This window comes from Catenulispora rubra (assembly GCF_015356825.1).
Classification (GTDB): domain Bacteria; phylum Actinomycetota; class Actinomycetes; order Streptomycetales; family Catenulisporaceae; genus Catenulispora; species Catenulispora rubra.
In genome coordinates this window covers 1-57,671 of the sequence record NZ_JAACYW010000030.1, presented here as the reverse complement: position 1 = coordinate 57,671, position 57,671 = coordinate 1, and the positions used below count along the sequence as shown (strand labels likewise).

Below are 57,671 nucleotides of genomic sequence, written 5' to 3'. Positions count from 1 at the left end.
GTGAACGACCACGGCGGCGCCATGCCGCTGGGCCTCATGGCCGTGTGCCGGCTGGGCCCGCCGTACGTCGACCACCGGCTCAGTCTGCTGGAGAGCATCCTCGAACACTACGGCCCGTCCGACCACGTCCCGCCGCTGTTCGCGGACGCGCGCCCGCTCGTCCGCAGCGGCGCCTACCTGTACGTGGAGATCTATTCGGACGGGCAGCTGGTGCCGGTGCGCCTGGACGGCACACCCGTCACCCCCTGACCGGGCCGAGGTGCCCGGCGCCGCCCCCAAGTCTGGACCGCCACCGGAACCAGGTTCCGGACGAGCAGAGCAGGATGACAGAGCATGGTGGATGTCGATCACGCGCTCCGGAGCTCGGTACGCGCGCTGCAAAGGGACGTCACCAACGTCCAGGAGATGACGTTCCGCGTCATCAACGACGTCGGCGTGGTCAACGGCCAGGTCGCCGCGGTGGGTGCGGCGCAGCAGCTGACCCGCGACGAGCTGGCCAACCTCACCAACGAGTTCACGACTTTCGTCCGGCGCGCGGAACGGACCGCGAACGTGCAGCGCGCCGAGACCCGGGTCGGCAATCTGGAGTCCCGGATCGAGTTCGACTTCGGCCGCTACGACAAGGTGCGGCGCACCGCGGCCGGACTCGTGCGGGCCTTCGACAGCGGCCTGGTCAAGCAGGAGAGCGTGGAGACCGCCACCGACCTGCTGATGATCGAGAACCCGAAGTACTGGCTGGCGCCCGCGGCGGTCAGCCTGGGTGCCTGGTCCGGCGGCGACAGCGTCCTGTGCGACCAGGCCATAGAGGCCGCCTACGGCCTGGCGCCCGCGCGTACCGCGCTGCTGTTCGCGCTGATCCTGCGGCGCCAGCGCCGGATGCCGTCCTCGGTGATCTGGCTGCGCCACTACCTGCGCAACCTGGATCCGATGGCGCTGTCCCGCGAGTTCGCGGTGGTGCTGGAGTCGGTGGCGCAGGGGGCCTTCGGGGCCGGCGGGCGCCAGCTCATCCACGAGAGCGTGAACGGGTGGCTGGCCAAGCTCGCCGACGACGAGGACGCGCACGCCGCGCAGGTCAAGCGCTGGCGGTTCGAGGTCGAGAGCTACCGGCCGGGCGGCGCGGCCGCCTCCTTCGAGCGGTTGAAGCAGCACAGCCCGCAGTGGCCGGAGCTGGAGGAGGTGCTGCGGGGCGCCGAGACGCACAAGCCCTTCCACGACCATTACAGCGCCCTGATCGCGGCGGAGTACCACGCCTCCGAGCGGATCGAGGACTCCGTCGACGACATCCTGGACATCTTGGTCGACGAGTTCGACACCGAGGAGCTGCCGCTGCGGCGCGAGCTGGCGTACGAGCGGGCGGTCATCGAGTTCGAGGGCGACCTCGACAGGGCGCGGGAGAAGGCCGACACGCACACCGCCGCGCTGGGGGACACCCTGGACTACCTGACCGTCCAGACCTCCGCGGCGCTGCATCCCGCCGACATCGGCGTGTCGCCCGCGACCCAGCAGGTGGCCCTGGCGTCCTGCGTGGAGTGGGTCGACCGCGCGCACTCCGGCTTCAGCATGGACTACCGGTCCAAGTACCCGGCCGAGGTGGAGGTCGAGTTCCAGGAGCAGCAGCCGATCGGGAGCTCGGTGTTCACGCTGCCACGCTGGAGCGGGAGCCTCACGAACACGCCGATGAACGAACTGGAGGGTTCGCTGGCCGCGCACTGGGACGCCGCGAGCGCCCCGCTGCTCGCCTCGCTGCGGTTCGACCTCGGCAAGGCTCTGATCAAGCCGGGCATCCTGGCCGCGATCGTCCTGGTCCTGGGTGTCGCGATCAACCCGGCGTTCGGGATCGTCGCCGCCGGGGCGCTGTTCGGGATCGCGTATCTGCGGGCCGCCGGCCGGCAGAAGGCCGCGGAGGCCCTGCGCGCCCAGGTCGAGACGACCATCAAGGGGATGAAGGCGAAGTCGCTGGAGGACCTGCGCGGCGCCGGCGCCGAGTACACCGACTACCAGACCCGCTACCGGGCGGCCGACGCCGAGGAGCCGCGAGTGCGGACCCTGATAGCGCAGTTCGCCGACCTGGGCCACGACAAGACCCCGCACGAGGGGCGCACCATGCGCGAGGAAGGGTTGAAGGCATGAGCCAGCCGATGCCGGAAGCGATGCCAGAACAGATGTCAGAACAGATGTCAGCACCCGTCGTTCCCGAGACTTCCCCGGCGCCGCCGATCGGCTGGGCGTCCGCCCCGATACCGGCTCAAGGACCGAGCACGCCGCCGGCCGAGGCTGCCGAAGCCGGCGCGGCCCAGCCCGCAGTGTCTCAGCCGCCGGTGTCCGAGCCCGCGATGTCCCAGCCCGCAGTGTCCCAGCCCATGGTGTCCGAGCCCGTCGCCGCCCCGGTGACAGGCGGCCCGAAGCACGCCGGCCCCAAAGCGCAGGACGGATCTCCCGCCGCGACGCCCTGGGGCAAGGCGGCGGGGGCGGCTGAGACGCCGTGGGCCAAGCGTCGCGGCCCGGTCAAGCCGCATGCCACGGCACGTCTGCGCAAGACCATCGAGGGCCTGCCGGACTGGGAGCCCCTGCCGCCCGGCGAGGTCTTCGTCCAGCGTGGCCGCGGGGACGGTTGACCGCCGTGCGACTGGGACGCAAGGAAGCCGAGCGCCGCGGCGGCTACACAGAGTGGGCGGAGTATCTGACCGCCTGGGGCGACGGCGGCGAGCCGGACGGGTCGGACGGGTCGGCTCTCGGGCCGCTGGACCCGAAGGACTTCGCCTCCGACACCTGGCGCCGGATCACCGACCGCTTCACCGACGCGCTGGCGCGACGTCTTGAAGGCTGGCACAAGGCGTTCGCCAAGGCCGCCGCGCACGCCGTCGGCGACGAGTTCGAGTACGGCCGCGCGCTCCAGCAGGGGCGCGACGGCCTGATCCCGGTCCTCGCGCTCGCCGGCGACCCCCGTCTGCCGGAGGAACTCCGCACCGGGCTGACCACCATGGTCGAGAGCAAGATCTCGGACATGCAGCGGCAGCTCGAACGCGACATCGAGCGCCAGCGCGACCGGGGCGACTCGGCCCGCATGGTCGAGACCCGGCTGCGCACGCTGCGCGAAAACCCGCTCACCGCCGTCGTCACCGGCGTCCGCGCGGGGGTCGTCGATCCCCGCGCCATTCCGGCCGCGGGGCTGCCGACCAAACGCGTCATCGGACGCTGACCCAAAGACATCGAGGAAGGCCATGCCCAGATACGTTGAGTGCGCCCGCGAGCTCGACAGCTACCTCTCGGCGCGCATCCCGGTCATCGCCCTGCGCAGCATCGAGCAAGCACGGGCCATCCGCCTGGTGCGCGAGCTGGCCGGCGATCCTCGGCGCGCCGCCATGCCGTTCTGGATCCACACCAGAGCGACCGGACTGCGCGACATGCGCACCCACGCCCCCGTCAACGACGACCGGTCGATCACCGGGGCGATGGACTACGCCACCACCCAGTTCACCAACCGCAGCCAGGCCAACTTCGTGTTCGTCGACCCGGACAACCTCAGCGAGGACACCCAGTTCACCCGGCACTTCGCCGAGTTGGGCCGGCTGGCCGACAGCACGGCCGGCTCCGTCATCCTCATCACCGACGGCCAGTTGTGGAGCGGCCTGCAGCGCCTGGGCATGTCCACCACGCTCGACCTGCCGGACGCCGACGAGATGTACGCGACCATCAGCGACTTCCTGACCGACAACGCCAGCACCGTCGACATCGGCTGGAGCGAGCAGGACGCGCAGCGCGCCGCGAACTTCCTGGTCGGCGCCACCAGCGCCGAGGGGGTCAACCTGATGGCGACGCTGGCCGCGGACGGCAAGCTGGAGCCTTCTGACGTGGTCCGGCTGGCCCAGCTCAAGGACCGGATCTTCAGCGATCTCGCCGGGCTGGAGCGCATCGAGCTGAAGGAGGCCGACTACTCGGTCGGCGGACTGCAGAACCTCCGGGCCTGGCTGGAGCGCAAGCGGCAGTGGATGTTCGCCGACGCCCGCAACAAGGCGCTGCGACCGCCGCGCGGTGTGCTGCTGGTCGGCGTCCCCGGCTGTGGCAAGTCGCTGTCCGCCAAGGCCATCGCCGCGCAGTGGGAGCTGCCGCTGTACCGGCTGGACCTGAGCAGCATCATGGGTCAGTACGTCGGCCAGTCCGAGGGCCGGCTCCGCGACGCGCTGGAGACCGCCGACCGGATCGCGCCGTGCGTGCTCTGGCTCGACGAGATCGAGAAAGGCCTGTCCGGCCAGAACGACAGCACCGGCGTGACCCGGCGGCTGATCGGGCAGTTCCTGTTCTGGCTCCAGGAGTCCAAGGCCCGGGTGTTCCTCGTGGCCACCTCCAACGACATCAGCAGCCTGCCGCCGGAGCTCCTGCGCAAGGGCCGCTTCGACGAGATCTTCTTCGTCGACCTGCCCGACGACGACGACCGCGCCGACATCATCCGGCTGTACCACCGGCGTCTGATCGGCGGCGAGCCCGACGAGCGGCTGGTCAAGGAGCTGGTGGTGCTGTCGGCCGGGTTCGCCGGCTCGGACATCGAGGCCGCGCTGCACGAGGTCGGCGTCGCGGTCGAGCTGCCGGACGGCGACGCCGTGGACGAGGACTTCATCAAGGCCAACTTCACCAACACGATGCCGCTGAGCCGCACCAACCCCGAGCAGATCGAGGACATCCGCACCTGGGGCCGGGAGCGTGCGGTCCCGGCCGGGAAGTCCAGTCCGCCGCTGCCCGCCGTCGTCGCCGGCGCCGGGCGCCGCGTCATCACGCTGGGCGGCTGACATGGCCGGTCCGCCTTGGGCGCAGCGCGGATCCCGGGGGAACCCCGGGTCCCAGCGAGTCGTCCGCCCGTCGAGCGGAGGTGCCGGTGCGCCTCCGTCTTCCGGCGGGGGTCCGGTGCGCCCGGTCGGCCCGGGTCCGTCGAGCCCGTCAAGCCCGTCAAGCCCTTCGAGCCCCTCGATTCCGTCAGGAGCGGCCCACGCGGGTGCGATCCGAAGGCCGGGCGGCGGCGCACCCTCGACCCGGGTCCCGCGCGGGGCGCTCGCCGGCACCGTCCGCGGCGCCGTCGTGGTGGAGATCGTGCGCCGCCGCTTCTCCGGACCACGGATCCTCGCTGTGGCCTGCCTGGCCGCGATCATCGGCGCCCCGGTGCTCGCGGCCCGGGGCCACGGCCCCGGGGTCCGGAACTGGCTTGTGGCCACCGAGGGCTACGCCGCGGTGCTCCTGGCGGGTCTGGGCGGCAGTGCGCGCCGCCGGGGTACCACCCTCGGCGACCTGGCGGACTCGGCGCTGGTCTTCCTGCCGCGGCGCCCGGGTGCTCCGCGCAGGCGGCGGCCCGAGTTCTCCACGGAGCTCCACCGCTTCCGGGTCGAGACGATCCTCGGCGCCACCCACGCTTGCACCCTGCTCGGCCGCCTGACCGGGGGACAGCTCAAGGACGGGGACTTCGTGCACGTCTTCGGGCGGCGATCCCGCTCCGGAGAACTGGCCATGAATCGGATCGAGGTGCTCAGTTCGGCGAACGGCATCCGGATGTCCGGTCTCACCGCGGAACGGCGCGGCGAATTCGCGTTGGCGCGCCGGGTGGACCGGTTGGCTGTGGGCGCGACGCTGGTCCTGGCCGCGGGCTTCGCCGTCGGCGCGGCCCTGGTGGCGGGGTGAGGGCCGATGAGCCGCACCTTGCCTGACCGCGGGCGCAGCCCGGCGGAGATAGACGCCGATGTCCAGCATCTTCAGGAGGGGATCCGCAGGGCCGCGACAGCGGTGGAGGCCGCGGACCCCGACGGGCCCGGCCCGAACCGCGAGGACTACCACGAGGCCGTGGCAGCGGTGACGCGGGCGACGCGGGACCTCGTCGACTACGAGGCCCACATCCCCGAGCTCGAGCGCCGCCACCGGATCCACCTCGCCGTCCGCACAGCGCGTCGGGCCTACGCCGGCGTCATCGCCGTCGGCGCCGGGTTGTGCGCCGTCGGGGCGGCCGGTGTGGTCACGCTGTGGTGGATCGCGCTGGCCGTGCCGCTGCTGTTCGGCGGCATCGCCGCGGTGCCCGGCACGGCGGCGCGCGCGGCCGGACCGGGCTTCCGTCCCCGGGTCGGCGCGGGGATGTTCGCGCTGGCCGCCGGCGTCGCCGTGCTGACCTGCGCGCACGTCCTGACCGGCTGGGCGTCTCCGGTGGCGCCGCTGGCCGTGGTCGTCGGCCTGTGGGCCTTCCGCGTGTTCGCCGGGCCGGCACCGGTCGCGACTGCATGATCCATGGGAGAGCACTGATGAACCGCTCGGAGTCCGAGCCTCCGGCATCGGCCGGGGCCGCCACGATCGGCGAGGGGAAGAACCCCGACAAAGCTCTGCGGCGGTTGGCCGCGCGCGTCGACTGGCTCGAAGAGCGGCTGCGCGCGTCGGGCGGTGTCCCGGTGGCCGACCTGGAACCCGCCGTCGAGCACTGGGAAGACCTGGCCGACGCCGTCCAGGCCGGCCGCGACGCCGAGGAGAGCCTGCTCGACGCGCGGGTGCGGGACCAGCTGACCGCCGACGTCGAGGAGTTCGCCGTGCTTGAGGCCGACCGCGACCGCGCGGCGCAGGCCGTGCTGTCGATCAGCACCGAGCTCCAGTCCTCCGGCCGCGGTGATCTTCGGCACCAGCACAACGCGCAGCTGTTCACCGCGGCAGAGCAACGCCTCGCCGAGGCGAGCGCCCTGGCCGCCGGTCGCGCGCGGGCGGCCCAGTCGGCGCGGGCCCGGCTGGCGGAGGACGCCGAGCGCGGTGCGAGTCAGGGCCCGGTGATCGACGCCGGACGCGAGGCGCTGCAGGAGCTGGACTCGCTGCTGCACGAGGTGCTTGAGGTCGAGGTCAAGCGCGGAGCGGTGATGCCCGCGTGGTTCTGCGCGGAGTTCGGGCACGCCCCGGGACGAGCGGATTCCGCGGAATGGCTGGACGCGGCGGTGGGTGTGCTGAGCTATCGGCTCGTGTACGAGGTCGATGATCAGCGGATCGCCTTGGGCGCGGAGCCGGCTGCGGGCCCTTTGCGGCATGCGTTTGACGAGTACTGGCGGTTGCGGTCGCTGGTGAACAGGCTCGACTGACCGCGCCGTTCCTACCCGTCGGGGCCGGCCACCTATCCGGCAAGAACCTATCCGGCAAGAGGACCGAAACGCTCAGCGAGCGTGCCGTCCGCTCCGGACGGCCGATGGGCCCGGTCGAGCAGCCGGCCGAATTCGGCCGTCGCGGCCGTCGCGGCCGGGTCGTCCCGCAGGGCTTCGGCATGACTGAGAACGTCGTGCATGAGCCCCACCACGGCGGCGTACGGCTCGGCATCACCTACGACGCTCATGAGGCGCCCGACCTTGACCAGCGCGTCGTGGCTGCTCGCCGGTCCGGCACCGGCCACCGCGACCATCGCGACCACCGTGTCCACCGCCTCGAACGCCGCCAAGACCTGCGGCCAGTCCGGGACCGGCACCGGATCGGAGCCCGCGGCCCGGAGCAGGTTCCTGAGCCGGGAACGCTGGCGCGGATCCAGCAGCGGCGGCTGCGCGCTCGTCGCCGAGGTCCGGACCGCAGCCCGCATCAGCACCGCCGCCAGGCGGGACAGGCCGGGCACGTCCCAAGGCAGCGACTCGAAGCCGGTGAGGGCCTGCTCCAGATCGCCCGGCGCGCCGCCGTGGTCCTCGTAGCGCACGACCGCCGTCCAGGTCCGGACGAATCGCCACAACCGCGTTTCGATCGGCCCGGCGAGGACGGGTCCCGCGCCGCCGTCGAGGATCGCGGAGATCGGGTCGTCCGGTGGCGTCGTCGTCATTGTGTGCTCCCGTCAGGATCCTGTCGTGCGGGCCGATCGGCGGTCACCGGCCGGAGTGGATGAAAGCGGCCCACGCCGCGACCGGCGGCTGCTGCGCCCGCAGGTTCTCGCGGAGCTGCTGGGGCATGGTGTCCGGCGGTGTGCGGTCGTGCAGCATCCAGAGTTGGGCCGCGCGCAGAGCATCAGCCGGCGGAAGGCCTTCGTGGCGCAGGTAGTGGTGGACCATGAACATCAGCACTGAGGTGTCGGCGTCGGGGACGGCCCATTGGCTGCTGACGACGGACCGGGCGCCGTGCGCCAGGAAGGCGGTGGCCAGGCTGAAGACCTCGTCGTAGCCACGCCCGGACTCCGCGCTGCCGCACGCCGCCAGCACGGCGAGTGCCAGGTCCCGGGGGCGTCCGTGCGACAGGGAGCCCACCAGCTCCTCGGCGGCGAGGCGTTCGCCGTCGGCGAGCAGGAAGTAGGAGCTGTCGCCGGACAGGGTGGCCGCCCGCACCACGCCGTGGCAGGCGAGGTGCACCACCGGCCCGCCGTCCGGGTCGGCGAGCCAGGCCAGGACGTCGGGCTTCCGCCCGGCACCCGCGGCCGCGGCTGTCCCGTCGGCTTCCCGGCCGACGTAGCGCGCTCGGGGATAGAAGACCTCTTTGACGGCGAGCGCTTCGGCGCGCGCCGCCGGCAGGTCCGAGGCCGCACCGCGGGTGTCGGGGTCACCGACGAACAGTCCGGAGTCGGTGAGCGGGACGGCGCCGCGCGCCGCGACGTCGCAGAGCAGCCGAGCCGAGGGCGCGTAGGAGATCACGGCTCGCTCGATGACATACGTCTCGCGGCCTCCGGTGCGATCGCGCGCGGCGTGCCAGGGGACCCGAGTGAGTTCTCGCATCGGCACGACGACCAGGCGGACCGGACGGTCGGCGGAGCGGTCCGGCCACAACGCCAGCAGCGGGCGCATGGCGGCGTTCCAAGCCCAGTCGCAGACGTCGTCGACGGCGGCGGCGCGCGCGGGCCGGGACTGGTCGCGGGTTCTCGGGCCTGCTCCTTCCGCGGCCTCAGCCGCGTCGCGCGACTCGTGGGCCGGGACCTGTACTCCCATCCCGTCGAAGGCGCTGGAGGCCACATAGTCGTCGAAATCGGCCAGTGCCTTCCAGTTCAGCCCCGGCAGGAACAGTTGGTCGGCGGGACCGTCCGCGGGCACGATGACGCAGGCTCCGGACTGCTCGTCTCCGGGCAAGAGGTAGACCAGCGCGTCGACGTCCAGCGTCCGGAGCGCGGCGCGGATCTCGTGGATGCTCGGCGGGTCCAACAGCCGGGTGGTGGCCGATCCCGGCGAGCCGATCGGGAAGCCGCGGTCGTCCAGGGCGATGCCGGCCAGGGCGCTGATCACCCGGCGGCGCAGACCACCGGAGATCAGCGCTTCGTCGGCGGTCAGGTGTGCGTGGTCCCATTCTGCGGCGAGCTCTTCATTGCCCTGAGCAAGCAGCCGATCCTTCAGCGTCCGGGTTTCCACGGACGCGAAGACCGCCTGGGTCCGTCCGGATTCCATCGCGTGTACCGCGGATTCCGTGTCGTGGTCGGCCAGACACCAGCGAGCCACATCGAGCGCGGTGTCGGCGGCGGACCGGGCTGCCGAGTGCATGGCCTCGACGTCGTGCTGCAGCAGCACGTCCCACAGCAGGCCGCGGAGCCCGTCGAGCGCGGTCGACCGACCGAGCGCCGTGCGACCGGCCAGGCGGTAGGCGAACGCGAGCGGCATCGCGGCATTCGTCCACAGGTATTGGCTCGTCGCACCGGCGCGTGCTTGGCAGTCTTCCAGCAGCCTGATGCCCTCGCGGAGGTCTTGAGGCTCGCGGCGCTGTTCGAAGCGCCTGATGGCCGCGCCGCCAGCGCCGAGCAGGTAGGCCGGGAGACGGCGGTCGTCGGGGGAGGCGTCGGCCAGGACCTGCCGCAGATTTGTCACCGCGTGGTCCACGGCTTCGGGGGTGTCCTGGCTGAGGAACGCTATGGCGAGGTTGAAGCGGTGCAGGACTCTTTCGGAGGGACCCAGTCCCGGGCGGTCCGCCGCGGCTTCCATGACCTTGAGCATGTCGTCGGGCAAGGGCTTCGCGAACCGGGCTGCGGGTTCCCAGGGTTTGGCCTGCGCGGCTTCGCCTTCGTTCAGCATCGAGGCGAACGGGCCGAGGGCCGCGATGCAGCGGTCGACCGACTGCCGGCTCGGGCTGTCGGCTGGCAGCTGTTCCGCAGCAGCCTCCAGCTTCTTGAGACCGGCCGCCATGGCACGGATGTCGCTGCGCAACATCGCCGACTGAAGTGTCTGGAGTATCCGGAAGACGGGGAGACTCGCGTCGATTCCCGCTTTCACGGCCGGGCCGGTTCCGTCCTGATCGGGAAGGCTGTCGGCGAACTCTGCGACCCGACGCGCGAAGTCCTCGGAACCCTCGGCGGCGGGCGCACTCGATCGATCCGATTCCTCAAGCCGCCGCTGCCAGTCCAGTCCTTGCCGCAGGGAGTCGATCATGGTGGCGTAAGGCTGCGCCGTGCCGACCACCTTCGCCAGCCGCTCGACTTCGGCCAGCGCCTCGCGCAGCTGGAATCCCGCCCGGCCGTGCATCGACGCGTCGATGACGTCCCGGACCCGGATGACCGCGGAGGCGTACGGCCAGTCGGGCAGCGGCGGAGGCGCCGCGTCCACGATGTCCGCGAGCGCCACCAACCGGGCGACGGTGTCCGTGGCGTCGTAAGGGATTCCGTGTCGCAGGGTACTGACGGCGATCATCGCCGCCAGCATGGGCCGCTCCGGCAGGCCTGAAGGCAGGGCGTCGAAGTCCGCGAGCGCCGCGCCCAGATCCTCGGAGGCATGAGTGTGAGCCTCGAACCTCGCCAGCGAAAGCCAAGCCTTGGCGAACCGCCAGGACACCGCGTCCCGCGCACCGAGCGTCTCCAGCTCGGCAGCCGTCCGCTCGATCATCGCCGTGAGCACTGCACGGGGATCCGCGGCAGTCATCGCCCCACCCCCTGTCTCCACCGTTCGGTCCTACCGATTAGGTCCCGGGACGTCGGTATGTCGGTACGGGAGGTACTGACGGACAAAGTCCGGTCCGTCAGTACGCAGCGAGGGGATTCGACGGACGAACGGGAGCACGTGATGACGAGCGGCGATCAGCACCCCGGGAGCGGCCGGCTCCGCGGCGCCGTCGTGGTGGCCAGGTGCCAACGGACGACGTCGGCGACGTTCGGCATCCGGCTCTACCACGACGGCAGCTCGACGTGGTCGGCCACCTGGGCCTTCGCGATCGACCCGGCGCGCGCGGACCGGGAGGGGTACACGAGCACGGCGTTGTCGGGGCGGTTCGCCGTGGACCCGGCCTATCCGGGTTGTCCCAGCTGCGGTGGCACTTCCTTCGTCCTGTGCAGCAGTTGCCGGCGGGTGGGCTGTTGGCCGGGCTCCGGCCACTGGACGTGCCCGTTCTGCGGCGTCGGCGGCATGCCCGCGGGCGCCATGACCTCGTTGACCGTGACGAACGACTGAGACCGACGTCGGTCGCGGATCCACGACACCTGTCCGTCAGGAACGCGGTGTGACAGCGCTGATGGACACCGACGCGGTCGCGCGGGAACTGCGCGACCTGAGCAGCAAGAGTCTGACCGCCGGTGCCGGCGCCGTCGTCTCGCTGCTCGCGGACGACTTGGAGCAGGACGGTGCGCGCCTCGAGCAGTGGACGGCCGTGGACCTGGTCGGAACGCTCGCGCGCGACGAGAACATCGACACCGGCAAGCTGGCGGCCGCAGCTGCGGCCCGGCCCGGCCGGCGGTCCCGATGGCACCGGTGGCACCGGATCTCCTCCCGGCTCCGGTTGCCGTGGCTGATCTCCAAGCCGCCGTTGAGGTGGGTCTTCCGCGGCGGCAACCGGGAACGGACCGTCGACGCGGTCCTCGGGGTCCTGGTCTTCGTCCCGTTGCTGGTGACCTGGTTCGGTCTGGCGCGGGCCTCGGCTGCCTACAGCCGCCTGGCGACCACGGAGCCCGACAAGGCGACCGAGCCCTTCCTGCAGCTGTGGGAGCGCGGGTTCGACGGGAACCTGAGCCCTTGGCTCCGCTTCGGGAACGTCGCCTCGACCGCGGTGTTGTTCATCGGCCTCCTGCTGGTGACGTCGGCATACCACGCGATGGCCCGGCACCGTTCCCAGACCGCGGCCGACCAGCAGCAGGCCGAGATCGCGGTGCGTACCGGCGAACTGGCGCTGGTCCTGGTAAGGGCGCAGGTTGTGGTGAACGCGCACCGGGCCGTCACGCCGGCCGACTTCACCGCCGCACTCGGCGACTCCGCGAAGCGGCTGCGCGGCATGTTGAAGAACGCGGCCGAGATCGAGGGCCGCGCGGTCGACGCCCTGGAGCGCACCGAGCACCTGACGGCGGGTCTCGACGAGGCGGCCACCCGGCTGACCACGGCCTCGGACCGGACGGCGGCGGCGTCGACCGCCGCCGAGCAGCGCGTGCTGCACGGCGTCGACCTGCTCCAGAAGGCTCAGGACCAGACCGGCACCATGGTCGGCGACATGGTCCGGATGAGCACCGAGGCGCTGCGGACGGCGCACGAGGAGGCCGAGACCGTGGTGCGGGACGTCGTCAGCCGGGGTACCGCCGCGGTCGGCGACCTGGTGCGGCAGGGCACGGAGGGCTTCACCGCCCTGCAGACCGCCGGACTGGCCGCCGTCGAGAGCAGTGTGAGTCAGAACCGTGAGGTGGTCCGCAGCGGCGTGTCCGATCTGCGCAAGAGCCAGGAGGCCGTGGTCGCCGCGGTCGAGACGACGCGCACGACCATGGCGGACGCCGCGGCCCGGAACACCGAGGCGGTCGGCGGCGTCGGCGACCGGGTCGAGGACGCCGGCGGCAAGGTCGCTCAGGCGCTTCAGCGGCTCGCGAAGATCCAGCAGGACGTGAACGACCGGACCGAGCTCGCCGTGGCCGCCGCCGACGAGGTGGTCAAGTCCCTGACGGCCGTGGTGGACGAGACCAGGATGTCGATCGTCCAGCTCGGGCGGGTCGTGGGCCACTGGGACGCCGCGGCCGCGCACTGGGAGAACGCGGCGGAGGCCGTCGAGGCCGGTACCCGCGCCGACTTCGGACGCCGCCGGCTCCCGGCGGTGCCGGAACAGTCCGCGAACAGGCCGGGCCAATGAAGCGGCTTCGGGCGGTCCCGCGCGAGCGCACCCTGGTCGCCCTGGTGGGCTGGCTCTTCGCGGACCTGATGCTGGTCATCATGATCGTCGCCCTGGGCAGCCAGAAGGATCCCGAACTGGCCGTCAAAGCCCAGCCGAAGCCGACAGCGACACCCACGCCGACGCACTCCACCCCCACGACCTCCACGCCTTCGTCGAAGCCGTCGCCGAGCCCGACCACGAGTACGGCGCGGGTCGGCCCCCAGTCGGTGGACAAGGCCCCGGTGCAGTTCACAGTTGACGATTCCGGCGGGACGCCCCAGCTGACCACCGAGTTGAAGAACCAGCTCAAGCCCTACCACGGGCGCCACGCAGGGTTCGTCCTGACCTTCGGCTGGGGACCCGACCCGCAGGCCGACACGGCCTACGCCACGAGCATCGACCACCTGCTGACGACGATCGATCCGGCCATGTTCCCGTCCGACACGGTGCTGCGTCCCTTTGTGGACCTGGACCACGCGAACACCGGGACCGCCGAGATCCAGATCTACTTCTACACGACGGCCGTCCAGTGACCTCCGACGCTGCCCGTTCCGCCCCCGATCCGCCGAGCCCGGGGGCGCCACGGTTCCCCGGAGTGCCCGGCTACCCCGCGCTCGCCGAGGGCTTGAAGGACCTCAAACTCCGCCACCTCGCCGATCTGCTCGCCTCGTCCGCACCGTTCCTGGCCGAGACGGACGGTACCGGCCGTCCCCGGTTCCGCCTGCTCGACGGTTTCTGGCTGGCCCGCAAGGGCGGCCGGTGGCAGCGGGTCGACGGCGAGGCCATCAGGGAACTGCGTCCCGCGGTCCTGAAGCGCTTCAAGAAGGACGAGGCCCGGGCCGACGCTCTGCTCGGCGTCCTGGAGGCGATCGCCGGCCGCGACGAGGGCCCCGCTTTGCTCCGGCATGCCCTGATCTACCAGGTCATCATGGCGGCGCACACCGCCGCCGGCGACCCCGCGGCGGTGACGGACCAGCACCTGAAGGTGCTCGGAGTGCACAGCGACGAGGCGGCCGCCGCGGCCCGACTCGCCCGGGCCGCGGTCCCCCTCGGGCAACTCGCCGCTGCGGCCGCCGAGGAACTGCTCGACGCGGTCGAAGCGCACCGGCTCGGCCGGGCCCGGGTCCTGGTCTCCCGGCTGCCGCCGGGGCACGGCGACTGGCGCCTCGCGGAACTCTGCGGTGCCGTTGAGCGCGACGCGGCCGGGGCGGACGGACTGTTCGCCGAGGCGGAGCGGCATGAGGACGCTGGCCGGCTCGCCGAGGCCATGGACTGCCTGGTGCGCGGCATCGCGCTGATGGCCGACGACCACCGGCGGGGCCGGGACGCTCTGGTGCGGGTGGCGGTCCGGCAGGCGGAACGGGCTCTGGCCGACGGGATGCGCACCGCGCTCCGGCTCGCACCCGTCGGCGACGGTGTCCGAATCCTGCGACCGCAAAGCGCGGCCGGCGGTCCCGGCGGCGGTCCCGGCGGCGGCTGGGCCGGGGACTCGACCGACGCGACGTTCACGCTCCTGCGCGTGGCGGGTCACCGGGACGCCGGCCAGGTGGTGCTGGACCGGACAGGCCTGACAGACCCGGTGGTGGACACCGCTGTGGAATTCGGGCGGACGGTCCGGTACGTCGCGATCCCGATGCGCGGGGGATCGATCGCGGGCGCGGCGCTGGCCAGCGGTCCGCTGCGGTACGCCCCGGAGATCGACGCGCCGTTGGTCACCGAAAGACCGGACGGCATCCGGATGACGTGGCGGCCGCCGCCGCGGGCGGTGGAGGTCGAAGCGGTTCGGGCGACTGACGGCGAACAGGACTCCGGTGGCCCCGTGGCCCGGAGCCACGCCGATGACCGCGGGGCCGATGACCGCGGGGCCGGCGGCGCTGCGGCGGCCTCCGGACCCGGCCCTTCGATGGTGGTCTGGACCGAGGGCCTCGACGACCCCGATGTGCGGCCGGGACGCTACGCGTACACGGTCCGCTGCGGCTACCCCTTGGCCGGTTCGCCGGATCTGGTGTGGTCCGAAGGGGTGACCATTCCGGTGCTGGCCGAGGAGTGGCCCCTGCCGGTGCCGTCACTCGACGTCGAAGCGGCGGACGGCGATCACTCCGTGCTCGTACGGTGGAAACCGCCACTGATCGGCACTGACCGCGTGGTGCTGTGGCCCTTCGGCCCGGCCGATCCGGGCTCGGACATCAGCGGCCTGATCCGCCGGGTCCCGGCCGGCCTGGCTCTGCGATCCGGACCGGACTCGCGACGGAGCGCCGAGACGGCCGTGCGGCCCGGCACGACCTTGCACATCATGGCGGTGTCGGAGTTGCAGGACCGGGCGGTGGCCGGCGCGAGCGCCCTCGTCCAGGTCCTAGAGGCGCCGACCGACCTGTGCGTCGAGCGGAACGGCACACCGGGCGAAGCGCTGGTGCGCTTCTCGTGGCCGGACCCGGCGGTGCTGGTCGCGATCGAGTGGGAGACCGATGCCGGGTTCCGTCGCGAGTACGTCGCACAGAGCGGTTTCCCGACCGGTGGCTACCGGATCGCCGTGGGGCGAGCGGCTTGCGAGGTGACGGTGCGGCCTTGCGGCCGGCCGGACGCGGCCCTGACTTTCGGCGCGGCCGCGGTCGCCGCGCTGCCTGAGCTGCCTGAGCCGGCCCCGCCGGGGTCGGTCGGGGAAGTCGAGCCGGAGCCGGACGACGAGCCTGACAATGAGCCCGATGCGCAGGCGGCGCCGGCGCGGCGTCGGCGGAAGTGGTGGGCGCCGTGGACGTGGTTCCGGCTGAGGTTCACCAGGCGCCGGAGCGGCGCAGGCGAGCAGAAGTGAGGCCGAGGGCTGGCTTCGGTAAGCGGCTCGGGCACGATCGGGTCAGGTAGCGCGTCGGACGACGCGGTGCGGCTGCGGCCGGAATTGTGCGCCCCTGCGAGGCCATCATCGTGCACGGCGATGATCTTCGGCGTGACACACCGCTGAGGGCCCCGAGATGTCCCCGGGGCCCTCAGCGGTCCGATGTCTCACTTCGTGTGGAAGACCGCCTCGGCGCCCTCCCCGAACTCGATCAGCAGCCCTTCGCGCAGCACGGCACTGCGGCCGGGCGGCACCGTCGACTGCTCGCGGGTGTCCTCCCGGTACACCGTCCAGGGCCGCGACGTCCGGTTCGACAACCCCAGCGTGCCCTGCTGCGTCGGATGCGCGACGATCTCACCGATCACCCGGTGGAAGTCGTGCACGGCCGGCTGGGCGTCCAGATGGAATCCGTAGACCTTGACCCCGCTTTCGACCCGCACCGAGCGCACGGCACGGGTGTGCCCGATCCCGGCCGAGATCTCCAGCCGGCCCGGGATACTCAGGGTCTTGCGGCACTTCCAGCACGGGGTGGACGGCGGGTTGGGTCCCGGCTCGACCAGGTTCTCCTTGCCGCAACTCGTGCAGCGCACGACCGAGTCGTGCACGGCGCGGAACGCGTCCCGCCACTGGTTCTCGCGCACACGATCGCCCGGGTTCTTCAGACCCCGCGTGAAGGCCTGGAGGAACAACCGCTGCAGGATCGGCGGCGTCGCGTCCCAGGTCCCGATCACCATGCCCTGCTCGTTCGGGTCCGGGCGGTTGGAGGTGTCCGCGGGGTCGAAGATGAACACCGGGTTCGTCCCGTGGAGCCGGACCTGGGAATCCTCGTCCATGATCGGGACTTTGAGCGCCGCCGCGCCTTCCAGCGGATGGTGGTTCATGATCAGCATGAACAGCAGGACGGCCAGCGCGTGCAGGTCCGTTTGCGTGCTGGGCGACACCCCGCTGTCCCGGCGGACCAGCTCGGGGGCGATGAACTCCATGGTGCCGAGGATGCTGGACTGCGCGCCCTCATAAGTGGCGTTGTCGTTGTCGCAGACCAGGATGTCGCCGGTGGCGGGGTCGAAGAAGAGGTTGCCCCAGTTGATGTCGCGGTAGGCGATGCCTTGCTGGTGCAGGTAGCGGAACGCTTCGGCGGTGCTGACCGCGACGATCAGCAGGCTCCGCATCGTGACGGCCCGGACGGACTGGTCACGGCGGAACAAGGCGGGCAGGTCGGCGAACCGGTCCGGCCGGACGTCCATGAGGTAGCCGAAGCATTTCGACTTCCCCGAGGGGTCCATGACCATGCTGCGCGGCCACAGGAACCTGTCGTCGGCGATCCGCCGCGCGGTCAGGTTCTCCAGGACGAATCGCTGCTGCGGGGTCGCTGTCGCCGGGTAGTACCACTTCAGGGCCTTGGGCTCGGTTTCGCCGTCGACGGAGACCTTGTAGACCTCGCCCTGGCCGCCGGAGCCGAACATCCCCTCGACCCGGACCTGGGCGCCTTCCTCACTCCGCAGGACGCTCTTGAGTGCGAGCTGACCGTTCATTTTTTTCCTCGTCACGGGTGTCGCGGCCGGCCGGCGTGGGGCGTCGGCCGAGCCTGTCTCAGGCCGCGTACGCCGCGACCAGGGTCGTGTCGTCGCCGGAGAACCCGGCCGACCGTTCGAGCCAGGAGTTCAGCCTGGGCTGGGCCCACTCCACGCTGCGCGAGCTGAGCCGTTCGTGGAGGTCTGTGGCGAACGCCTCGTAGCCCTCCATGTCCCGGTAGCTCTTGGAGAGGCCGTCGGTGTTGAGCAGGATGAGTTTGTGCCGCCCCAGTCCGGTCAGCGGCCTGCCGTGGACCCGCATCCGGTACCAGGGTTCGGGCCCGCACAGGGAGTCCGTGTCGTCGCCGATGTCGTCGTCCTCGGCGAACAGGCGGACCAGTGTGCCGCCGCCGCGGTCCTCGCCGTGGCGCACGCCGTCCCCCATCAGGACGATGTCCCCGTCACCGAGCCGCCAGCAGACCACGTGGTGCCCGGTCACGACGGCACCCACCACGGTGCTGCCGTAGGCGACCAGCTGCGGGACGCCGACGATCCGGCCGGCGGGCACGGTGCCGTCGCTCGGGCCGTTCGCCTCGTGGATCCGGGCCCGCTCGCGCCACAGCCGGCAGATCGACCGGGGCATCGCCTTGGCCTCCTGGTACAGAACCGGCCACGACGCGCCGTTCCGGCCCTCGGTCTCGAATTCGAGCAACCGGCGGGCGAACGGCGTCGCACACCGCGTGAACGCCTCGACGGCCCACTGCGCGCCCAGGTGGCTGCGGGCGTGGATCCGGGAACCGTGGCCGTCCGCGACGACCAGGACCACCGCCTGGTCTCCGCCGACGAAGCTGACGTTGTGGCGGTCCTGGCTGTACTTCTTGTTGGCTCCGCGCACCGTACCCTGCAGGACCTGCCACCGCTCGCCCGGTTCCGGATCGGCCATCAGAAGACGTCCCCGTCCAGGAACTCCGAGTCGGAGGGGACGGAGCGCCCGGTGGCCGGCGGTATCGAGGTCTGCCGGCCATTCGTCTGATTGCCCCGCGAGGCCGACCCGAAGGCCTCCGTCGAGGCCCAGCGGATCTGGGCGGCGAGCTCGTGGGCGTTGTGCGACGTCAGCACCCGGCGTTCGTCGTTGCCGAGGAAGACCTGCATCATCGCCTTGTCCGCGTCGTCGCCGATCGCGACCGCGATGCGGACGGCCTTGCGGCCCCAGTCCGTGCCGTCGATCGCCCGCAGGCCCGAGCGCCAGTCGTCGGTGGGCTGGCCGTCCGAGATCAGCGCCAGGACCGGCGGCATCGCCCGCCGGGGCATGCCGGACCTGAAGAAGTCGGCCACCAGCTTGAACGCGTGCCCCATGTCGGTCCCGCCGTCCGCGGACAGGTCCTTCCAGGTGAACGTGTCGATCGGCGCGGGCGTCGTGCCGAGCCAGCGGGCGCCGTCGCTGAACGTCGCCGTCCGGACCATGAGCCGGGTGACCGGATGCGCCTCGGCCACCGACTGCATCGCCGGGAGGGCCTCGCGGATCGCGAAATTGAGTGCGCTGATCTTGCCGTTCATGGTCATGGAACTCGAACAGTCCAGGATCCAGATGAAGTGCACTTCCCGGCTCTCCATCGGGCCGCCCATGATCCCGCTGTCGTCGTCATCGATGATGGTCATCAGTCTTCCCCTGCTCCTGCCGGTCCCCGGCCTGCCGCCGGATCCCGTGTCGTGTCGGATCGTTGCTGTGGGCTCGGGTCGTGCTCCTGGTGCGGTCCCTGTTGGTCGGTCGTGTGCTGGTGCGTGGGGCGCTCGTCCCGGGACGCCGGTGGTTCGGAATCCGCGTCGCTGCGGTGCCAGACGTCCGCGGTGTTCGGGTGATCGCGTTTCAGGGCCTTGTGCACGGCGTTCTCCCACCTCCTGCTTGATTCGAGGCGCGCGGGGGCGATGAAATCCCTGATCAGGTCTGCGCCGTAGCGGCGCATGTCCGGCTGGTCGCTCTTCTCCATCTGCAGCCAGAGGTAGTAGCGTCCGGCGGCGTTGTCGGAGTCGCGGATCAGGTTCCTGATAACCGGGACCGTCTGGCCTCTTTGGTGGAGATCGACATAGGCGCGCAGGAATGTCCCGCTGCTCTGGTCGATGAATGTGTCCGCGGTGCTCGGGTTCAGAAGGTCCTGGCCTTTGGCTCCGCTGAAGATCCTGGCTGTGATCTTCGCCGTCCGATCCCGGATCGGAGCCGGAAGATCGAGGGACGCCATCCTTCTGACAACCTGGACTGTCTGGTCGAACGGGGCGGTCGGCGTGAGCGCGTCGCTGTCGATGAGCAGTTCGGCGATCGCCTCGTTCTTCGCCGAGAGCCGGAAATCGTGGCGGCGCAACAGCTTGGCCAGTTCGGTCAGCTCCTGGACATCGGTTGTGCCGACACACCGCGCCGGATCGAAGGCTTCCGTCAAGCGACCGTCGAAGCCCGTGTCGAGCAGATCGGAGGCGCCCAGGACCTTTCCCAGTCTGAGCGCGTCCGCGACCGAGAGCTTGCCCGTGACCTGCCACGACAGGTCACCCATGATCCGGAGCATCCGCACTTCCCGCCGCTTCGACTGCTGGAACAGTTCCGTGAACCGATCCATCCCGTTCAGCGCGCGCATTCTCGGGCTCGTCGCGGCCAGCAGCAGATCGAGCGCCGGTGCCTTCGCCAGGTCCTGATGCCGCAGCCACTCGCCGGTCTCGTGGATCGCGAGATCACGGAACCTGTCGACGTCGCCTCGCCGGTGAAGCTGCTCCTCCAGATGGGCGACGACGCGCTCGGTCAGCTCCCGGTCACCGGTCCCGTCCAGGTACGCCAGGACCTTGCCCTGGTCGGCCCCGGGCTGCGGCGCCAGCAGCCGTCGGCACAGCCCGCCGGTCAGTCGCTCGAGTCCGGCCGCGGCGCCGATGCCGAGCGCGCGAGCCAGGACGACGCTGCCGTACAGCTGTCGGGGTGGGAACGTTTCGCCGTCGTCGTCGAACAACTTCCGGATCCGGCTGACGTACGCCATCGACAGCTCGCTGCGTTCAGTGTCGGTCAACTCCAACTCGGCCAGCGGATCGGCCACGATGTCCGCCACATCGACCAGCGCGGCATCGACCACGACGGAGCCCAGCTTCACGGCGATCGGGCGCGCCGTCTGCCGGTCTCGCCGTTTCAGGGATCGGAAAGCCTCGCCGAGGAATCGGAGCACCACCTTCCGGTCGGGCTGCGGAGCGTTGACGGCGTCCCGCGCGATCGGCGGCAGGGCCTGGAGCAGGGCGGCGATCGCGCTCTGCGCCATGCTGCTGGTGCTGGCATAACGGGACAGCCACGTCACCGCGAGGATCTTCAGGTCGGGCTCGACGTCCACCCCGGCGAGCATCGCCACCGCGGCGAGCCGCCCGGCATTGAAGGGCTCGTCGGTCGGGATGCGGCTGCCCTCGCTCTGCGGTTCCTTCGAGATCTCGGCGCCGTCCGCGGTGTCCGGGTCGTAGCCGAATCCCACTCCGGCCGCCGGCCGCCCGACTCCGTCGACGATGAGCTCCGGCCGGCCGGCGATCCACAACGCCGCGGCGACCCGGGCCCACGGATCGGGGAGGTCGGGGCTGGTGCGCCCGTGACGGCCACGGACCCGGTACAGGAACTCCACCTCTTCGTCGGAGAGCCTGTCGACGGCGTCCGGCGAGATGCCGGCGATCTGTTGGCCGACCGCGTGCGGCAGCCCGGCGGAGGTCGTGAAAGTGAGTGCGCGAGCCTGTGTCGGGGGCAGGGAGGCGCTGGCCAGCATGATCCAGCACGCCACGTCCTCCCGCTCGTCGGTCAGGAAGATCTGCGGCCCCGCTTCGGTGGCGAACAGGCTCCGCACGTCCGCCAGCACGGACGGCAGGACGGCTGCCATCCGCCGGGCGAACGTCACCAGGTCGGCCCGCTCGCCCCAGAGAACCGGGCGGAACCTCCCCGGACCGGCGCCGCGCCGCGGCCACGCCTCCTCGGGCCAGGCGTCGATGGGAAGCCACCCGTCGCGCCGGTCGTCGTCCGGATACAGCATGACTTCGACCTCGAACTCACCCGCCCCGGCCGCCGTCGTGCGGTACAGCACGCTTCCGCCGTCGGGCAGATGGCTGAACGCCAGAGCCGGTGCGTCGAGCGGGGCGCCGGCCACGCTGGCCGCCGACCGCACGACCACTCGGGTCGTCCCCTCCGGCAGCGAGCTCGGCTGATCCAGGATGCGCACGGCCAGGGGATCGTCGGGTGCGATACCGAACCGCAGGGTGTGGACCGCCGGCAAGTCCTCCGGAGGCGGCCCCACGGCGGATGCCGCCGTCGTCACCTGTTGGTCCATCGCCGATTCCCCTTCCGTCCGGCCGATGCCGGGGCGAGACGCACTTGTCCTGGTGTCTTCTTGACGGACACGTCGGACACCGTCACGGCCCTCTACATCCGCACGATCGTCGCGACGTCGGCCCCGTCCGGGACCTCGGCCCGGAAGAACCCGCCGGCTCCCCGCTCGGTGACGGCCCGCACCAGCGGGTCCCGCAGCGCGCGCGTGAGGATGGCCGGCACCTGCCGGTAGCCGAGCGCCGCCACCGCCGGGTCCTGCATGGCGCGCGACACCAGCCCGACGACGGCCTGCTCGTCCACCTCCAGGTGCACCTGCCGGCGTGCGGCGTTGCGCACCAGGTAGCGGATGAACTTCCGGACGATCGCCGGTACGTGCTCGGGGCGCACGATGTCGAACGACACGATCCCGTCGCCGAGCCGGCCCAGAAGCTCCGGGCGTCGCAGCGTTTCGGTGAAGTGCCGGCGCACCTCGTGCTCGAAGTGCGCGGCCACCTGGCTGTACGGCGGCAGGTCGGCCTGGTCCCCGTCCTGCACCGCGTGGTAGATCGAGTCCGCGCCGAGATTCGAGGTGAAGATGATCAGGCTCTGCGAGAAGTAGGCCGTGCGGCCCAGACCGTCGGTCAGGCGGCCGTCCTCCAACACCTGCAGGAACTTGTCGAAGATCGACTCGTGGGCCTTCTCGACCTCGTCGAAGAGCAGCACGCTGAACGGCCGCTGGTGCATGAGGTTGGTCAGCTCGCCGCCGCGCTCGTGGCCGACGTAGCCGGGAGGTGCGCCGTAGAACCGCTCCGCGTTGTGGGGCTCGGAGAAGGAGGACATGTCGAAGCGGCACATCGCCGCCTCGTCGTCGAACACGAGCTCACTGAGCGCGCGGGCCAGCTCGGTCTTGCCGACACCGGTGGGCCCGACGAAGAAGAACACGCCCTTGGGGCGTGCTTCGGGGCTGTGGGGGTCGGCGGCGAAGTCGATGCCGAGCCCGGCCGCCGACAGCGCGCGCGTGACCCGCTCCACCGCGGCGTCCTGCCCGATGACCCGGTTCCGCAGGCGCTCGTGGGCCTCGTCGGGGTCCCGGCCGCGCTGCGCGGTCCAGGGGTCGCTCTGCCGGCCGAACCTGGTCCGGTTGACCAGCTTGCGCGGTTCGGCCAGCGAGATCCGCTGCGAGCGGCTGGTGCGCCACAGGCCGTCCAGCTCGGTCAGGGCCATGCCGTCGGTGAGGTTGGCCAGGGTCCGGACGCTGCGCTCGACGGATTCCGCGTCCAGCTCGGCGGCCTCGTGGAACCGCGTCTCCAGGACTCTGAGATAGGCCCCGCGCTCCTGGGTCGTCGGCCGCAGCACCTCGACCGGCTGCACGAAGGGCTGGTCCCGGTACAGCCACTCGGGCACCGTGGTCAGGTCGCCGACCAGCAGGATCAGCAGATTGCGCCGGTAGTTGATCTCGGCGGCCTCCAGCATGGCCTTCTTCACCACGCCCAGCAGCTGCCGGTCGGCCGGATCGTGGTGGTCGGGGTCGAACAGGATCAGGTCGGCGAATCCGATGACGAACGCCGCCGGCTCGCGCCCCTGCGCGAGTACCCGGCGGATCGCGGCCAACGCCGCCTGCGGGCGTTCGTAGCGGGGCTTCGGCGCGGTGTCGACGGCCGAGCCGAGCTGCCGGTCGATGGCGCCAAGCCGGCCGGTGGACGTGCGTCGGCCGTCGCCGTTCCGGCTCACGTCACCGCGCCGGTCGCCGGGGCTGTGCGCCTCGTCGCGACGCCGCTCGCCGCCGGGCCGGTCCTGGAGCCGGTCATCGGGCCGGTCCTGGGTGCGGTCCTCGGCGGGTTCGGCGTGCCGGGTGAACCGCGTCAGGTCCTCGTCGGCCCGGACCCGGATGTGGTCGATCGGGTCGTAGAACCCGACCATGTCGTACCCGAGGCGGGTCAGCAGGAGTGCCAGCACGTCCTCCAGCGGCCGGTACTCGCCGTGGTACAGCACCAGGTCGTGGATGTTGCCGTGCAGGATCAGGTGCCGGCCGCGGCGTATCTCCGCGGCGGCCCGCTCCACCCAGGACGAGTTCTGGGGGCCGTCGTCCAGGCCCTCGGCGCCCGCGGAGGTACGTGAGGCGGAGACTTCAGCCCTCGCGCCCGGCATCTCGGCCCCCGGTACGACGCTCATTGCTGACGCTCCCTCGGCTTCTGCGGGGTCCGGACCTGGTGGGTCTTGGTCTCCCGGATGGGTTTGCCCTCCCAGTGCAGTCCGTCGGTGCCCACGCCCTCGGCGGCGAGCTCGGTGTGCAGCCGGGTGAGGATCTCGGCGGTCAGGTCGCAGCGCTTCTCCTGGCCGTCGGTGGTGAGTTCGGTCCGGAAGTCGGTACCGGTGCCGTGGTAGCCGACCGACACCTTGTCGCCCTCCGCCGCGGCGACGTCGATGTCGAGCGTCGACTCGTCGTCGGTGCGCGTCGTCCGGAACATCAGGTGGCCGCGTTCGCGGACGAAGCTGCCGGGCACGACGCGCAGCCCGGCGCGCGGCGCGGCGGCGACCACCGCCGCGGCGACGGCGGCGGCCCGGTCGAGCCGCCGCATCCATTCCTCGAGCTCGGTCTCCAGCGCGCCGTTGGCCGTGTGGAGCTTGCGCAGATCGGCATCCGCGGACGACAACGCCCCCGCCCCCGGCCACCCGCCGCTCAGGGCCTGCCGCAGCCGCTGCGCCGCGGACCGCGCGGGCCGCGCCCCGGGCAGGTCCAACCCGGCCTCGCCGGCCTCGTCCAGCAGGCGCTTGAGCCGCTCGGTCTCCTGCCGCGCCGCATCCCGGGTCCGCTCGAACGCGGCCTGGTGCCCGGCCGCCGCCGCCAGGTGCCCGGCCACCCGGGCCGTCAGGGCGCCGAAGGCGGTGGCGAAAGCCGCATCGGTCGCGGCCGAGTCGGCGCGGGTCAGCATCCCGTCGACCTCCCCGGCACCCGCCGGATCGAAGGCCACACGCGCGGACGCCGCAGCCAGCTGCGCACGCACCGCGGCGACCGCATCCTGACGCTGCTTGCGGGCCAGGCCCGCGGTCACGGACTGCACCAGCTGCGCGACCCGGGTCTCCAAATCGACAATGACACGGTCGCCGAACGCGACCGCGTCCTCGGTCGCCGCCCCACGCAGCCGCCTCGCGGCCTCACCGGCCTCCCCGCGGACGGTCTGCACAGCCGCCGACACCCCGACCTGCCGAGCGTCCGCATCGAGCAGGTCCAGCCGCGCGACGACATCGGCCAGCCGATCGACGAACTGCTGAGCCCGCTGCCGCAGGTAGGCCTGCCGCGCCGCCGCTTCGGCCGCGCGCCGAGCCGCCTCGCGCGCCCGCCGGGCGGCAGCCGCCACAGCCGCCGCCTGGGCGTACAGACCAGCCGTTGTGTACTTGGGACTGCCCGACACTGTGTTCCCCTTCTATTGAGGTACTGCCTTCGCCGTGCGATGCGGAAAGGGCCATTGGGCGCATTCAGCGCGACGGGAGCGGTGAGGACCGCTCCGGCGGCCGGCACAGCCGCTGGTTCGCCGAACCGCGCCACAACAGGTTGGCGTGGCGCCGGGCCGGATAAGGGCCGCCGCCGAGGATGCCGAGGCGACTGACCAGTTCCCGCTGCGCGGCGGTTCCGTGCCGCGGCCTGCGCCATCGGCTCGCCGCCGAAAAAGGCCAGACCACTGATTCCCGGCGACAGGACATTGAGTTCGGCGGCGAGACTGTCCGTCTCGCGCCGCTCCCCGCCCTCGAAAGGGAGGTCCTCCGACGCGACGCAGCCGACGCACCGCAGGGGGCAAGCCGTGGACCCACACCGCAGCGCGGACGCCGGGGCCGAGGACAGTGGAGCGGGAAGAGACACGGCTAAGGACGAGGTGCGTGTCGCCTGCCAACATCAGACTGCATCTTCCTTCGACGTGATGCACGTGGAACGTTCCTGCGTCGTGTCTGACGGACAGCAGGGCGGTTGTATCGGCGCCGGCCGTCCCGCGACCGTGTGGATCGCCGGGGGGCTACAAAAAAAGGATGAAAGAGCTGAAAGGCGCCATCTGACCTGCAGCTAGGGGCAAATCATGACTGACCCGACCCCGAAGCCCAGCGGCTCGCGCGTGCTACATCGCCCGGAAGATGAGTGGTGACCCGGACGAGCCACGACTTGGACGACGGCCGAAGCCGAAGGCTGCACCGGTCACGTTCATGCCGCCGGAGCTTTTACAGGACATCCCAACCGCGCCGAGCGGCGAGCAGGAGAAGAATCCTGCGAAGAAGATGCCCCGCAGGCAGCGGGCGGAACGGCTTCCTGCGCAAGACTGGTCATGTGCCGGCAGTGAAACAGCTGATCACGCGATGGGTGGAGGAGATCGCGCCTATGGCGGCGGGGTACAGCACCATAAAGGGTCATCGGGCCAACAGTGCTGGTCCTTCTGGAGGTCGCTACGGGCGTGGCGAAGGAAGAGCCCTACTGGGACAAGAAATGAGACCAGTCTCGGAAAGGGACACGCAAAAGCCCCCCACTTGCGATGGTGGAGGGGTTTTGACCTGCAGTTCATGTGCCTAACATGAGTGCGCACGAAGGGATTCGAACCCCTAATCTTCTGATCCGCAGCGGATTGGTCGCAACGGGCTTAGATAAAGGTTCTGCGCCATGTCGTGCCGCCGAGTGTCAGCTTCTCCAACCCTCTCGACCCGGGGTCGAACTCACTATGCCGCGCAGTGTCGGCCGGTGTCGGGACGTCCGTTCCCGGACCGTTCCCGGACTCGACCGCAGCGTGCTGCTGAGTATCGTGCCGTCCACGCCTGCTTTCAAACGCGCGCCAGCATCTTCTGCGGCTCGCTTGCGCTAGGCATCCTGTATTGCGCGCTCGGGAGCGTCGATCTGGGCCAGGTCGAAGGAGTAGTCCACGCCTTTGACGGTCACGGTGATCGCGGCGGCGTCGACTCCGGCGGCCACCAGGTATTGGGCGAGGGTCGACAGCAGCATGTCGTGCCGCCCCTCCATCTTCGACACTCCGCTGACGTCGCGGCCCATCTGCTCGGCGAGCTGCTTCTGGGTGCGACCGACCGCCTCGCGGACCTTGGCGAGGTTGAGGGCGAAGGCCGCGTTCATGGCCGCGCGGGCTGGCCGTTCGGCCTCGATGAAGGCGGCGATCTCCGGCTGGGCGAGCAGTGCGTCGATCTTGTCGGTGGCGTCCACGAACCCGCCGCCGAGCGGGCGGGACTCAGGCTTCGCGGTCATAGCGGACCTCCCTCTTCCATTGCTCGATGATCGCATCGGCGCGTGGGCCGACCGAGTTGTACCAGACGTCGCCGATTCTTCCCTTGTCGCCGGCGGACAACGCCGCCACGACGATCTTGGTGTCCGGTGGAAACCAGCAGATCAGGCGGATCGCGACGCCGGGTTGATACGGATGGCTGACCCGCCACACCGTGTACTTGCCCGACTGGCGCACCCGCTTCAGGTCCGCGGTCTCCTCCTCGGGCATCGGTGGGCCGTCCAGTGCCCGCAGCACCGCGAGCTCCGCCGCCACCAGGCCGAGCTTCACCGAGCTGAGTTGGTCGCCCTCGGCGGCGGCCGCGATGAGCGCGTCAAACCAGGTGTCGAACTCTTTGGAGTTGGCGATGCGCATATAGCGATTGTGCACTCAAGTGCACATGCAGTCAAGTGCAACTACCGGGCGCGATGAGGTACGTCACCTTCCAGCGCACAGCAGCCGGTCGGTCTCGGCCAGGTCGAACGCCGCAGGATCGAACTCGGAGGCGTCGTCCAGGCCGAGCCATTCCAGTCGTTCGGCGTGCTGCTCGTCTTCGGGGTCGGCGAGGATTTCGCACAGTGCTTCGTAGCCCCAGATTCCGCCGCAGTCCTCCGGTGGGGCGGCACGGCGGCCGCCAGTGCAGCGCGGGTAGGCGACGCCTTCGGCCAGGGGAGTGACGGACTCCACTGTGATGATGTGGTCCCAGCTGTCGCCGAAGTCGTAAGTGTAGGTCATCTTGCCGTTCTCGGCGAGGACTTGTTCCAGCGTGGCGCCTTGTTCCGCACGATGGCCGAGGTCGGGGTCGGGGATGCCGAACGTACCGAAGTCCGTCTCGAAGCAGTGCATGTGGCAGTCGTCCCAGCCGAACGCGATCTGCAAGATGCGGTGTAGCTCGGCCAGGGTGGTGTCGCCGGCGACTTCCAGTCGCCGCCAGATGGGGGGCTTGGCCCCGCGCAGGTCCACCCGCAGCCGGTAGACCGGTGCCGGACCGTCGGACTTCTTGCGCCGGGTCGGCAGTTCGATGGCGGCCGGCCGCTTCGGCCCATACGGTGCCAGCGCCGACGCCATATTCCCATACGCCCCGGCTGCGAACATCCCTCGCAGCTTGGCCAGAGGTCCGTCGCCCTCGTCGCCGTGTGGCGGCTTCGGCTTGCCGGATTCGGGCAGCTGCCCGATCCAGAACCTCAGCATCGCCGCCATCGCCCGCCAGCCGGGACCGTCACCTTCGGCGTTGGACAACTCCTCGAACACATCGACCACGTCATCGGCATCATCGGCATCGTGCACCTCCCGGGCGTCCATCGCCGCCTCGGCCCGCCACCGCCACTCCATCGCGTCAAGCGTCACCTCGGCCAGCGGCGCTCCGGTGCGCTGTCCGAGACTGCGCATCCGCGCCAGCACGTCCACGAATGCGTCGCCTTCCACCATCCACACGTCCTCCAACGCGCCGCAGTCCTCGGGGTCGACCGCCAGCACGATTCCCGCCTTGGTTCCGGCCCGGGACAGGCGCCCGGCCAACAGCCAGGTCGAACCGTCGGGATCCTCGTAGGCGCGAAGGTCGCCGGCCGTCACCGGCGATTGCAGCGCGTGTACCCAGGCAGGGGGCCGGATCCCGTCCGCGGCCAGACGCTCGAGTTCCGCCTCGACCGACTGCTCGATCTCGCCGCCGCCCAGTGCGCCGATCGTGCACATCACCGCTGCCGCCTGCGGCGTGCCACGCCGCCGCAGCATCGGCAACACGACCTGTGTCCAGCCGTGCAAACCCTCGTCACCGACGCTGAGCGACATCACCCCGAACAATGTCGAACACGCCGCCTCCAACTCATCGGCGGCGTCGATCCCGGAAAGGTCCTCCAGGCCGGGTGCGAAGGCCCGGCGTAGTGAGGCGTTCCCTCCATCGCACACCGCACATCGACAGCCCGGGACAGCCGAAGCCGCGTCCTCCCGGCGATGCGTGATCTTCAGCGAACGGTTGGCTTTGCGACGGCTACTCACCGGTGAATTGTCCCACCCGATCGAACCCGCGATGGGACGAACGGCCCGGATTCCGGACCGGCCAGACCTCCACTGGGAACTGGCGCAGTCATCAACCCCACCGTGTCAGGACACAGATCCAACGACTGCATGCAGGGGCTGGCTCGGTGCGTTGCCGTCCGGATGCCCGGTGTCGTTCACCCTTCCAGCCGGTGGGCGATGGCGTCAGCGGCTGCGTGTCGGGATCTGTCGGTGTCCGTGGCGTACAGGTCCAGGGTGACGGTGGTGCTGGAGTGGCCGAGCATGTCGGACACCACCTTGACCGGGACCCCGGCATCCAGGGCGTCGGTGGCGGCACCATGTTTGAGGTCGTGCAGCCGGATCGGCGGCAGCCCCTTGTCACGGACCAGACGGTCGAAGACATCGCTGACCTCGGCGGGATTCAGTTCGGAGCCGTCAGGCTTGGCGAACACACGCCCGGTATCGATCCAAGCGACGCCAGCGGCGCGGCGTTCGACCCGCTGGGCGTTGCGCTGTGCGACCAGCGCCGCATGCAGGACCTTGGCCAGGGCTAGGGTTCGGACACCGGCATCAGTCTTCGGCGGGCCCTCGACCGTCTCGGTGCCGATACGGCACAACTGCGTGCTGACCGCGGCCTCGCGCCGCCGGAAGTCGACATCGATCCAGTGCAGCCCGCAGGCCTCGCCCCGCCGGCAGTCGGTATAGGCCAGCAGCGTGAACAGGGCGCGCAACCGGTGCCCGGCCACGCATCCGAGGAAAGCGCTGGTCTGGGCCGGGGTCCACGCCATCACCGGCAACGGACGCCTCCCGGTCTTCCGCCAGGCGGCGACGCGAGACGGAGTCCACTCAAGTGGTCTGGCCCGCGGCGGCGCGGGCAGCCTGACCAGCTTGGCCACAATGACCGTCACCAACTCCCGACGCACCGCCTCCGACAAAGCAGAGCGCAACACCGCCCGCACCTGCTGCACCGTTGATGCCCCAGCCGGACGCCGGAAAGGCGGCAGCGCCGCCAGCTGCTGACGCGCCGCCCGGGCGGCGGCGCTGTCATGGGCGCGCCAGGCGGCCCGGGCAGTGTCTATGACCGCGCGCCGCCGCTGACTAGCCGCACGGATTTCGCGAGCCTCGGCACCCACCCCGGCCAACACGGCCCGCACTTGCTCCGGCCGCAGTTCCTCCAGCGGGATGTCCCCGAGCGCCGGGAGCAGGTGCCGGGCGATCAAGCCGGAGTAGTCCAACCGGGTAGCCGGCCGCAGATCCGTACGTTCGGCCAGCCACATGGTCAGCCACTGTCCGACCCACAGCGACACCGTCGGCGTCAGACCACGCCGCAGCCGCTCCCGTACCCGGTCGACGTCCGGCAGCGCCGCGCGTGATCGCAGCATGCACCGCCTGGCAGATCGCGAGCCGAGCCGCCACCGGATCGGCGGCCTGGCGTGCACAAACCAGCAACTCCCGTACCGCCGCCAACGCCTGCTCCGCTTCCTGGCGGCTGGCATCGCCGCCACGCCGGAAATGGCCATTTGACGTGGCCGGGTCCTGGAGCTGGAAGTACCAACTGCCGTGCACGGCGCTCCACGACCCGTCCGCATCGATCAGCTGCGGGCAGCTGCGGTTCAGCCCACGACGCCGGATCCGGCCGTCCGGCCTCCGCACGGGCTCGCCGTCCCGTTACGCACCACCGTCGAGCACCCACAGCGCTTGAACACGATCCCGTTCATTGCCGTTCCCCTTTTCAAGGAATTGCCCGTTTATGCAATGAACGCTTTACGTTGTCGGCAGGTTCAACCCTCGTCGGCGACGCCACAGCGACAGGCAGCGTGGCGCCGCGCCATACAACAGAACGGATCGGACCGCGGCGGCACTCACAGGCACCCGCGGCGGCTGAGAAGCCCGCGACTCTCTGTGTTCGCGCCCCACACCTGCCCCCGACAAACGCCGAAATCAGAGGGTCGCCACCGCCTTTGGCCTGGGCTTCAACGGTTAGCCATCATTACGCGGATCGCCCCAGATTCGCCCCGGACACGGGAACTTCGCGTGTATGGCGTGCACCCGAATGAGGCAGTCGAACGGAAAACCCCAGGTCAGAAGCTTGACCTGGGGTGAACATCTGTGCGCACGAAGGGATTCGAACCCCTGGCCTTCTGATCCGTAGCGCATTAAGTTAAGGGCCTTACATCATCACCCTGCATTGCATCGTGTCGGATCCTGCCGTTCTGGACTGATTCCGGCTGACCTTCTGTGTCGCATAGTGTCGCCCGGTATCGCATGGCACCGCGACGCCCGGTCCCCCACCGTCCCCCCACCGCCTGGCCCCTTCCGGCCTCGAGTGGGCCACACGTTCAGGTCGCGCCGTACTTTGGAGTACCAGGGCCCGTCGTCGGTCTCGACGCCTTCCGGGCCTGGCGAAACGACAGACACGAAGGCGTCACGGCTTGACCTGCGTGGATGGCATTAGCGGCACGCGCAACGCCCCGAACATTACCCCGTTCCAAGCCCAACGGATCACCCGAACGAATATCATTAGCGGCCTCATCAACGAATACGACGCCGCGGCATAGGCAGAGCTCAACGCCTCGGCAGAGTCTTTGAACCCCACAGGCCGTGTTGCGACTGGCTCAGAATCAGATGCGGCCAACATTCGGTCTAACACTTTATGTAAAGATGCATAGATTGGCCGCTCATTGCGATTCGATATCGCTAATGCCGCTCGCTCCACCGTGAGTGTGATCGTCTAATTATGCTGAGAAGAACATGCGTGCTCTGGTTGGGGGTAAAGGGTGAGCCAGTCTGGAGGGACCGGAGGGTCCGCAACGCCGCAGGGCCCATCGGGTTGGAGCTGGTTAGGGGCGAAGCTTGGTCTAAGACCCGCCGAAGTGACGTGGTTTGTCGTTGTCACTGCGGTTGTAGCTGGGCTATCCGGCATAGCCCAGTTCGTCGGGCCGTTCACACACAGCGGTATCGCACTGATCGTCACTACCGTGCTGGTCGCGCTGGGGGGCGCTTTGGTAGTCGGGGTGGCCGCGGTGGTGTTCCATCGTTGGCATAAACCAGTTCCACTCGGCGCGGCACTGATATTCGTGATCGTGATCGCCGGGGGCAGCGGAGTTGTCGGCCACTTCGTCGGCCGCCCTGCACCGGCGAAACCTACCGCAACATCGCTACCTGGTGATCCGTCCAGTGCGTCCAGTGCGTCCAGTCCTTCGGCATCCGTCACGTCGGCATCCCAGACGCCTCCGCCGAAACCGGTAGCGAGTTTCAGTGCCCCCTCCCTTAATGCGACGATTCTTCGCTGCTCGAATGCGTCGGGGACTTCGAAGAACATTCCCCAGGGCCAAGTTTTGTGGATCGTCGTGCGCTCCCCGAAGGACGATGACACTCCCGGACCGTTCTGGTTGACAAGTCGCTTGACGCCAAACACGGCCGGAGCCTGGACGCAGCCCGTTTCCGTCGGAGACCACCCGGACACGGGCCGACCGTACTGGCTCGACGTCTGGATGATGAGCGACTCGTCAAGCGCGCAGGTGGACAAGTCCGACTACAAAACCCAGCAGTGGCGGTCCATGCCCGCCGACGCCACGCTCCTGTCGGAAACAAGGGTGGTTCGAGGGGACGACAACGCGCCATCGAACAACATCTGCCCCGGCTTCAGCAGCTGACAGCACCTTTCGATGGATCGTGCGCCGATTCCGTGTTCGTGAGGAGAAGTCATGTACGTGTCAAACCACCGATCGATCAGAGGGCTGCTGACCGGGTTGGGGGGATTCGTGCTGGCCGCCGCCGGCCTCCCGACTCTGGCGACAGGGTCCGCCACGGCACACGCGGCTCCCGCCGTCAACGGCATGCCTCGCCCTGACCATGTGGTGATCGCGGTCTTCGAAAACACCTCGGCCGGCTCGATCTACGGCAACCCGAGTGCGCCTTACATGAATCTACTGGCCGGCAGCGGAGCGAAGTTCACGAACTCGTTCGCGATCGAGCATCCCAGCGAGCCAAACTACCTCGACCTCTTCTCCGGATCCAACCAGGGCATCACTGATGACTCATGCCCGAACACATTCAGCACGGACAACGAAGCCTCGCAGCTCATCGCTGCCGGGCTGACCTTCACCGGTTATGCGGAGGACCTGCCGTCGGCCGGGGCGACGGACTGCACATCCGGTAGCTACGCCCGCAAGCACAACCCATGGTCGAACTTCACCAACATCCCAGTCCAGGACAACCAGCCGTTCAGCAGCTTCCCCACGGACTTCACCCAACTGCCGACCGTCTCGTGGGTCGTGCCCAACCTCTGCGACGACATGCATGACTGCCCGATCGCTACCGGGGACACTTGGTTGCAAGACAACCTCGATACTTATGTGCAGTGGGCGAACAGCCACAACAGCGTTCTGATCACGACGTTCGATGAGGACGACTCGTCGGGCGACAACGCCATCGCCACGTTCATCAACGGTCAGCCGGTAAAGAACGGTTCCTACAACGAGCGCATCAATCACTTCAGCATCCTACGAACTATCGAAGATATGTACGACTTGCCACACATCGGCGATGCCGCCAACGCGACGCCCATCACCGACGTCTGGAACACCGCATCCCTACCGCCAGGGCCGCAACCGATCGTGAAACGCCTGGCCGGCCATGACCGCTACGCGACCGGCATCGCCGTCTCCCAGCGGCAGTGGTCTGATTTCACCGATACTGCCCCGGGCGCTAAGAAGGCACAGGCAGTGGTCCTGGCCCGCGGCGACGAATTCGCCGACGCGCTCGCCGGGGTCCCTCTGGCCGCCTCCGTGAACGGCCCGCTGCTGCTGACCCCCACGGCAGCGCTCGACCCACGCGCGGATGCCGAGATTCACCGTGTCATCGGACCGGGCTCGCCCGCCAAAACCGTCTATATCCTCGGCGGAACCAGCGCCGTGTCGCCGGCCGTCGAACATGGTCTGCGTACTGAGGGCTACAAAGTAGCTCGCCTGGCCGGCCCGGATCGCTACGCAACCGCGCGCGTCATCGCCGTCCAAGGCCTCGGCAGCCCGGCGAATGTCATCGTCGCCACCGGCCAGGATTTCCCCGATGCTCTAGCCGCCGGGCCATACGCGGCAGGACCCTTCAGCAACAACGGCCAGCCCGCCGCGATTGTCCTGTCCCATGGCCGCACCCTGGACCCTGAAACCGCCTCATACATCGCGTCGAAACTCGTCGGCTCGACCGCCGTAAACCCGCATGTCACCGTAGTAGGCGGACAAGCCAAGGCAGCCGTCACGGCCATGGCTCCGCCAAGCACATTCAGCGCATTCGCCGGCTCCGACCGGTACGCGACCGCCGCGCAGGTCGCCGGCAACTTCCCGTTGCCGGTACAAGCCGGAATCGCCACCGGAGAACAATTTCCCGACGCGCTGACCGGCGGAGCATTGATGGCCTCCGCAAGCGGCCCGATCCTCCTCACCCAACCCGCAAAACTCTCGTCGGCTGACAGCGCACAACTCGCCGCGTACCGGCCAGCGCTCAGCGAAGTCGATGTCTTCGGCGGCCCGGAGGCTCTTGTCGACAACGTGCTTGCCGAAGCGGCGGCCGCGATCGGCGGAACCGTTAAATAGAGGTCAGGGACTGTAAATTAGATAGACAGACCCGGTTTATCGGCACCCAGCCGGATGGCCAGCAGTATTCTTCGCAGAAGAGAGCGCCGGTGGTCTGCAGGGCCCGCAGCATCGAAGCTCTCGATAAGGCTTTCCTCGTGGCTGGTGCTCAACATGCCCACACGCTACCGGTCTCGCGGCCTGCAGTCTGGGTTCCACCGTGCAGGCAAGCGTCGGTGCGGGCCCAAACGGATCGTCGACCTGAAGGTGCGAAGACGCGACCGACTCGGCGGCTCCTCCACGAGTACGAGCATGCTGCTTGACCTGCGTGTATGAGATAATCGGCACCCGCACCGTCAAGGCGTGCACACCGACATTCTGCGAGAGCTTATGCCCCGGAGTGGATATGTGCCGCCCAGGCGGTCGGTAGGCTGGGGAGATCGGCACGCAGGCGCCGGGTGGCGTGATGGAGGGCCTGGGCCGCGGCCGACGTGTCCGGCGGTCGGGTGCCGTCGGCGGTGAGGTGGCGGTAGACGTCCGTGGCGACCCGGGTTGCCGCGTGGTCGCTGACGGGCCATAGGGTGCCGATCACGCTGCGGTACCCGGCGAGTTGGAAGGCCGAGGTGATGTGCAGGCTCTCATCGAGGAGCCGCAGGCTCGCGGCGGTGGTGGAGCAGGCGGACAGGTAGGCCAGCTCGGCTCCGGCGAGGTGCTGCCGGGAGACGGCTTCGACGGTGAGCGGATCTGTTGCGTGGTCGTGGAGCAGGAGCTTGCCGAGCCCCGGGTTGTCCCAGTCGCTCAGACTGTGGCAGGCGAAGTGGGTGATTTGGCGTCCTTGGAGCGACTCGGCGACACTCTGGTGGGTGGCCTCGGGCCCGGTCAGGACTCTGGCTCCGGGCAGCAGGCTGGCAACCAGCGCCGCCTCCTCCTCGATGCGGTGCAGGGCGGAGGCGCTGTGCGTGTCGGGCGTGTCGGGCATGGTGACGATGAGATATTTGCCGGCATTGTCGGGGCGTGGACGCACCTGTCGCGAGTACGCCAGGGCTCGGATGGTCGGCGTGTAGGAGGAGATGATCCGGTCCATGACGGTCTGGCCGACCTCGTTGTGGTGGCCTGCCGCATGCAGCGGCAGTAGGGCGAGCGTTCCCACCGGGGACCACCAAAGACGCGGCCACCGTCCCTCTCGGTGCGCGCTGGTGTGCCCGAGCGCGGTTAGCACCGGTTCGGCGATGGTGTCCCAGAGCCATGCCAGAGTGTCGAGCAGATCGCGCTGGGCCGGAGGGCGCCTGCGCAGATCCGGGTCCTCGGTGGCGGTCTGGCGGGCGGTGTACAGCCGTACTGCAGTGTCGAACGCGGTGTCGCTGGTGAGGCCGGGAAGCGGCACCTGCAGTACCGGCCGTAGCGGGTCGCGCGTCACGATAAGCGCGTCACCTCGGTTCCAGGCGGCGCTGACCATGACGATTGGGCCGTCCTGTGCCTGGGTGTACAGCTCCTCGAGGGAAGGGGCGATCATGAAGTCCGCAAGGCCCGGGCGGCTCCTGATACGTGCGAGCAGCGCCGATCCGTCGTCGGTCTCGTGCTGCGGCCCTCTCGCCAGGTCGGGATGGGGCACTGCGAATTCGGGGGCGAGGAGCAGCGGGACCTCGGCATCGGTGGCGTGGGCGCGCTGCGACTCGAAGTCCTCGACCAGCTCGGGGGCATGCTGCTGAAGGCGGCGAATGTTCACTCGCGCGTCCATGGCCTCGCTCAGCAACTGGCCGCGCGCCTGTTCCAAGAACTGGACTCCTCGGCCAGGGGCATCGACCGCCGCAGCGCTCGCGGCCGCGGCGGCGGCGATTCCTGCGGTCTCGCCGAGCCGGTGTTCACGGTCGTTCCTGCGCAGTCCACCGGGCGCCACTAGCGGTATGAGCTCCATGACGCCTTCCATCGCCGCAACGCACGCATTGAGATCGCCCGCGAGGGTCTCGGCGTGCGCGCGTTCCAGCCCGGCCTCGATCCGATCCAGGGGCGGGGAAGCCGACCGGAACGCTTTGACGAGCACTGCTCGTGCCTCTGCGAGAGGCTGGGATTGCCCCGTCTCTTCGTGCAGCATGCGCAGGGCACGAGCCAGTACGGTGGAGGCACGGGCGTTATCGGGTGCCTGGTCGGTCAGGGCAGTCAACCCCGATCTCGCGGCGGCGACGGCCTCCTCAAGCAGTCCCAGATCGCGTTCGTGGTCGTAAAGAAGCAGGAGGGCTCGGCAGCGGTTGGTACGCAACATGCCGCGGCTGGGGTCGTTGACGAGGGCTGAATCGTCCGCCTGCCTGAGGGCGGCTACCGCCTCGGTGAGGGTGTCGAGGCTTTCGTCCTCTCCGTATCGGCCGACGAGAACCGCCCCCAAGTGTGACAGCACGATCGCACGCATGGTTTCGCCCGCGGCGGCGAGCGCGGCCCTGGCGGATTGTTCGGCTTCGGTGAGTAGGTCCACGGAGCCGGTACGCAGGTAGAGCACGGCGAGTGCCTGAGCTAGGTTCGACTGACAGTATGCGTACACGGAGGCAGCCGGACCGACGCTTGCTGCGGCCCGGCCTGCGGCGACGGCCTGCTGGAGAGCTTCGAGCTCCTGGGTTCTACGGTAGACGCACAGCAGGACGATGACGAGGTTGGACTGGCATCGCGCCAGGTCCAAGCTCTGCTGGTCGGTAGCAGCCACGGCGCGTCGAGCGTGGTCGAGAGCGTCGGCGGCCGACTGCCGGTCTCCGGTGCGCAGGTAGCTGTAGGCGAGGATGATCGCGAGGTTCGACTGGTAGCGGGGGTAGTCGGGCTGGTCGGGCCGGGCCTCTGCGAGGCTGGCCCGGCTGGCTTCCTCCGCTTGCCTCAGCGTCTCGGGATCCCCGGTCCTGGAGTAGGCGGTGAGCAGGAGTGTGCCCAGGTTGGTCAAGCGGGTGGCGTACTCCGCATGGCGAGCGCTGGCGGGGGTCGCGGCGGCGCGGCCCGTTTCCATGGCCTCGTCCAGCAGTTCGCTCTCGCCGGTTCTGAGGTAAGTGGTGGCGAGAATGACCGCATGGTTGGACAGGATGCGTGCTCTGTTGGGCGCATCCGGCGGGTACGCGATCACCGAGGCGCGGCTCGCGGCCACTGCCTCGGCGAGTACTTCCGTCTCCCCTGTGTGGAGGTAGCAGGCGAGCAACGTCGTGGCGACGTTGCTCAGGTGGCCGGCGCTCTCAGCATTTACGGTCTCGCCAGCGGATACGGAGGATGCAACCTCTCGGGCTGCCGCGACCGCCTCGTCTAGAAGATCTGAGTCGGACGTCCGGTGGAACAGGGTCGCGGCCGCAGAGGCGAGGTTTTCTAACCGCAAGGCACGGTCGGAGCTGTCATGCGCAGTCGCGGCCACCGCGGCCCGGCAAGCGTCGACGCCTTCGGCGAGCGCTCCGAGGTCGGCCGAGCATTCGAACTCGGAGCAGAGGGCGGCGCCCAGATTCGACAGGTACGTGGGATCGTCCGGGGTCGTCAGCAGGGCCTCGCGCTCAAACGCGATTGCCTGCGTCAGGGACGCGGCATCCCCGGTCTGTTCGTATCGGAGGTGAAGCGTGACGCTGAGCCCATTCAGGCATATGCCCCGGTCCTCGTCACTCAGCCCCGGTAAGGCCGCGGCCTCCCGCAGGATGGCGTCCATCTGTGCCAAGGCATCCAGATCGGCGGTCGTGTCGAACAGAAGGTGCCAGGCCTCGGCCAGATCGGTCCAGTGGGTGAGCACGCCGGGGGCGCTGGTTACTGCGGCCCGGCCTGCTTGCACGGCCTCCTGTAGGTGCTCGACCCGTCCAGTCCGTTCGTACAGAGTAGCCAGTGCACTGCATAGCTGGGACTGGCGGACTGCGTGGTTCTGATCGTCGGCTGCAGTCGCCGCCACCACGGCCCGCCAGGCGTCGGCTGCCTCGGTCAGCATGTCTGGACTGCCGGTGTGTCCGGCCAACATGACCAGCCGTCTGGCGCTGTCGACCAGGTACGTCGCACCGGTGAGACCCGAAGCACGGCCCGCATGCAGGCTCTCGGCGAGAACGTCCACGTCCGCAGTCACCTTGTAGTGCTCTTCCAGAGCGTCTCCGAGGAGGTCCCAGTACGCCTGCACCTCGGGTATGCCTTCGGGCGCATTCGCGATCGCTTCCTTGATGGCCGTGATGGCCTGACCCAGGGCGTTTGTGTCGTTGTTCTCGCGGTAGAGCGTCCACAAGCACACGCCGAGGGAGAACTGGCAAACGTGGGCGAGCTGCCAGTCGGAGGGCAGGCTGTCGAGGGTGGCGCGCGTGACCGATACTGACTCTTCGAGCATCGCCACGTCGTGGTTCTGCCCGCCCAGGCCCCGCAACGCGTGGCCGAGAGAGATCATCCCGAGCGTGTGCCTAGGGTCATCGTCAGGCATGGCGGCCACCCGTGCCCGGGCGGTGGCGATTACTTCCTCGAAGGTTTCACGGCCACCGCTCACCAGCGCTGACCTCAGCGTCGCTCCTTCCAGCGTGATGACAATATCCGAGTGCTCGGGGTGGCCTTCGGGGACCAGCGCCACGGCGATCCTGAGTGCGTGCAGCGCCTCGACGAGGTCCTGCTCGTCGAGACTGAGATTGCTTCGGTGTAGCAGCGCAACGCCGAGGTAATGCTGGAAAAGGCCATGGTCGCAACTGTCGGCAGGGGTGGCCGCGAGGCCGGCGCGTGCCGCGCGCACGGCCCTGGCACTGTCGAACTTGCCGGATTCCGCGACCTGTTCGCCGATCTGCGCGAGCTCCTGAAACATCGCACCAATGTCGGTGGCCTCGCGGTGACTACCCAGGCGGGCCATCCGTCGGAACACAGGCATCACCCCGACCATCCGTGGTCTGAGACCAGTCGGCTCTTCAGGTCATCGTTCCCTGTGACTACAGTAGTGCCCATCGCGCCGCCTCCGGGGAAGGATTTGCGCCGATACCACGGAAACGAGGTCGGGTGTTGGGAGCTGTGGATCAGCGCCTTGAGCGGCTCTGCGTGGCGCTGGGCGACGGCGGGGCCCGGGAACTGGCCGCCGAATTCGGTGCTTCCGAGGTCCTGGAGCGCGTGCTCGGTGTGGTGGCGGGCCCGAACTGGGATCCCGATGTCGTGACGGCCGATCTGGACGAGCTGGACCGGGTCTTCCGGGATCACGGGTTCGACGGCGGGCTGACCGAGGGGTTCCGGTCGTTCCGTTCGCTGCCTGACACTGGGCCGCACGGGTTCGTCGAGGTCTGGATGTGCCCGGCGGCGCGGTGCAGTCGCGTCGACGTGGCCGGGGGCGAGAACCCGTCACCGATGTGCGCGATACTCCAAGGCCCGTGCACGCTGCGCAAGCTGGCGAAGTGACGAACTTCCTGAGCGAACTTAGCGGCCGGCTCGCCGATCGGTGGATCTCCGTCCTGGTCATGCCGGGCCTGCTGTTCGTCACCGCGATCGCGGCGGCGCTGCGTCTTGGACAGCCTGATGCGGTCAGCGTCACCGCTCTCTCCCGCGCGGCCGACGCTGCGTCGCAAAGTTCCGAGGCACACAGCGGCGGTGGGCTTGCCCTCATCGCCGCCGGCGTCTTGGCGGCCAGTGCCGCGGCCGGGCTGGCGGGCACATTGGCCGGTCACGGTGTCGAGAGGTTCTGGGTGACGCCCGGGCTTCGCCGGCCCGCCGGTCTTCTGGTCGCCTGGCGCCGCCGCCGCTGGACCCGGGCGGAATCACGGGAGGCGGCCGGTATCCGCAAGGCGGCTCTGAGCATCTATCCGCCCACCGGGCGGCAGGGGCCCGGCACCGCGGCCCGGCCTTCCACCCCGGCCGTGCCGAAGCTGCCTGCCTACGCTGATTCCGCCATTGCGCGGCGCGAACGGATCGGACTAGTCCGACCGGAACGTCCGACCTGGATCGGTGACCGGCTGCTGCTCACGGAACGGCGCATCGGCACAGCATACGAACTGGACCTGGCCAGCGCCTGGCCAGCGCTGTGGCTCGTCGTTCCGGACTCCGCGCGCCAAGAGGTCGGCACAGCGCAGGATGCCTACTCCACCGCGGCCCGGCTGACCGGCTGGGGACTTCTCTACGTGATCGTGGGCGCGTGGTGGTGGCCGGCTGCGGTCATCGGCCTGGCCACGTCGGTGACCGGCTGGCTCCGCGGACGGCAGGCGGCCGACGTCCTCGCACAGCTGATTGAGGCGGTGGTGGACCTCTACAGCGCAGCGCTGGCCAAGCAGCTCGGAGTTGCTGACACCGACCGTCTTGATGCTTCGTTGGGCGCTGCCATAACTACTCAGCTGCGCAAACGCCCCTGATCACCGCCGGGTGCGCGCAAGGGTCTCCAGCCGGTCGACGCGGCCGCCCGATCCCGTCGTCGAGCAGCGCGAGCATATCGAGCGGGGTGGCGTCGATGTGCATGTGCTGGCCCGGGCGGGCGACTGGGCTCACCGTGTAGAGGCGGGGCCCTGTGGCTTGGTGGCAAGGACAGGCGGGTGCCGACAGCACCGAAGGCATGCCGGCCGCACTCGAGACCGGCCATTAACCGATTGGGCGGTTGCCATCTTGAAGTAGCTGGTCAGGCCGCTGGCGTGGCAGGGTTGGTAGGTGCTCGTGCTGGTTGGCTGCGACTGTCTTGGGTCTAGATCATCTGTCATCGATCGGCTTCGACGTTGGTCAGGACGAGCAGGGCGCGCAGCAGGTTGGTGGCGCGGGCGGGGTTGGTGCGGAGTTTGGTGAGGATGCGCCAGTTTTTGAGGTGGGCGAAGCCGTGCTCGACGGGTGCGCGTCCGGCGGCCAGGATCTTGTTGGCGGTTTTCTGACCGGTCGTGAGTTTGCGGTAGCGGGTGGCCTTGTAGCCGGTGATGATGACCAGGTCGTCGGGGTCGGCTGGCTTGTCCACGCCGAGGAAGCCGAGGTCTGCCAGGGCGCCGAGGCCGGCGGCTTTCAGGTGGTCGACGATGTGGTCGTGGCGGGCGGCGGTGGCGTCGTGGGTGCGGCCGGGTCTGGCGGCGGAGATCCAGGCCAGGCGGCCGTTCTCGTCGGTGAGGGCGAGGAAGTGCAGGCCGTGGCGGTGGTGCTTACCGGAGTAGTTGTGCCTGTTGGCCTGGCCGGTGCGGCGGCGGGTGGGGATCAAGGTGCCGTCGATCAGGACGACCTCCCCGCCGCGTCGGGCGATCTTCTTCAGGGCGCGGTCCAGGCGCGGCGCCTTGGCCGCGAGCAGGTCGACGACCTCGTTGGTCCAGCGCCGGATCGTCGTGTCGGACACGTCGTTGCCGCTGGCCAGGTCGGCGGCGTGCTGGTCGTGGCGCAGCACCGCGAGCACCAGCACCGCGGTCTGGCCCGCGGACCGGGATCGCCAGCGTGATCCGATCGCCTTCAGATGCTTGCGCAGCAGGTCGGCGACGTAGGTGACGGTGCTCGTGGACAGCGGAAGGCGGCACTGGTAGACCAGGTCGAGTGTTATCTTGGGTTGTCAAGCCTTCCTGCTGGTGAGGGTGTTGCAGGAGCTTTAGGCAAGTAAGGCAAGTTGTGAGCCGCTTCCCGCCAGCGGTGCGCGTCTCAGCCGTTGAAGATCGCGGCGAAGCCCTGGCGGCCGCAGGATCGCCCGGCGGCGGGGGTTGTCCTGGGCCGCCGGGCGTCGGGACCTACTCGCCGTTCACGAAGGGCCGGAGCTTCCGGTCGATGAAGCTGGCGGGGCGCCAGCCGAAGACGTAGCGCTCCATCACGAACCGATCAAAGTGTCCGTAGCCAGCCATAGTCGCCGCAAGGTAGGGGTCCAGGTGGGGCTGGACGATAGCGGTGGTCCCGTCGGTGCCGACGGGCAGCATCCACTTCAGCTTGCCGAGCCGGCCTTCTTTGAGTTCCAGACGCTTAGCGACCTCGGCATGGTAGGTCTTCACCAGGTCAGCTGACCTGTCTCAGTGGACCTGGCCAGTTCTCATCCAAGCTGGCCGAAGAGTCAGTCTCGTCTCACTGAAGTTGGCCAACGCTCCCTTCGGGTGAGACTGCTGCCAGGGCTGAGGGGCGACCGAGACATGGCTGGCCGCCTGCACGAGTGAGGCGTCTAGGGCGTGTTTTAGAACCCTGCTGCGCTGAACGCGCCATGCCGGGATGATCTCGGTGTGGCGCGTGGGGACTTGAATAATGCGCAGTGGGCGGCGCTGGAGCCGTTGTTGCCGGTGGCGGCCTCGGGGCGGCCCGCGCTGTGCCAGCGCAGGCTGATCGATGGGGTGCGGAATCGAGTCCGCACTGGTCTGCCGTGGCGTGACCTGCCAGAAGAGTACGGGCCTTGGCAGACGGTCTACGGTCTGTTCCGGCGTTGGCAGCGCGAGGGTGTGTGGGCGATGCTGCTCACACAGCTGCAGGCCAGGGCTGATGCTGCCGAGCGGATCATTTGGGATGTGTCGGTGGACTCCACGATCTGCCGGGCTCACCAGCATGCGGCCGGTGCCCGCAGGGACGGAGCGGCGCAGAAGGAGCCGCCTGGCGGGGTGCAGGCCGAGCCCGCCGATCACGGTCTGGGGCGGTCTCGGGGCGGGCTGACCAGCAAGATTCACCTCGCATGTGAACACGGTCAGCGGCTGCTCGCGCTGGTGGTCACCGCTGGGCAGCGCGGGGACTCCCCGCAGTTCGTGCCGGTCCTGGAGGCGATCCGGGTGCCGCGCATCGGAGCCGGCAGGCCGCGGTGCCGTCCGGACCGGGTGCGCGCGGACAAGGCGTACTGCTCGAAGGCCAACCGGGCCTACCTGCGCAAGCGCGGGATCCGGGCCACCATCCCGGAGCGCCGCGACCAGATCGCCGGACGCAAACGACGCGGCAGCGCAGGTGGCCGCCCGCCGGTGTTCGACAAGGATGACTACAAGCTGCGCCACGCCGTGGAGTGCGGGATCAACCGGCTCAAGCGGTACCGCGCCGTGGCCACCAGATATGACAAACTCGCCGTCCGGTTCACCGCCACCGTGACCATTGCCGCGCTGGCCGAGTGGCTGTGATCCCCGATCGGCGCCTGCCATGCTGGTGCCCGCACACCGCCTGAACCGGAAGGACCCCGATGCCCGGCTATATTGCCGACGCCGAGAACGGCGACAGCACCGCGAGCCCCTCCGAGGACGGGCTGTTCATGATGTTTCAGAAGCTGAACCACACCGACAACACCTTCGTCGTAGTTCAGAACGACGGCGAAGAACAGGACTGGTTCGCCTCGGTATCGCTGCTGGACGACGGCGGCTACGAGGTCGAGCTGCGAGATGCCCGCTACCGCGAGCACGAGCTCACCGTTCAGCACGACCTCGGCCGCATCGCCCGAGACGTCACGATCTGGCTCACTGCCCGCTACAGCGCCACACCTCCACGCGACTTCTAAAACACGCCCTAGTGCTGCGCCTGGTCAGGGAGAACCCAAGCTGCGGTTATCGCCGCGTGTATGGCGAGCTGGCTACTCTGGGCATAAAGGTCGCGGTCTCGACCGTCTGGGAGATTCTCAAGGACGAGGGCATCAAAGGCGGCGCCCGAGCGCACCGTCACGACCTAGGCCGCGTTCCTGCGCAGCCAGGCTGACGCGCTGCTGGCGTGCGACTTCATCGAGACCGTCACGCTGAACGGGCAGCGCCAGTGCATCCTGGCTGTTATCGGGCACGCCACGCGGCGGGTCCGTGTGCTGGGCACCACGGCCCATCCCACTGCTGCGTGGGTCGCGCAAGCGGCGCGGAACCTGGTCATGGATCTGGAAGAAGCCGGAGCCGCGGTCAAGTACCTGATCCGGAACCGGGATGCGAAGTTCCCGCCGCTGTTCGACGAGATCCTTGCGCAGGCCTGGATTCAGGTCGTGCTCAGTGGCATCCGGGTGCCGCGGATGAACTCGGTCATGGCGCGGTGGGTGCAGACCTGCCGCCGCGAGCTGCTGGACCGCACCTTGATCTGGAACCAGCGTCACCTGCTGCACGCCCTGCACGAGTACGAGACCTACAACCACTATTGGGCTCGCCAAGCGATGGAGCAGGCCGCGCCGCTACGTGCAGTGCCCGCACCAATCGCCGACCCACAGCGCATCACCGGCCTTGATATCCGTCGACACGACCGACTCGGTGGCATCATCCACGAGTACCAACACGTGGCCTGACCTGTCTGGACGACATTATCGGCAGGCGCACTGTTCGGACAGGTACGCCCGAAGCTCCAGATCCGTCCTGTTGCGACCGTGTGACGAAACTCTTGACACCTCCCGCCTTTGCGCGCCATCGTGCTTGCAATCGATTGTTACTGCAATCGATTGTGACGTCGGATCCGCCCATGCCCGGGGCTCTGACCCCTGGGGATCAGCTCTCTCATTTCTCTGGCACGAGGAGTTCGGCCATGGATAGACGCAATCGTTTTCTGAGTCCGGCGGCGCTGCTGGCCGCCGTGGTCGTGGTCGCGGGCGTCGGCGCGTGCGCGAAGTCGACCGGTTCGTCCACAGGCCGTGGCGCGGCCGCTGGCAAGACCAGCGGGCCGCTGGTCATCGGCGCCTCGCTGTCGCTGACCGGGGACTTCGCCGACAGCGGGAAGGCGGTGCAGAGGGGCTACCAGCTGTGGGCCGACACGGTCAACAAGAGCGGCGGCATCCTCGGCCGCCAGGTCACCATCAAGGTCGTCGACGACGCCTCCAGCACCGACCAGGTCGTCACCAACTACCAGAACCTCATCAACCGCGACCATGCGGACCTGGTCTTCGGTCCCTTCTCCAGCCTGCTGACGGTCCCCGCCTCGCAGGTCGCGAAGCGCTACGGCTACGCGTTCATCGAGCCGGCTGGCGGCGGTCCCGCCGTGTTCGACCAGAAGCTCGGCAATCTGTTCTTCGTCCAGCCGGCGCCGGTCGTGCAGTCCGGAGAGGTCTTCGCGGACTGGATCCTGTCCCTGCCCGCCGATCAGCGGCCCAAAACCGCCGCGTACGCGGAGCTCGACGACCCGTTCTCGGCGCCGATCGCCGAGGACATCCGGGCGCGCTTCGAGGCGGCCGGGATCCGGACGGTGTACAAGCAGGTGTACGCCGCCGAGACCTTGGACCTCGGGCCGGTCATGGCCAAGGTCGCCGCCGCGAACCCGGACGTCGTGGTCAGCGGGACCCAGAGCTCGGACGCGTACAGCCAGGTCAAGTCCATGGTGCAGCTGAAGTTCTCGCCGAAGTTCCTGTTCATGTCCAACGGCGCGAACTCGCCGGTGGAGTTCCCGGACAAGGTCGGCGCCGGGAATGTCGCCGGGGTCTTCTCCGCCGGTGACTGGTATCCCGCGACGAAGGCCCCGGGCAGTGCCGAGTTCGCGTCGGCCTACCTGGCCAAGTACGGCGGCACCATCGACCAGATCGACAACTCCACCGCCGAGGCGTACGCCGCCGGGCAGCTGGTCGAGGACGTCGCCAAGCAGGCCGGCAAGATCGACAACGCCACCGTCATCAGCACTCTGCACTCCGGAAGCTGGCCCACCGTCCTCGGCACGCTCAGCTGGGACGCCGTAGGCCGGCCGCAGGGCGCCTTCACGCTGGTCGAGTGGGAGAACGGCAAGCTCACCCCGGTCTACCCGGCGGACCGTGCGCAGGCCGCGCCGGTCTTCCCGAAGCCGAACTGGGGCGGCTGAGCATGCACGCACTGATCCAAGGGATCATCTTCGGTGTCCTCACCGGCGGGGTCCTGGCGCTGATGGCCTCCGGCCAGACCCTGATCTTCGGGGTCATGAAAGTCGTCAACCTCGCCCAGGGCGCGATGGTGATCCTGGCCGCGTACCTGTCCTACACCCTGTTCACCAAATTCGGGATCGACCCGTTCCTGGCCATCCCGATCACCACCGCCGCGATGTTCGTGATCGGCGTCGCGGTCCAGGCGGTGTTCCTGAGACCACTGCGCCGTGAGGACTCGGCACAGCTCAGCCTGCTGGTGACGTTCGCCGTCGCGCTGCTGATCGAGGGCGTGATGAGCGTCGTCTGGAAGACCGACCTCCGCGCCATCAACACTTCTTACGCCAACAAGAGCTGGACGCTGTTCGGGTATCAGGTGACGCTGGTCGGCCTGGCCGCGTTCACGCTGTCGATCGTGCTCCTGGCCGTGCTCTACGCGATCCTGCGCTTCACCGGCTTCGGCCGCGCGGTGCGGGCCACGGTCCAGAACCCGGCCAGCGCGCGGCTGCTCGGCGTGGACACCCAGCGGGTGTCGGCGTTCGGCTTCGGCCTGGGCGCGGCGACGGCCGGCGCGGCGGGCGCCGTGTACGGACTCCTGTTCCCCTTCAACGCGGGAAGCCACTACGACCTCATCAGCAAGCTGCTGTCAGTCGTGGTCCTCGGCGGCATGGGCAGCATCGGCGGTGCGGTGTTGGCCGCGATCATCATCTCCACGTCCTCGGCGGTCGTCGCCTCGACGATCAACCCGACCTGGGCGGAGTTCACGTTCTTCATCATCCTGCTCGCGGTCCTGCTGGTCCGTCCGCAGGGCATGTTCGGGGCCACGGAAAGGGGGTCGCTGTGACGCGCCGGACAAGTCTGAGTGCCGTGCGGGGCGGGGGATTCACCGTCATCGCCGTGAGTCTTCCGCTGTTCGGGCTGGACCACTGGGTCCTCAACCTGCTGTTCTTCACGCTCATGTACGCGGCGCTGGCCAGCTCGTGGAACCTGGTCGGAGGCTTCGCCGGCTATCCGTCGCTGGGGCACGCGGCGTTCTTCGGCGTCGGCGCCTACAGCGTGGCACTGCTGTTCCAGCACCGGCAGGTGACCAGCGGATACGAGCCCTTCTACTGGCTTCCGCTCGTCGGTCTGCTGGCCGCCGCGATCGGCATCCCCGTCGCGTTCATCGCGATGCGCACCCGCTCGGACGTCTTCGCGATCGTGACGATCACCCTGCTGTTCGTCGCGCAGACCCTGGCGACGAACCTCCGGTCCTGGACCGGAGGGTCACAGGGCAAGTCGCTGCCGGTCCCCCCGTTCGGGTTGGACCACTTCGAATGGCCCTTCTACTACGCGATGCTGGTCCTGCTGCTCGTCGCGATGCTGCTCACGTTCGGCGCGACGCGCAGCAAGGTCGGCCTGTCCCTGCAGGCGGTCGCCGCCGACGAGGACAAGGCGCGCGGGATCGGCGTCCGCGTCACCGGCATCAAGGTCGTGGCGTTCGCAGTGAGCGTCGGCCTCGCGGCGATGGCCGGCGGAGTGTGGGCCTACTACCAGGGCTTCATCTATCCGCGCTACGCTTTCGACCCGCTGCTGACCATCGGCATGGTCCTGATGGTCTTCCTCGGGGGCCGCGCGACCCTGTGGGGCCCGGTCCTCGGCGCCCTGATCCTGGTCCCGGCGCAGCAGTATCTGGCGTACCAGCTCGGCGGCAACCAGTTCTACCTGATCGCCTACGCGGGCGTGTTCCTTTTGATCATGCTCTTGATGCCGCGCGGCATCGTCCCGACGGTCGCCGACCGGCTCCGCGTCTCCCGTCTGGCCCGCGACGGGGCGGCCGGCGGCGCCGGGCCCGCCGCCGCGCTGAAGCTGTCCGAAAAGGTCCGGGGGGTGGCCATATGAGTGCCCTGTTGGAAGTCGAGGCGGCGACCAAGGTCTTCGGCGGGGTCCGCGCCCTCGACGGTTGCGCGATCGAGGTCGCCGAGGGCGGCGTCACCGGCTTGATCGGGCCGAACGGCAGCGGCAAGACCACGCTGTTCAATCTGGTCACCGGGTACCTCAAGCCGGACGGCGGCCGGTTCCGGTTCGCCGGGCAGGACGTCACGCACGCCGACGCGGGCAAGCTGTATCGCAAGGGCCTGACCCGTACGTTCCAGCAGGCGCGGGTCTTCCCGCACCTGACGGTCGTCGAGAACATGGTGGTCGCCGGCGGATACTCCTGGCGGCAGCTGTTGACCGCACGGGTCGCCAAGGCGGACCGGGCACGGGCCTGCGAGCTCCTGGCGGAGTTCCGGCTCTCGCACGTCGCCGACCTGCTGGCCTCGGAGCTCTCCTACGGCCAGCGCAAACTCCTGGAGTTCGCGGCGGTCCTGATGAGCTCGCCCCGGCTGGTCCTGCTGGACGAGCCGACCGCGGGCGTCAACCCGGTGCTGATCGAGACCATGGAGCGGCACATCCGGGACCGGAACGCCGCCGGAGTCACCTTCCTCGTCGTCGAGCACGACATGGGCTTCGTCATGCGGCTCTGCGACCCGGTGATCGTGCTGGACCGGGGCGCCCGGATCTTCACCGGCTCGCCGGCCGACGCCCAACGGGACCCGCGCGTGGTCGACGCGTACCTGGGAGACTGAGATGAGTGCGACGACGGAGATCGTCACCGAACCGATCCTCGAACTGTCCGGCGTGGTCGCCGGCTACGGTGCGGGCGATATCCTCAAGGGCGTCGACCTCACGATCGCGGCCGGGACCGTCACCTGCCTGATCGGCCCGAACGGGGCCGGGAAGTCCACCGTGCTGAAGGCCGTCAGCGGCCTGATCAAACCGCGCCTGGGCAGCATCCGGCACGAGGGCCGGGAGATCGGCGCCCTGAGCCCGAAGGCGCGGCTGCTGCTCGGCATCGCCCAGGTGCCGCAGGAGCGCAGCCTGTTCCCGGCGATGAGTGTCGCCGACAACCTCCTCATGGGCGGGCACCTGGTCAAGGACAAGAAGCTGGTCCGCGAGCGGATCGACGCCGCGATGGAGATGTTCCCGATCTGCGCCCGCCGGCGCCACGAGCACGCCGGATCGCTGTCCGGCGGCGAGCAGAAGCAGGTCGAGCTCGCGCGCACCCTGGTTCTGGACCCGAAGATCGTGCTGCTGGACGAGCCGTCGATCGGCCTGGACCCGGGCTCGCGCAGGCTCGTCTTCGAAAGCGTCACCCGCCTTGCCGCGACCGGCCGCACGGTACTGCTCGTGGAGCAGAACGCCCGCTCCGGCCTCGCCGTGTCGGACTTCGGCGCCGTTCTGGAAGCCGGAACGGTACGCCTCACCGGAACCGGCTCCGGCCTGCTCCAGGATCCGGAGGTGGCCCGGTTGTATCTCGGCGCGACGCCCCGGCCGGTGGTACCGGACGCCGGGGACGCGCGCCATCCGGCGGCGGGGCCGCGATCCGGAAGGCCGCCACGGCGTGACCACCAGCTCTGAAACCAAAATGAAAGCCGACACAGCACCGCAAGCAGCCCTCCCGGCTGACGCAGCACTCCAGAAAGAAGGTGTCGCCTTGGGCGAGAACCCGACCCTCGGCTGGATCGGAACCGGCCGCATGGGCCACGCGATGGCCGCCCGGCTGGTCGCCGCCGGCCATGACGTCCACGTGTGGAACCGCACCCGGGCCAAGGCCGAGGACCTGGGCGCGGTCGTCGTCGACGCCGTGTCCGACCTGGCCGGCCGCGATGTGGTCTGCACCATGGTCAGCGCCGACGCCGACCTGGACCAGGTCCTGCTCGGCCCCGACGGCCTGCTGCGCCAGGAACGGGCGCCCCGCGTCATCGTGGATTCGAGCACCGTCTCGCAGGAGACCTCGGCCCGGATCCGCGCCGCGGCCGCCGAGCGCGGCACCGCCTTCCTGGCCGCGCCGGTCAGCGGCAACGCCAAGGTCATCAAGGCCGGCCTGCTCTCGATCGCGGTGTCCGGGCCCGCCGACGCCTACGACGAGGTCCGGCCGCTGCTGCTCGACATCGGGCAGACGGTGACATACGTCGGCCATGGGGAGGAGGCCCGCCTGGTGAAGCTCGCCCACAACGTCTTCCTCGGCGTCGTCACCCAGTCGCTGGCCGAGGTGGTCGTCCTGGCCGAGAAGGGCGGCGTCTCCCGTGCGGCGCTCCTGGGCTTTCTCAACGCCTCGGTCATGGGATCCGTCTTCAGCGGCTACAAGACGCCCGCCTTCGTGAACCTCGACCTCACGCCGACGTTCACGACGACCCTGCTGCGAAAGGATTTCGACCTCGGCCTGTCCGCGGCGAAGCAGTCGCACATGCCGATGCCGCTCGCCGCTTTGACCCGGCAGCTGGTCGAGGCGGCCGTCGCCCGCGGCCACGGCGAGCAGGACTTCGCCGCGCTGCTCGTCGAGCAGGCCCACAACTCAGGCCTGGAGCTTGTGCCGGAGGACGTTGAGGTCGGGGACGGGCTCGCGGCGCGCGCCGCGGACTGAGCGCGGCGTGAGGCGGCTTCTGGGCGCCGCCCAGAAGCCGCGGTTCACCGAGGCGGCGCCGTCGACCCCCGCACCACCAAGCTCACCGGCAGCACGATGGTCTTCGCGATCGGTGCCTGCCCGGCCATCCGGTCCAACAGGAGTGCCGCGCCCTCCTCGCCGAGCTCCCGGTTGGGCAGCCGCACCGTCGTCAGCGGGGGCGAGAACTTGTCGACGAAGGGCATGTCGTTGAAGCCGATGACGCTGACGTCGTCCGGGCAGCCGATGCCGAACTCCCGGAGGACGTCGTAGCAGCCGGCCGCGATCATGTCGTTGCCCGCCACCACCGCCGTGGCCGCGAGGCCGGCGGCGCACAGCCGGGCCATGGCCTCGGACCCGGCTTCCTCGCTCCAGGAGGCGCACTCCACGATCTCCTCGGGCAGCGGGGTGAATCCGTGTTCGAGCATGCTTTGCCGGAACGCGGCCAGCCGCACCACGCCGGTCGACGTCCGCTGCGGGCCGGCCAAGTAGGCGATCCGGGTGTGGCCGAGTCCCGCCAGATGCGCGACGGCCTGCCGCACGCCGCTGGCCTCGTCACCGGTCACGGCGAGCGTGGAATGCTCCAGCGACACCCGGTTGACCAGTACGAACGGCACCTGGTCGGTCAGCATCCGGTCGATCAGCGGGCTGTCTCGCTGGGCTGTCGCGATCACCAGGCCGTCGACTTGGCGGCCCCGCAACGCGGTGTAGAGCGAGGACTCCCGCTCGACGGAGTTGTCGGTGTCGGCGAGCAGCAGCGCGTAGTCCTGCTCGGAAAGCACCCGCTCGACTCCGCGCACCATCGAGGAGAACAGCGGGTTCGACACGTCGGGGATGAACATGCCGACCGTGTGCGTCTTGTTCGTCCGCAGGCTCCGGGCGATCGGGTTGGGTTCGTAGCCGAGCGCCGCTGCGGCCCGCAGCACCCGCTTGACCGTGTCCGAGTTCACCATGGATCGCGTCCGCGGATTCAGCGCGCGCGACGCGGTCCCGGAATGGACGCCGGCCCGCTGGGCGACGTCCCGCAGCGTGGGCGGCTTGGGGACCGGCCCCGGTTGGGTCATGGCGGCGTCCGTCCTGCGCGGAGGATGTGGAGATGATCGGCGGCGCCATTTTAGCAACCGATTGTGGCGGCGGGCCGGCGAAGCCGCAGACTTCCGAGCGGCATTTCCGCGACCTGGTGCGAGGAGCGGGTCAGGAGCGGGCCGCCGGCCATTGACACCGCCGATCCCCGCTCACTACCGTGGCGGCCATATCGGCAACAAACGATTGCAGTCCTCGTGATCTCGTTCGGGCGGCTCTGCCCGGCATCACGTTCCGCAACCCGGTCCCCGCTCCCCGGGGCAAACGATTGCTTTCCCTCCGCTCGAAGGAGCCAGGCCATGACCGCTCAGCCCTCCCGCGCAGGGGCGATCCGATGACTGCGCGCACGACTCCGCAGCCGACCGTCGCGCCGCCGAGCGCCGCCCCCCTGCCCGCCCCCGGACACTCCGCGGTCGACTTCGAGCAGCGCGTCGACTTCGGCCGGCTGCGCGACTACCGTCTGGCCCGCGCTCGGGCCGCTCTGGAGTCGAGCGAGTGTGGCGCGTTCCTCCTGTTCGACTTCTACAACATCCGCTACACCACCCAGACCTGGATCGGTGGCGCCCTCGGCGACAAGATGACGCGCTACGCGCTGCTCGCCCGCGGCGGCGAGCCGGTGCTGTGGGACTTCGGGTCGGCGGCGCGGCACCACCGCCTGTACTCGCCGTGGCTGGAGCCGGACAACTGCCGGGCCGGGATGCTCGGCCTGCGGGGAGCCATCCCGCCGAGTGCTGGGCTGATGGAGTCCGCGGTACGCGAGATCAGGGGCCTGCTGGAGGACTCCGGCTTGGCCGGCGCGCCGGTCGGCGTCGACATCGTCGAGCCGGCATTCCTGTTCGAGATGCAGCGGCAGGGCCTGCGCGTGGTCGACGCCCAGCAGCTCATGCTGGATGCCCGGCAGATCAAGTCCTCCGACGAGATCGCCCTGCTCAACCAGGCCGCCGCGATGGTCGACGGGGTCTACCAGGACGTGGTCGAGGTCCTCAAGCCGGGGATCCGGGAGAACGACGTCGTCGCGCTGGTCAACAAGCGGCTCTACGAGATGGGTTCGGACCAGGTCGAGGCGGTCAACGCGGTGTCCGGCGAGCGCTGCAACCCGCACCCGCACAACTTCACCGACCGGCTGATCCGGCCCGGGGACCAGGCGTTCTTCGACATCATCCACTCCTTCAACGGCTACCGGACCTGCTACTACCGCACGTTCGCGGTGGGCAGCGCGACGGCGAGCCAGCGTGCTGCGTACGCCAGGGCGCGGGAGTGGATGGACGCGGCGATCGCCCAGGTGATGCCCGGGGTCGGGACCGACGAGATCGCGCTGTCCTGGCCCGCCGCCACGGAGTTCGGGTTCGGGGACGAGATGGCCGCCTTCGGGCTCCAGTTCGGGCACGGGCTGGGCCTGGGGCTGCACGAGCGGCCCATCATCTCCCGGCTCAACAGCTTGACCGAGCCGGTCGAACTCCAGGCCGGGATGGTCTTCGCGCTGGAGACCTACTGCCCGGCCAGCGACGGTTTCTCCGCCGCGCGGATTGAGGAAGAAGTCGTCCTCACGCCGGAGGGCGCCAGGGTCCTGACGCTCTTCCCGGCGCAGGACCTGGTCGTGGCCAACGCGTACTGAGAGGTGTTCGGATGCTGATGAAGGATGTGCCGACGGATCTCTACGTCGGCGGGACCTGGGGGTCGGCCTCGGACGGCGGGCGCTTCGACGTGCTCGACCCGGCCACCGGCGATGTCGTGGCGAGCGTGGCCGACGGCACCGTGGCCGACGCGGCGCGTGCGGTGGACGCGGCGTCGGCCGCCGGCAAGGCCTGGGCGGCGACCGCGCCGCGGGAGCGTGCCGAGACTTTGCGGCGTGCGTTCGGCCTGATGGTCGAGCGCCGCGATGAGCTGGCCAACCTGATCTCCCTGGAGAATGGCAAAGCCCTGAGCGACGCGCGTGGGGAAGTCGCCTACGCCGCCGAATTCTTCCGCTGGTACGCCGAGGAAGCGGTGCGCGCGCAGGGCTCGGTGGCGACCGCGCCGTCGGGGACCAACAAGATCATGGTTCTGCGGCAGCCGGTGGGCGTCTGCGTCCTGGTCACGCCGTGGAACTTCCCGGCCGCGATGGCGACCCGGAAGATCGGCCCGGCGTTGGCCGCCGGCTGCACCGTGGTGCTGAAGCCGGCCAGCGACACGCCGCTCACGGCGCTGGCCGTCGCGGCGATCCTGGAGCAGGCGGGAGTTCCGGCCGGCGTGGTGAACGTGCTGCCCGCGCGGCGCTCCGGGGCCGTGGTCTCGGCTATGCTGCACGATCCGCGGGTCCGGAAAGTGTCCTTCACCGGCTCGACCGAGGTGGGCCGGGTGCTGCTGCGCGAGGCGGCGGACCGGGTGGTGAACGCGTCGATGGAGCTCGGCGGCAACGCGCCCTTCCTGGTGTTCGCCGACGCCGACCTGGACGCCGCCGTCGAGGGTGCGATGGTCGCCAAGATGCGCAACGCGGGCGAGGCGTGCACGGCCGCGAACCGCTTCTATGTCGAGGCGCCGGTGGCCGAGGAGTTCGGGCGGCGGCTGGCCGAGCGGATGGCCGCGCTGGTCGTCGGACCCGGCACCGCGCCGGACACCCAGGTCGGGCCGCTGGTCAACGAAGCGGCCGTGGCGAAGGTGGACGAGTTGGTGACCGGTGTGGTCGCCGCTGGGGCGCGGGTGCTGACCGGCGGGAAGAGGCCGGACAGACCGGGTTTCTATTACGAGCCCACGGTCGTGTGCGATGTGCCGTCGAACGCCGCGATCCTCGATGAGGAGATCTTCGGGCCCGTGGCCCCGATCGTCTCCTTCACCAGCCAGGACGAGGCGATCGCCGCCGCGAACGCCACGGAGTACGGCCTGGTTTGTTACGTCTACACCACTGATCTGGCCCGCGGCCTGCGGGTCGCCGAGGCGCTGGAGTATGGCATGGTCGGCCTGAACCGCGGTCTGGTGAGCGACCCCGCAGCGCCTTTCGGCGGGGTCAAGCAGTCCGGTCTGGGTCGGGAAGGCGGCCACGAAGGGCTGCTCGACTACCTGGAGGACAAGTACATCGCGGTGGACTGGTGAGTGCGGTGGTCGAGACATCTTCCCGGGTGCCCGGTGGCCTGCCGGGACTGACCCGGCTGGACCACATCGGCTTCACGGTGCCCGACCTTCAGCAGGCCCGCGATTTCCTGGTCGACGTGCTGGGCTGCGAGTACATGTACAGCCTCGGACCCTTCCAGGACGCCGACGGCCCGTGGATGAGCGAGCATTTGAACGTCCATCCGCGTGCGGTGATGCGGCAGCTGCACTTCTTTCGCTGCGGGGGCCAGGCGGTGTTCGAGGTCTTCCAGTACGAGGCGTCGGACCAGATTCCTCGACAGGCGAAGAACAGCGATATCGGCGGGCACCACGTGGCACTCTACGTCGAGGATCTCGATAAAGCCGTCGACTACCTGCGTTCGCGGGGCGTCACCGTGCTCGGTGACCCGACGGTGAGCCGGGGTCCGAGCGCGGGCCAGCGCTGGGTCTACTTCCTGGCGCCCTGGGGCATGCAGTTCGAACTCGTCTCGTATCCGCACGGCAAGGCGTTCGACCGGGAGCGAGGCGACGCAGCGTGACCACTCACAAGTTCCTCAAGCCCGCGGTGGCCTGGGTCGAGATCAAGACGACCGACAAGGACTGGGACACGGCAGCGCCCGAACTCCTCAAGACGATGCTGGCCGAGCTGGTCCTGATCCGGGTCTTCGAGGAGTACGTGCTCGAACTCGCCTCCCTCGGGCTGGTCCACGGCCCGGCGCACTCCAGCATCGGCCAGGAGGGCGGCGCGGTCGGGTCCGCACTGCGGCTGACCACGGCCGACACCGTCAACGGCTCGCACCGTGGCCACCACCAGTTCCTGGCCAAGGCGCTCGGGCATCTCGCGCCCAAAGGGCTGGACCCGCTCGCCGGTATCGGCGCCGACATCAGGGAGCTGCTGCTGCGCACGCTGGCCGAGATCTGCGGACTGGACCGGGGCTTCAGTCACGGCCGCGGCGGCTCGATGCACCTGCAGTGGAAGGAAGCCGGCGCGATGGGCACCAACGCCATCGTCGGCGGCGGCGTGCCGCAGGCCGCGGGCTTCGCCTGGGCGCACCGGCAGGCCGGGACCGACGCGGTGTCGGTGACGTATTTCGGCGACGGCGCGATCAACATCGGCTCGACTCTGGAGACCTTCAATCTGGCTGCGGCCTGGAAGCTGCCGGTCTGCTTCTTCGTGGAGAACAACGGCTACGCGGTCTCGACCAGCGTCGGCGAGGCCACCGGCGAGCCCCGGCTGTCCGGGCGCGGTCCGGGCTTCGGCATCGCGAGCTGGAAGGTCGACGGGATGGATCCGCTGGCTGTCCACCTCGCGATGGGCGAGGCGGTCGAGCACATGCGGGCCGGACGCGGACCGACGCTCGTAGAGGCCGACGTGTACCGGTACTTCCATCAGAACGGCTCCTTCCCGGGCAGTGCTTTCGGCTATCGCAGCAAGGAAGAAGAGAAGGCCTGGCGGGCCCGGGATCCGATCGATCGGGTATCGGCCCACCTGGTGCGTCGGGAACTGCTGTCCGAGTCGCAGATCGCCGACTACGTCGCCGCGGCGAAGGCCCTGATGGCCGACATCGGCTCGATACTGCTGGAGCCGGTCCCGGAGGGGCGTCCGGGGGAGCGGCGGATCCGCGCCGCCGAGTGGCCGGACCCGGCGTTCGTGGACGTCGGCGTGCGCGGCGACCTGAGCGAGTTCGCCGGCGCGAGGTTCGCTGAGCAGGCCACGTTCGGGGGAGAGCTGGCCCCGCGCAAGCTGGTCGAGGCCGTGGCCGCCGTGCTGGACCACCGGATGGGCCAGGATGCCGGGATCGTCGTGATGGGCGAGGACGTGCACCGCCTCAACGGCGGTACGAACGGCGCGACGCGCGGACTGGCCGCGGCCCACCCCGGCCGCGTGCTGGGCACGCCGATCAGCGAGAACGCCTTCGCCGGACTGGCCGGCGGCATCGCGATCGACGGCCGCTTCACCCCGGTCGTGGAGTTCATGTACGCGGACTTCATGTGGGTCGCCGCCGACCAGCTCTTCAACCAGATCGGCAAGGCACGCCACATGTTCGGCGGCTCGGGCGCGGTCCCGTTGGTGCTGCGCAGCAAGGTCGCGATGGGGACCGGCTACGGATCGCAGCACTCGATGGACCCGGCCGGGATCATGGCGACCGCCGCGGGCTGGCGCATCGCTGCGCCGTCGACGGCGTTCGACTATGTGGGACTGATGAACAGTGCACTGCGGTGCCAGGATCCGGTGATCATTCTGGAGCATGTCGACCTGTACGGATCCATGGGCGAGGCGCCGGTGACCGATCTCGACTATTGCATTCCAGTGGGTGCCGCCGCCGTGCGGCGCCCCGGTGCGGCGGTGACGGTGCTGACCTACCTGGCGATGGTCGGCGCCACCCTGGAGGCGGTGACCGCGTCCGGGATCGACGCCGAGGTCATCGACCTGCGCTGGCTCGATCGGGCGAGCCTGGACTGGGGGACGATCGGGGAGAGCATCCGCAAGACCAACAGGGTTCTGATCGTCGAGCAGGGAGCGCTGGGGACCTCGTACGGCGGCTGGCTGGCCGACGAGATCCAGCGCCGCTACTTCGACTGGCTCGACGCGCCGGTGGAACGGGTGACCGGCGGCGAGGCCTCGCCGAGCATCAGCAAGGTCCTGGAGCGGGCGGCGATTGCCGGACCGGCGGACGTCACGCGCGTGCTGCGCGAGATCGCGGGGTTGTGATGGCGACTGTGTTCCGCATGCCGGAGCTGGCCGCGAACACGACCGAGGCGGTCCTCGGGGCGTGGCTGGTGGCGGAGAACGCGGCGTTCGCCGCGGGCGAGGCGCTGGTGACGGTCGAGACCGACAAGGCGAGCGTGGATCTGGAGGCCGAGGTCGACGGCGTGCTGTTGCGGGCCCTGGTGCCGGCCGGGACCGCGGTCGACGTCGGGACGCCGATCGCGGTGTTGGGGGTGGCGGGAGAGTCGGCGGACGGGCTGGATG

Annotated in this window: 47 protein-coding genes and 1 pseudogene (1 of these 48 running past the window's edge); 31 read left to right on the top strand and 17 right to left on the bottom strand. The window is 69.6% G+C overall.

From position 1 onward, the window contains the following. From GWK61_RS11595 to GWK61_RS11560, 8 genes are all read left to right on the top strand, one after another. Nucleotides 1-249 carry the 3' portion of a hypothetical protein gene (locus GWK61_RS11595; protein ID WP_228562138.1) on the top strand. It extends 237 nt beyond the left edge of the window, so the window shows 249 of its 486 coding nt (coding positions 238-486); its start codon lies off the left edge, out of view; its stop codon occupies nt 247-249. 84 nt (nt 250-333) lie between these two features. Beyond that, nucleotides 334-2,130: a hypothetical protein gene (locus tag GWK61_RS11590; RefSeq protein ID WP_194908300.1), complete on the top strand. Its 1,797-nt coding sequence runs from the start codon at nt 334-336 to the stop codon at nt 2,128-2,130. A 44-nt stretch (nt 2,131-2,174) separates the two neighbouring features. Further along, entirely contained in the window at nt 2,175-2,615 is a 441-nt protein-coding gene (locus tag GWK61_RS11585) for a hypothetical protein (protein WP_194908297.1), read from the top strand. A 5-nt stretch (nt 2,616-2,620) separates the two neighbouring features. Beyond that, nucleotides 2,621-3,199 carry a hypothetical protein gene (locus tag GWK61_RS11580; RefSeq protein WP_194908295.1) on the top strand — a complete coding sequence of 193 codons (579 nt, stop codon included), beginning with the start codon at nt 2,621-2,623 and terminating at the stop codon, nt 3,197-3,199. Nucleotides 3,200-3,221: 22 nt separating this feature from the next. Further along, nucleotides 3,222-4,784, top strand: a complete 1,563-nt coding sequence (locus GWK61_RS11575) for an AAA family ATPase (RefSeq protein ID WP_194908293.1) — start codon at nt 3,222-3,224, stop codon at nt 4,782-4,784. Between the two features lie 286 nt (nt 4,785-5,070). After that, nucleotides 5,071-5,664 carry a hypothetical protein gene (locus tag GWK61_RS11570; RefSeq protein ID WP_194908282.1) on the top strand — a complete coding sequence of 198 codons (594 nt, stop codon included), beginning with the start codon at nt 5,071-5,073 and terminating at the stop codon, nt 5,662-5,664. A 6-nt stretch (nt 5,665-5,670) separates the two neighbouring features. Continuing rightward, nucleotides 5,671-6,255, top strand: a complete 585-nt coding sequence (locus GWK61_RS11565; RefSeq protein ID WP_194908280.1) for a hypothetical protein — start codon at nt 5,671-5,673, stop codon at nt 6,253-6,255. Between the two features lie 17 nt (nt 6,256-6,272). Further along, entirely contained in the window at nt 6,273-7,085 is an 813-nt protein-coding gene (locus tag GWK61_RS11560) for a hypothetical protein (RefSeq protein WP_194908278.1), read from the top strand. 47 nt (nt 7,086-7,132) lie between these two features. Here the strand turns inward: GWK61_RS11560 and GWK61_RS11555 are convergent, their stop codons facing one another. Together GWK61_RS11555 and GWK61_RS11550 are read right to left on the bottom strand one after the other, a co-directional pair. Continuing rightward, nucleotides 7,133-7,801, bottom strand: a complete 669-nt coding sequence (locus GWK61_RS11555) for a hypothetical protein (protein WP_194908276.1) — start codon at nt 7,799-7,801, stop codon at nt 7,133-7,135. 43 nt (nt 7,802-7,844) lie between these two features. Then, the gene (locus GWK61_RS11550) at nt 7,845-10,799 is read right to left on the bottom strand and encodes a CHAT domain-containing protein (protein WP_194908274.1); all 2,955 of its coding nucleotides are present in this window, start codon (nt 10,797-10,799) and stop codon (nt 7,845-7,847) included. A 141-nt stretch (nt 10,800-10,940) separates the two neighbouring features. Between GWK61_RS11550 and GWK61_RS11545 the strand changes: the two genes are divergently transcribed. The 4 genes from GWK61_RS11545 to GWK61_RS11530 all read left to right on the top strand — a co-directional run bounded on the left by GWK61_RS11545 (nt 10,941) and on the right by GWK61_RS11530 (nt 15,805). After that, nucleotides 10,941-11,324 (top strand): hypothetical protein, encoded by a 384-nt coding sequence (locus GWK61_RS11545; RefSeq protein WP_194908272.1) that lies wholly within the window; start codon nt 10,941-10,943, stop codon nt 11,322-11,324. 49 nt (nt 11,325-11,373) lie between these two features. Next, complete coding sequence (locus tag GWK61_RS11540) at nt 11,374-12,975, top strand: methyl-accepting chemotaxis protein (RefSeq protein ID WP_194908270.1); 1,602 nt, start codon at nt 11,374-11,376, stop codon at nt 12,973-12,975. Continuing rightward, the gene (locus tag GWK61_RS11535) at nt 12,972-13,529 is read left to right on the top strand and encodes a hypothetical protein (RefSeq protein WP_194908269.1); all 558 of its coding nucleotides are present in this window, start codon (nt 12,972-12,974) and stop codon (nt 13,527-13,529) included. The genes GWK61_RS11540 and GWK61_RS11535 overlap by 4 nt, the downstream gene beginning before the upstream one ends. Before the next feature lie 62 nt (nt 13,530-13,591). Beyond that, complete coding sequence (locus GWK61_RS11530) at nt 13,592-15,805, top strand: hypothetical protein (RefSeq protein ID WP_194908267.1); 2,214 nt, start codon at nt 13,592-13,594, stop codon at nt 15,803-15,805. Between the two features lie 188 nt (nt 15,806-15,993). Here GWK61_RS11530 and GWK61_RS11525 read toward each other — a convergent pair whose 3' ends face one another. The 11 genes and pseudogenes from GWK61_RS11525 to GWK61_RS11475 form a co-directional block, all read right to left on the bottom strand. Beyond that, nucleotides 15,994-17,358 carry a protein kinase domain-containing protein gene (locus tag GWK61_RS11525; protein ID WP_194908265.1) on the bottom strand — a complete coding sequence of 455 codons (1,365 nt, stop codon included), beginning with the start codon at nt 17,356-17,358 and terminating at the stop codon, nt 15,994-15,996. Nucleotides 17,359-17,416: 58 nt separating this feature from the next. Next, nucleotides 17,417-18,280, bottom strand: a complete 864-nt coding sequence (locus GWK61_RS11520) for a protein phosphatase 2C domain-containing protein (RefSeq protein ID WP_194908263.1) — start codon at nt 18,278-18,280, stop codon at nt 17,417-17,419. Continuing rightward, complete coding sequence (locus GWK61_RS11515; protein WP_194908261.1) at nt 18,280-18,996, bottom strand: vWA domain-containing protein; 717 nt, start codon at nt 18,994-18,996, stop codon at nt 18,280-18,282. The genes GWK61_RS11520 and GWK61_RS11515 overlap by 1 nt, the downstream gene beginning before the upstream one ends. Beyond that, nucleotides 18,996-21,665: a GAP1-M domain-containing protein gene (locus GWK61_RS11510; RefSeq protein ID WP_194908252.1), complete on the bottom strand. Its 2,670-nt coding sequence runs from the start codon at nt 21,663-21,665 to the stop codon at nt 18,996-18,998. The genes GWK61_RS11515 and GWK61_RS11510 overlap by 1 nt, the downstream gene beginning before the upstream one ends. A gap of 92 nt (nt 21,666-21,757) precedes the next feature. Next, entirely contained in the window at nt 21,758-23,815 is a 2,058-nt protein-coding gene (locus tag GWK61_RS11505; RefSeq protein WP_194908250.1) for an AAA family ATPase, read from the bottom strand. Beyond that, complete coding sequence (locus GWK61_RS58470; RefSeq protein ID WP_267254249.1) at nt 23,812-25,056, bottom strand: hypothetical protein; 1,245 nt, start codon at nt 25,054-25,056, stop codon at nt 23,812-23,814. Before GWK61_RS58470 ends, GWK61_RS11505 begins: the two co-directional genes overlap by 4 nt. 236 nt (nt 25,057-25,292) lie before the next feature. Then, nucleotides 25,293-25,502: pseudogene (locus tag GWK61_RS60675) on the bottom strand (4Fe-4S cluster-binding domain-containing protein); the annotation flags it as partial. 978 nt (nt 25,503-26,480) lie between these two features. Further along, nucleotides 26,481-26,876, bottom strand: coding sequence for a helix-turn-helix domain-containing protein (locus GWK61_RS11490; RefSeq protein WP_194908244.1), 396 nt, complete (start codon nt 26,874-26,876; stop codon nt 26,481-26,483). Next, nucleotides 26,860-27,267 carry a hypothetical protein gene (locus GWK61_RS11485; RefSeq protein WP_194908242.1) on the bottom strand — a complete coding sequence of 136 codons (408 nt, stop codon included), beginning with the start codon at nt 27,265-27,267 and terminating at the stop codon, nt 26,860-26,862. The genes GWK61_RS11490 and GWK61_RS11485 overlap by 17 nt, the downstream gene beginning before the upstream one ends. Nucleotides 27,268-27,330: 63 nt before the next feature. Next, nucleotides 27,331-28,797 (bottom strand): plasmid pRiA4b ORF-3 family protein, encoded by a 1,467-nt coding sequence (locus GWK61_RS59430; protein ID WP_323747516.1) that lies wholly within the window; start codon nt 28,795-28,797, stop codon nt 27,331-27,333. Between the two features lie 266 nt (nt 28,798-29,063). Then, nucleotides 29,064-30,269 carry a site-specific integrase gene (locus tag GWK61_RS11475; protein ID WP_194908240.1) on the bottom strand — a complete coding sequence of 402 codons (1,206 nt, stop codon included), beginning with the start codon at nt 30,267-30,269 and terminating at the stop codon, nt 29,064-29,066. On the opposite strand from GWK61_RS11475, the gene GWK61_RS56255 reads away from it, so the two are divergent. The 3 genes from GWK61_RS56255 (at nt 30,268) to GWK61_RS11465 (ending at nt 34,481) form a co-directional block, all read left to right on the top strand. Next, a complete protein-coding gene (locus GWK61_RS56255) occupies nt 30,268-30,411 on the top strand; it encodes a hypothetical protein (RefSeq protein ID WP_228562136.1) in 144 nt (47 codons plus the stop codon). The genes GWK61_RS11475 and GWK61_RS56255 overlap by 2 nt on opposite strands. A gap of 1,454 nt (nt 30,412-31,865) precedes the next feature. After that, nucleotides 31,866-32,543, top strand: coding sequence for a hypothetical protein (locus GWK61_RS11470; protein WP_194908238.1), 678 nt, complete (start codon nt 31,866-31,868; stop codon nt 32,541-32,543). Nucleotides 32,544-32,594: 51 nt separating this feature from the next. Next, a complete protein-coding gene (locus GWK61_RS11465; protein WP_194908236.1) occupies nt 32,595-34,481 on the top strand; it encodes a cell wall-binding repeat-containing protein in 1,887 nt (628 codons plus the stop codon). Nucleotides 34,482-34,848: 367 nt separating this feature from the next. On the opposite strand, the gene GWK61_RS11460 is transcribed toward GWK61_RS11465, so the two are convergent. Beyond that, on the bottom strand, nt 34,849-39,231 hold the full coding sequence (locus GWK61_RS11460; RefSeq protein WP_194908234.1) for a CHAT domain-containing protein: 4,383 nt from the start codon (nt 39,229-39,231) through the stop codon (nt 34,849-34,851). 200 nt (nt 39,232-39,431) lie between these two features. Here GWK61_RS11460 and GWK61_RS11455 point away from each other — a divergent pair, with 200 nt between their 5' ends. Together GWK61_RS11455 and GWK61_RS11450 are read left to right on the top strand one after the other, a co-directional pair. Then, nucleotides 39,432-39,809: a hypothetical protein gene (locus tag GWK61_RS11455; RefSeq protein WP_194908232.1), complete on the top strand. Its 378-nt coding sequence runs from the start codon at nt 39,432-39,434 to the stop codon at nt 39,807-39,809. Next, nucleotides 39,806-40,753 carry a hypothetical protein gene (locus tag GWK61_RS11450; RefSeq protein WP_194908230.1) on the top strand — a complete coding sequence of 316 codons (948 nt, stop codon included), beginning with the start codon at nt 39,806-39,808 and terminating at the stop codon, nt 40,751-40,753. Before GWK61_RS11455 ends, GWK61_RS11450 begins: the two co-directional genes overlap by 4 nt. 335 nt (nt 40,754-41,088) lie before the next feature. Here the strand turns inward: GWK61_RS11450 and GWK61_RS56250 are convergent, their stop codons facing one another. Both GWK61_RS56250 and GWK61_RS11440 read right to left on the bottom strand, forming a co-directional pair. After that, nucleotides 41,089-41,760 carry a transposase family protein gene (locus tag GWK61_RS56250; protein ID WP_323747515.1) on the bottom strand — a complete coding sequence of 224 codons (672 nt, stop codon included), beginning with the start codon at nt 41,758-41,760 and terminating at the stop codon, nt 41,089-41,091. 322 nt (nt 41,761-42,082) lie between these two features. Then, complete coding sequence (locus tag GWK61_RS11440) at nt 42,083-42,337, bottom strand: hypothetical protein (RefSeq protein ID WP_194908229.1); 255 nt, start codon at nt 42,335-42,337, stop codon at nt 42,083-42,085. A 222-nt stretch (nt 42,338-42,559) separates the two neighbouring features. Between GWK61_RS11440 and GWK61_RS11435 the strand changes: the two genes are divergently transcribed. The 9 genes from GWK61_RS11435 to GWK61_RS11395 all read left to right on the top strand — a co-directional run bounded on the left by GWK61_RS11435 (nt 42,560) and on the right by GWK61_RS11395 (nt 50,530). After that, a complete protein-coding gene (locus GWK61_RS11435; protein ID WP_194908227.1) occupies nt 42,560-43,429 on the top strand; it encodes an IS5 family transposase in 870 nt (289 codons plus the stop codon). A 59-nt stretch (nt 43,430-43,488) separates the two neighbouring features. Continuing rightward, nucleotides 43,489-43,800 carry a hypothetical protein gene (locus GWK61_RS11430; RefSeq protein ID WP_194908225.1) on the top strand — a complete coding sequence of 104 codons (312 nt, stop codon included), beginning with the start codon at nt 43,489-43,491 and terminating at the stop codon, nt 43,798-43,800. Between the two features lie 291 nt (nt 43,801-44,091). After that, nucleotides 44,092-44,556, top strand: a complete 465-nt coding sequence (locus tag GWK61_RS61515) for a hypothetical protein (RefSeq protein ID WP_228562135.1) — start codon at nt 44,092-44,094, stop codon at nt 44,554-44,556. A gap of 233 nt (nt 44,557-44,789) precedes the next feature. Then, on the top strand, nt 44,790-46,046 hold the full coding sequence (locus GWK61_RS11420) for an amino acid ABC transporter substrate-binding protein (RefSeq protein ID WP_194908223.1): 1,257 nt from the start codon (nt 44,790-44,792) through the stop codon (nt 46,044-46,046). A 2-nt stretch (nt 46,047-46,048) separates the two neighbouring features. Further along, nucleotides 46,049-46,927 (top strand): branched-chain amino acid ABC transporter permease, encoded by an 879-nt coding sequence (locus GWK61_RS11415; protein ID WP_194908221.1) that lies wholly within the window; start codon nt 46,049-46,051, stop codon nt 46,925-46,927. A 53-nt stretch (nt 46,928-46,980) separates the two neighbouring features. Beyond that, nucleotides 46,981-47,964, top strand: a complete 984-nt coding sequence (locus GWK61_RS11410; protein ID WP_194908219.1) for a branched-chain amino acid ABC transporter permease — start codon at nt 46,981-46,983, stop codon at nt 47,962-47,964. Continuing rightward, complete coding sequence (locus GWK61_RS11405; protein WP_194908217.1) at nt 47,961-48,692, top strand: ABC transporter ATP-binding protein; 732 nt, start codon at nt 47,961-47,963, stop codon at nt 48,690-48,692. Before GWK61_RS11410 ends, GWK61_RS11405 begins: the two co-directional genes overlap by 4 nt. A gap of 1 nt (nt 48,693) precedes the next feature. Next, the gene (locus GWK61_RS11400) at nt 48,694-49,524 is read left to right on the top strand and encodes an ABC transporter ATP-binding protein (protein ID WP_194908215.1); all 831 of its coding nucleotides are present in this window, start codon (nt 48,694-48,696) and stop codon (nt 49,522-49,524) included. 76 nt (nt 49,525-49,600) lie between these two features. Further along, nucleotides 49,601-50,530 (top strand): NAD(P)-dependent oxidoreductase, encoded by a 930-nt coding sequence (locus GWK61_RS11395; RefSeq protein WP_228562134.1) that lies wholly within the window; start codon nt 49,601-49,603, stop codon nt 50,528-50,530. A 44-nt stretch (nt 50,531-50,574) separates the two neighbouring features. On the opposite strand, the gene GWK61_RS11390 is transcribed toward GWK61_RS11395, so the two are convergent. After that, nucleotides 50,575-51,612: a LacI family DNA-binding transcriptional regulator gene (locus GWK61_RS11390; protein ID WP_194908211.1), complete on the bottom strand. Its 1,038-nt coding sequence runs from the start codon at nt 51,610-51,612 to the stop codon at nt 50,575-50,577. A gap of 353 nt (nt 51,613-51,965) precedes the next feature. Here GWK61_RS11390 and GWK61_RS11385 point away from each other — a divergent pair, with 353 nt between their 5' ends. The 5 genes from GWK61_RS11385 to GWK61_RS11365 form a co-directional block, all read left to right on the top strand. Then, nucleotides 51,966-53,246: a M24 family metallopeptidase gene (locus tag GWK61_RS11385; protein WP_194908209.1), complete on the top strand. Its 1,281-nt coding sequence runs from the start codon at nt 51,966-51,968 to the stop codon at nt 53,244-53,246. Between the two features lie 11 nt (nt 53,247-53,257). Then, entirely contained in the window at nt 53,258-54,700 is a 1,443-nt protein-coding gene (locus GWK61_RS11380) for an NAD-dependent succinate-semialdehyde dehydrogenase (protein ID WP_194908207.1), read from the top strand. A 5-nt stretch (nt 54,701-54,705) separates the two neighbouring features. Then, entirely contained in the window at nt 54,706-55,236 is a 531-nt protein-coding gene (locus tag GWK61_RS11375; RefSeq protein ID WP_323747513.1) for a VOC family protein, read from the top strand. Beyond that, a complete protein-coding gene (locus GWK61_RS11370; RefSeq protein ID WP_194908205.1) occupies nt 55,233-57,410 on the top strand; it encodes an alpha-ketoacid dehydrogenase subunit alpha/beta in 2,178 nt (725 codons plus the stop codon). Before GWK61_RS11375 ends, GWK61_RS11370 begins: the two co-directional genes overlap by 4 nt. Further along, a partial coding sequence (locus GWK61_RS11365; RefSeq protein ID WP_194908204.1) for a lipoyl domain-containing protein occupies nt 57,410-57,671 on the top strand: 262 nt, incomplete at its 3' end. The genes GWK61_RS11370 and GWK61_RS11365, both read left to right, overlap by 1 nt.

What these genes read in the sequence shown, in the direction of transcription:
- GWK61_RS11400 (WP_194908215.1), top strand. Translation starts at nt 48,694, where the DNA reads ATGAGTGCGACGACGGAGATCGTCACCGAACCGATCCTCGAACTGTCC.
- GWK61_RS11535 (WP_194908269.1), top strand. Translation starts at nt 12,972, where the DNA reads ATGAAGCGGCTTCGGGCGGTCCCGCGCGAGCGCACCCTGGTCGCCCTG.
- GWK61_RS11545 (WP_194908272.1), top strand. Translation starts at nt 10,941, where the DNA reads ATGACGAGCGGCGATCAGCACCCCGGGAGCGGCCGGCTCCGCGGCGCC.
- GWK61_RS11575 (WP_194908293.1), top strand. Translation starts at nt 3,222, where the DNA reads ATGCCCAGATACGTTGAGTGCGCCCGCGAGCTCGACAGCTACCTCTCG.
- GWK61_RS56255 (WP_228562136.1), top strand. Translation starts at nt 30,268, where the DNA reads ATGCACCGCCTGGCAGATCGCGAGCCGAGCCGCCACCGGATCGGCGGC.
- GWK61_RS11380 (WP_194908207.1), top strand. Translation starts at nt 53,258, where the DNA reads ATGCTGATGAAGGATGTGCCGACGGATCTCTACGTCGGCGGGACCTGG.
- GWK61_RS11565 (WP_194908280.1), top strand. Translation starts at nt 5,671, where the DNA reads ATGAGCCGCACCTTGCCTGACCGCGGGCGCAGCCCGGCGGAGATAGAC.
- GWK61_RS11460 (WP_194908234.1), bottom strand. Translation starts at nt 39,231, where the DNA reads ATGTTTCAGGAGCTCGCGCAGATCGGCGAACAGGTCGCGGAATCCGGC.
- GWK61_RS11550 (WP_194908274.1), bottom strand. Translation starts at nt 10,799, where the DNA reads ATGACTGCCGCGGATCCCCGTGCAGTGCTCACGGCGATGATCGAGCGG.
- GWK61_RS11585 (WP_194908297.1), top strand. Translation starts at nt 2,175, where the DNA reads ATGTCAGCACCCGTCGTTCCCGAGACTTCCCCGGCGCCGCCGATCGGC.
- GWK61_RS11475 (WP_194908240.1), bottom strand. Translation starts at nt 30,269, where the DNA reads ATGCTGCGATCACGCGCGGCGCTGCCGGACGTCGACCGGGTACGGGAG.
- GWK61_RS11555 (WP_194908276.1), bottom strand. Translation starts at nt 7,801, where the DNA reads ATGACGACGACGCCACCGGACGACCCGATCTCCGCGATCCTCGACGGC.
- GWK61_RS11385 (WP_194908209.1), top strand. Translation starts at nt 51,966, where the DNA reads ATGACTGCGCGCACGACTCCGCAGCCGACCGTCGCGCCGCCGAGCGCC.
- GWK61_RS11415 (WP_194908221.1), top strand. Translation starts at nt 46,049, where the DNA reads ATGCACGCACTGATCCAAGGGATCATCTTCGGTGTCCTCACCGGCGGG.
- GWK61_RS11590 (WP_194908300.1), top strand. Translation starts at nt 334, where the DNA reads ATGGTGGATGTCGATCACGCGCTCCGGAGCTCGGTACGCGCGCTGCAA.
- GWK61_RS11430 (WP_194908225.1), top strand. Translation starts at nt 43,489, where the DNA reads ATGCCCGGCTATATTGCCGACGCCGAGAACGGCGACAGCACCGCGAGC.
- GWK61_RS11515 (WP_194908261.1), bottom strand. Translation starts at nt 18,996, where the DNA reads ATGACCATCATCGATGACGACGACAGCGGGATCATGGGCGGCCCGATG.
- GWK61_RS11405 (WP_194908217.1), top strand. Translation starts at nt 47,961, where the DNA reads ATGAGTGCCCTGTTGGAAGTCGAGGCGGCGACCAAGGTCTTCGGCGGG.
- GWK61_RS11465 (WP_194908236.1), top strand. Translation starts at nt 32,595, where the DNA reads ATGTACGTGTCAAACCACCGATCGATCAGAGGGCTGCTGACCGGGTTG.
- GWK61_RS11505 (WP_194908250.1), bottom strand. Translation starts at nt 23,815, where the DNA reads ATGAGCGTCGTACCGGGGGCCGAGATGCCGGGCGCGAGGGCTGAAGTC.
- GWK61_RS11510 (WP_194908252.1), bottom strand. Translation starts at nt 21,665, where the DNA reads ATGGACCAACAGGTGACGACGGCGGCATCCGCCGTGGGGCCGCCTCCG.
- GWK61_RS11560 (WP_194908278.1), top strand. Translation starts at nt 6,273, where the DNA reads ATGAACCGCTCGGAGTCCGAGCCTCCGGCATCGGCCGGGGCCGCCACG.
- GWK61_RS11520 (WP_194908263.1), bottom strand. Translation starts at nt 18,280, where the DNA reads ATGGCCGATCCGGAACCGGGCGAGCGGTGGCAGGTCCTGCAGGGTACG.
- GWK61_RS11485 (WP_194908242.1), bottom strand. Translation starts at nt 27,267, where the DNA reads ATGCGCATCGCCAACTCCAAAGAGTTCGACACCTGGTTTGACGCGCTC.
- GWK61_RS11525 (WP_194908265.1), bottom strand. Translation starts at nt 17,358, where the DNA reads ATGAACGGTCAGCTCGCACTCAAGAGCGTCCTGCGGAGTGAGGAAGGC.
- GWK61_RS11420 (WP_194908223.1), top strand. Translation starts at nt 44,790, where the DNA reads ATGGATAGACGCAATCGTTTTCTGAGTCCGGCGGCGCTGCTGGCCGCC.
- GWK61_RS11490 (WP_194908244.1), bottom strand. Translation starts at nt 26,876, where the DNA reads ATGACCGCGAAGCCTGAGTCCCGCCCGCTCGGCGGCGGGTTCGTGGAC.
- GWK61_RS11390 (WP_194908211.1), bottom strand. Translation starts at nt 51,612, where the DNA reads ATGACCCAACCGGGGCCGGTCCCCAAGCCGCCCACGCTGCGGGACGTC.